At 72.7% G+C, this 56,096-nt stretch carries 51 protein-coding genes and 1 riboswitch (2 of these 52 cut by a window edge); of the genes, 26 read left to right on the forward strand and 25 right to left on the reverse strand.

The features are described from left to right. The 4 genes in view from AB0C25_RS22630 to AB0C25_RS22645 are tightly spaced (at most 56 nt apart) and all read left to right on the forward strand, a layout consistent with a single transcriptional unit that may run on beyond the window. Positions 1–367 carry the final stretch of a hypothetical protein gene (locus tag AB0C25_RS22630; RefSeq protein ID WP_357376109.1) on the forward strand. 746 nt of this gene lie to the left of the window's left edge, so only the last 367 of its 1,113 coding nucleotides appear in the window; the start codon falls outside the window, past its left edge; it ends in the stop codon at positions 365–367. Positions 368–398: 31 nt separating this feature from the next. Further along, complete coding sequence (locus tag AB0C25_RS22635) at positions 399–1,448, forward strand: nitronate monooxygenase (protein WP_357376111.1); 1,050 nt, start codon at positions 399–401, stop codon at positions 1,446–1,448. Between the two features lie 56 nt (positions 1,449–1,504). After that, positions 1,505–2,605 carry a cellulose binding domain-containing protein gene (locus tag AB0C25_RS22640; RefSeq protein WP_357376114.1) on the forward strand — a complete coding sequence of 367 codons (1,101 nt, stop codon included), beginning with the start codon at positions 1,505–1,507 and terminating at the stop codon, positions 2,603–2,605. 13 nt (positions 2,606–2,618) lie between these two features. After that, positions 2,619–3,248 (forward strand): hypothetical protein, encoded by a 630-nt coding sequence (locus tag AB0C25_RS22645; protein ID WP_357376116.1) that lies wholly within the window; start codon positions 2,619–2,621, stop codon positions 3,246–3,248. Between the two features lie 43 nt (positions 3,249–3,291). Here AB0C25_RS22645 and AB0C25_RS22650 read toward each other — a convergent pair whose 3' ends face one another. Beyond that, on the reverse strand, positions 3,292–5,328 hold the full coding sequence (locus AB0C25_RS22650) for a glycosyl hydrolase family 28-related protein (RefSeq protein WP_357376118.1): 2,037 nt from the start codon (positions 5,326–5,328) through the stop codon (positions 3,292–3,294). Between the two features lie 224 nt (positions 5,329–5,552). On the opposite strand from AB0C25_RS22650, the gene AB0C25_RS22655 reads away from it, so the two are divergent. Both AB0C25_RS22655 and AB0C25_RS22660 read left to right on the forward strand, forming a co-directional pair. Then, positions 5,553–6,650, forward strand: a complete 1,098-nt coding sequence (locus AB0C25_RS22655; RefSeq protein WP_357376120.1) for an NYN domain-containing protein — start codon at positions 5,553–5,555, stop codon at positions 6,648–6,650. Positions 6,651–6,759: 109 nt separating this feature from the next. Further along, a complete protein-coding gene (locus tag AB0C25_RS22660; protein ID WP_357376122.1) occupies positions 6,760–9,420 on the forward strand; it encodes an AAA family ATPase in 2,661 nt (886 codons plus the stop codon). Between the two features lie 68 nt (positions 9,421–9,488). Here the strand turns inward: AB0C25_RS22660 and AB0C25_RS22665 are convergent, their stop codons facing one another. Beyond that, positions 9,489–10,460, reverse strand: a complete 972-nt coding sequence (locus AB0C25_RS22665; RefSeq protein ID WP_357376124.1) for a hypothetical protein — start codon at positions 10,458–10,460, stop codon at positions 9,489–9,491. Between AB0C25_RS22665 and AB0C25_RS22670 the strand changes: the two genes are divergently transcribed. Together AB0C25_RS22670 and AB0C25_RS22675 are read left to right on the forward strand one after the other, a co-directional pair. Beyond that, positions 10,450–11,517, forward strand: coding sequence for a hypothetical protein (locus tag AB0C25_RS22670; protein ID WP_357376126.1), 1,068 nt, complete (start codon positions 10,450–10,452; stop codon positions 11,515–11,517). The genes AB0C25_RS22665 and AB0C25_RS22670 overlap by 11 nt on opposite strands. A 157-nt stretch (positions 11,518–11,674) precedes the next feature. Next, the gene (locus AB0C25_RS22675; protein ID WP_030335934.1) at positions 11,675–11,896 is read left to right on the forward strand and encodes a hypothetical protein; all 222 of its coding nucleotides are present in this window, start codon (positions 11,675–11,677) and stop codon (positions 11,894–11,896) included. Between the two features lie 101 nt (positions 11,897–11,997). On the opposite strand, the gene AB0C25_RS22680 is transcribed toward AB0C25_RS22675, so the two are convergent. After that, positions 11,998–12,201: a hypothetical protein gene (locus AB0C25_RS22680; protein WP_357376128.1), complete on the reverse strand. Its 204-nt coding sequence runs from the start codon at positions 12,199–12,201 to the stop codon at positions 11,998–12,000. Between the two features lie 209 nt (positions 12,202–12,410). Here AB0C25_RS22680 and AB0C25_RS22685 point away from each other — a divergent pair, with 209 nt between their 5' ends. Both AB0C25_RS22685 and AB0C25_RS22690 read left to right on the forward strand, forming a co-directional pair. Next, positions 12,411–12,659, forward strand: a complete 249-nt coding sequence (locus tag AB0C25_RS22685) for a winged helix-turn-helix domain-containing protein (RefSeq protein WP_357376130.1) — start codon at positions 12,411–12,413, stop codon at positions 12,657–12,659. 90 nt (positions 12,660–12,749) lie between these two features. Further along, positions 12,750–12,911 carry a hypothetical protein gene (locus AB0C25_RS22690; RefSeq protein WP_357376132.1) on the forward strand — a complete coding sequence of 54 codons (162 nt, stop codon included), beginning with the start codon at positions 12,750–12,752 and terminating at the stop codon, positions 12,909–12,911. Positions 12,912–13,023: 112 nt separating this feature from the next. Here AB0C25_RS22690 and AB0C25_RS22695 read toward each other — a convergent pair whose 3' ends face one another. From AB0C25_RS22695 to AB0C25_RS22705, 3 genes are all read right to left on the reverse strand, one after another. Then, entirely contained in the window at positions 13,024–14,085 is a 1,062-nt protein-coding gene (locus AB0C25_RS22695; RefSeq protein WP_357376134.1) for a Gfo/Idh/MocA family oxidoreductase, read from the reverse strand. Positions 14,086–14,172: 87 nt separating this feature from the next. Next, positions 14,173–14,838: a response regulator transcription factor gene (locus AB0C25_RS22700; RefSeq protein ID WP_357376136.1), complete on the reverse strand. Its 666-nt coding sequence runs from the start codon at positions 14,836–14,838 to the stop codon at positions 14,173–14,175. Continuing rightward, a complete protein-coding gene (locus AB0C25_RS22705) occupies positions 14,826–16,115 on the reverse strand; it encodes a histidine kinase (protein WP_357376138.1) in 1,290 nt (429 codons plus the stop codon). The genes AB0C25_RS22700 and AB0C25_RS22705 overlap by 13 nt, the downstream gene beginning before the upstream one ends. A gap of 153 nt (positions 16,116–16,268) precedes the next feature. On the opposite strand from AB0C25_RS22705, the gene AB0C25_RS22710 reads away from it, so the two are divergent. From AB0C25_RS22710 to AB0C25_RS22720, 3 genes are read left to right on the forward strand one after another with little or no spacing between them, the layout of a single operon-like run. Continuing rightward, entirely contained in the window at positions 16,269–16,964 is a 696-nt protein-coding gene (locus AB0C25_RS22710) for an SDR family oxidoreductase (RefSeq protein ID WP_357376140.1), read from the forward strand. Continuing rightward, the gene (locus tag AB0C25_RS22715; RefSeq protein WP_357376143.1) at positions 16,958–18,592 is read left to right on the forward strand and encodes an MFS transporter; all 1,635 of its coding nucleotides are present in this window, start codon (positions 16,958–16,960) and stop codon (positions 18,590–18,592) included. Before AB0C25_RS22710 ends, AB0C25_RS22715 begins: the two co-directional genes overlap by 7 nt. A 58-nt stretch (positions 18,593–18,650) precedes the next feature. Beyond that, positions 18,651–19,418, forward strand: a complete 768-nt coding sequence (locus AB0C25_RS22720; RefSeq protein ID WP_357376145.1) for a TetR/AcrR family transcriptional regulator — start codon at positions 18,651–18,653, stop codon at positions 19,416–19,418. On the opposite strand, the gene AB0C25_RS22725 is transcribed toward AB0C25_RS22720, so the two are convergent. Beyond that, the gene (locus AB0C25_RS22725; RefSeq protein WP_357376147.1) at positions 19,415–20,266 is read right to left on the reverse strand and encodes a helix-turn-helix domain-containing protein; all 852 of its coding nucleotides are present in this window, start codon (positions 20,264–20,266) and stop codon (positions 19,415–19,417) included. The genes AB0C25_RS22720 and AB0C25_RS22725 overlap by 4 nt on opposite strands. 132 nt (positions 20,267–20,398) lie before the next feature. Here AB0C25_RS22725 and AB0C25_RS22730 point away from each other — a divergent pair, with 132 nt between their 5' ends. Then, positions 20,399–21,322 (forward strand): SDR family NAD(P)-dependent oxidoreductase, encoded by a 924-nt coding sequence (locus AB0C25_RS22730; protein ID WP_357376149.1) that lies wholly within the window; start codon positions 20,399–20,401, stop codon positions 21,320–21,322. Between the two features lie 8 nt (positions 21,323–21,330). Continuing rightward, positions 21,331–23,502 (forward strand): hypothetical protein, encoded by a 2,172-nt coding sequence (locus tag AB0C25_RS22735; RefSeq protein WP_357376151.1) that lies wholly within the window; start codon positions 21,331–21,333, stop codon positions 23,500–23,502. Positions 23,503–23,506: 4 nt separating this feature from the next. Here the strand turns inward: AB0C25_RS22735 and AB0C25_RS22740 are convergent, their stop codons facing one another. From AB0C25_RS22740 to AB0C25_RS22750, 3 genes are all read right to left on the reverse strand, one after another. Beyond that, positions 23,507–23,902, reverse strand: a complete 396-nt coding sequence (locus tag AB0C25_RS22740) for a hypothetical protein (RefSeq protein WP_357376153.1) — start codon at positions 23,900–23,902, stop codon at positions 23,507–23,509. Then, a complete protein-coding gene (locus tag AB0C25_RS22745; RefSeq protein ID WP_357376155.1) occupies positions 23,899–24,348 on the reverse strand; it encodes a hypothetical protein in 450 nt (149 codons plus the stop codon). The genes AB0C25_RS22740 and AB0C25_RS22745 overlap by 4 nt, the downstream gene beginning before the upstream one ends. A 232-nt stretch (positions 24,349–24,580) precedes the next feature. Beyond that, positions 24,581–24,844: a hypothetical protein gene (locus AB0C25_RS22750; RefSeq protein WP_357376157.1), complete on the reverse strand. Its 264-nt coding sequence runs from the start codon at positions 24,842–24,844 to the stop codon at positions 24,581–24,583. Positions 24,845–24,994: 150 nt separating this feature from the next. Between AB0C25_RS22750 and AB0C25_RS22755 the strand changes: the two genes are divergently transcribed. Both AB0C25_RS22755 and AB0C25_RS22760 read left to right on the forward strand, forming a co-directional pair. Beyond that, positions 24,995–28,321 carry a BTAD domain-containing putative transcriptional regulator gene (locus AB0C25_RS22755; RefSeq protein WP_357376159.1) on the forward strand — a complete coding sequence of 1,109 codons (3,327 nt, stop codon included), beginning with the start codon at positions 24,995–24,997 and terminating at the stop codon, positions 28,319–28,321. A gap of 279 nt (positions 28,322–28,600) precedes the next feature. Then, positions 28,601–30,175, forward strand: coding sequence for a Na+/H+ antiporter (locus tag AB0C25_RS22760; protein ID WP_357376161.1), 1,575 nt, complete (start codon positions 28,601–28,603; stop codon positions 30,173–30,175). A 12-nt stretch (positions 30,176–30,187) separates the two neighbouring features. Here AB0C25_RS22760 and AB0C25_RS22765 read toward each other — a convergent pair whose 3' ends face one another. The 4 genes from AB0C25_RS22765 to AB0C25_RS22780 all read right to left on the reverse strand — a co-directional run bounded on the left by AB0C25_RS22765 (position 30,188) and on the right by AB0C25_RS22780 (position 35,038). Beyond that, complete coding sequence (locus AB0C25_RS22765; RefSeq protein ID WP_357376163.1) at positions 30,188–30,931, reverse strand: amino acid ABC transporter ATP-binding protein; 744 nt, start codon at positions 30,929–30,931, stop codon at positions 30,188–30,190. Beyond that, complete coding sequence (locus AB0C25_RS22770; RefSeq protein WP_357376165.1) at positions 30,931–31,704, reverse strand: amino acid ABC transporter permease; 774 nt, start codon at positions 31,702–31,704, stop codon at positions 30,931–30,933. Before AB0C25_RS22770 ends, AB0C25_RS22765 begins: the two co-directional genes overlap by 1 nt. A 39-nt stretch (positions 31,705–31,743) precedes the next feature. After that, a complete protein-coding gene (locus AB0C25_RS22775) occupies positions 31,744–32,604 on the reverse strand; it encodes an ABC transporter substrate-binding protein (protein WP_357376167.1) in 861 nt (286 codons plus the stop codon). 277 nt (positions 32,605–32,881) lie between these two features. Further along, positions 32,882–32,993, reverse strand: a riboswitch (SAM riboswitch). A gap of 86 nt (positions 32,994–33,079) precedes the next feature. Next, the gene (locus AB0C25_RS22780; protein ID WP_357376169.1) at positions 33,080–35,038 is read right to left on the reverse strand and encodes an amino acid transporter; all 1,959 of its coding nucleotides are present in this window, start codon (positions 35,036–35,038) and stop codon (positions 33,080–33,082) included. Between the two features lie 166 nt (positions 35,039–35,204). On the opposite strand from AB0C25_RS22780, the gene corA reads away from it, so the two are divergent. Next, on the forward strand, positions 35,205–36,335 hold the full coding sequence (gene corA / locus AB0C25_RS22785) for a magnesium/cobalt transporter CorA (RefSeq protein ID WP_357376171.1): 1,131 nt from the start codon (positions 35,205–35,207) through the stop codon (positions 36,333–36,335). A gap of 16 nt (positions 36,336–36,351) precedes the next feature. Here the strand turns inward: corA and AB0C25_RS22790 are convergent, their stop codons facing one another. After that, a complete protein-coding gene (locus AB0C25_RS22790) occupies positions 36,352–36,537 on the reverse strand; it encodes a hypothetical protein (RefSeq protein WP_357376173.1) in 186 nt (61 codons plus the stop codon). Between the two features lie 328 nt (positions 36,538–36,865). Further along, a complete protein-coding gene (locus AB0C25_RS22795) occupies positions 36,866–37,381 on the reverse strand; it encodes a 2'-5' RNA ligase family protein (protein ID WP_357376175.1) in 516 nt (171 codons plus the stop codon). Positions 37,382–37,460: 79 nt separating this feature from the next. Between AB0C25_RS22795 and AB0C25_RS22800 the strand changes: the two genes are divergently transcribed. From AB0C25_RS22800 to AB0C25_RS22810, 3 genes are all read left to right on the forward strand, one after another. Beyond that, positions 37,461–37,970 (forward strand): DUF664 domain-containing protein, encoded by a 510-nt coding sequence (locus AB0C25_RS22800; protein WP_357376177.1) that lies wholly within the window; start codon positions 37,461–37,463, stop codon positions 37,968–37,970. A 382-nt stretch (positions 37,971–38,352) separates the two neighbouring features. Further along, on the forward strand, positions 38,353–38,760 hold the full coding sequence (locus tag AB0C25_RS22805) for an SCP2 sterol-binding domain-containing protein (protein ID WP_357376179.1): 408 nt from the start codon (positions 38,353–38,355) through the stop codon (positions 38,758–38,760). Continuing rightward, positions 38,757–40,814, forward strand: a complete 2,058-nt coding sequence (locus AB0C25_RS22810) for a glycogen debranching N-terminal domain-containing protein (RefSeq protein WP_357376181.1) — start codon at positions 38,757–38,759, stop codon at positions 40,812–40,814. The genes AB0C25_RS22805 and AB0C25_RS22810 overlap by 4 nt, the downstream gene beginning before the upstream one ends. Before the next feature lie 43 nt (positions 40,815–40,857). Here AB0C25_RS22810 and AB0C25_RS22815 read toward each other — a convergent pair whose 3' ends face one another. Further along, positions 40,858–41,361, reverse strand: coding sequence for a DinB family protein (locus AB0C25_RS22815; protein WP_357376183.1), 504 nt, complete (start codon positions 41,359–41,361; stop codon positions 40,858–40,860). Positions 41,362–41,496: 135 nt separating this feature from the next. Here AB0C25_RS22815 and AB0C25_RS22820 point away from each other — a divergent pair, with 135 nt between their 5' ends. Next, the gene (locus tag AB0C25_RS22820; RefSeq protein ID WP_357376185.1) at positions 41,497–42,408 is read left to right on the forward strand and encodes a DUF72 domain-containing protein; all 912 of its coding nucleotides are present in this window, start codon (positions 41,497–41,499) and stop codon (positions 42,406–42,408) included. 15 nt (positions 42,409–42,423) lie between these two features. Here AB0C25_RS22820 and AB0C25_RS22825 read toward each other — a convergent pair whose 3' ends face one another. Both AB0C25_RS22825 and AB0C25_RS22830 read right to left on the reverse strand, forming a co-directional pair. Continuing rightward, entirely contained in the window at positions 42,424–42,795 is a 372-nt protein-coding gene (locus AB0C25_RS22825) for a hypothetical protein (protein WP_357376187.1), read from the reverse strand. A 157-nt stretch (positions 42,796–42,952) separates the two neighbouring features. Beyond that, positions 42,953–43,582 carry a hypothetical protein gene (locus tag AB0C25_RS22830; RefSeq protein ID WP_357376189.1) on the reverse strand — a complete coding sequence of 210 codons (630 nt, stop codon included), beginning with the start codon at positions 43,580–43,582 and terminating at the stop codon, positions 42,953–42,955. 196 nt (positions 43,583–43,778) lie between these two features. Between AB0C25_RS22830 and AB0C25_RS22835 the strand changes: the two genes are divergently transcribed. After that, on the forward strand, positions 43,779–43,949 hold the full coding sequence (locus AB0C25_RS22835; RefSeq protein WP_157563104.1) for a hypothetical protein: 171 nt from the start codon (positions 43,779–43,781) through the stop codon (positions 43,947–43,949). Between the two features lie 24 nt (positions 43,950–43,973). On the opposite strand, the gene AB0C25_RS22840 is transcribed toward AB0C25_RS22835, so the two are convergent. Next, on the reverse strand, positions 43,974–44,837 hold the full coding sequence (locus AB0C25_RS22840) for an alpha/beta fold hydrolase (RefSeq protein WP_357376191.1): 864 nt from the start codon (positions 44,835–44,837) through the stop codon (positions 43,974–43,976). A 100-nt stretch (positions 44,838–44,937) separates the two neighbouring features. Then, positions 44,938–46,194, reverse strand: a complete 1,257-nt coding sequence (locus tag AB0C25_RS22845) for a hypothetical protein (RefSeq protein WP_357376193.1) — start codon at positions 46,192–46,194, stop codon at positions 44,938–44,940. Positions 46,195–46,541: 347 nt separating this feature from the next. Between AB0C25_RS22845 and AB0C25_RS22850 the strand changes: the two genes are divergently transcribed. From AB0C25_RS22850 to AB0C25_RS22860, 3 genes are all read left to right on the forward strand, one after another. Next, a complete protein-coding gene (locus AB0C25_RS22850; protein ID WP_357376195.1) occupies positions 46,542–48,650 on the forward strand; it encodes a DNA topoisomerase IV subunit B in 2,109 nt (702 codons plus the stop codon). Positions 48,651–48,688: 38 nt separating this feature from the next. Beyond that, positions 48,689–51,172 carry a DNA topoisomerase IV subunit A gene (locus AB0C25_RS22855; RefSeq protein ID WP_357376197.1) on the forward strand — a complete coding sequence of 828 codons (2,484 nt, stop codon included), beginning with the start codon at positions 48,689–48,691 and terminating at the stop codon, positions 51,170–51,172. Between the two features lie 259 nt (positions 51,173–51,431). Next, positions 51,432–51,950: a TrmH family RNA methyltransferase gene (locus AB0C25_RS22860; protein ID WP_357376199.1), complete on the forward strand. Its 519-nt coding sequence runs from the start codon at positions 51,432–51,434 to the stop codon at positions 51,948–51,950. A 28-nt stretch (positions 51,951–51,978) separates the two neighbouring features. Here AB0C25_RS22860 and AB0C25_RS22865 read toward each other — a convergent pair whose 3' ends face one another. The 4 genes from AB0C25_RS22865 to AB0C25_RS22880 form a co-directional block, all read right to left on the reverse strand. Continuing rightward, positions 51,979–52,614 (reverse strand): alpha-ketoglutarate-dependent dioxygenase AlkB, encoded by a 636-nt coding sequence (locus tag AB0C25_RS22865; RefSeq protein WP_357376202.1) that lies wholly within the window; start codon positions 52,612–52,614, stop codon positions 51,979–51,981. A gap of 64 nt (positions 52,615–52,678) precedes the next feature. Continuing rightward, positions 52,679–53,818 (reverse strand): spore coat protein, encoded by a 1,140-nt coding sequence (locus AB0C25_RS22870; RefSeq protein ID WP_357376372.1) that lies wholly within the window; start codon positions 53,816–53,818, stop codon positions 52,679–52,681. After that, positions 53,815–54,588: a glycosyltransferase family protein gene (locus AB0C25_RS22875; protein WP_357376204.1), complete on the reverse strand. Its 774-nt coding sequence runs from the start codon at positions 54,586–54,588 to the stop codon at positions 53,815–53,817. Before AB0C25_RS22875 ends, AB0C25_RS22870 begins: the two co-directional genes overlap by 4 nt. Continuing rightward, positions 54,585–56,096, reverse strand: partial view of a class I SAM-dependent methyltransferase gene (locus AB0C25_RS22880; RefSeq protein ID WP_357376206.1) — the 3' portion only. It continues 267 nt past the right edge of the window; 1,512 of the gene's 1,779 nt are visible here — the last part of the coding sequence; its start codon lies beyond the right edge, outside the window — the gene reads right to left on this strand; it ends in the stop codon at positions 54,585–54,587. Before AB0C25_RS22880 ends, AB0C25_RS22875 begins: the two co-directional genes overlap by 4 nt.

The following is a 56,096-nucleotide window of genomic DNA, read 5'->3' on the forward strand; positions in this document are numbered from 1 at the left end:
TGGCGAGGTGGTCCGCGCGCTGACCGCTGGCACCGCGCGGGTCACCCCGTTGCCGGACGAGCCCCAGGGTGAGTCGGTCACCTACAGCCGCGACGGCAGGTCGTTGCTCACCGTCTCCGAATCCGCCGACCAGCCAGCGGGCACCCGCCCGACGATCCTGCGCTACCCGACCACGGACGGACCGGCCACCGCCGCGCGTCCGACGGGGTCCGCCGCGTCGGTGTTGCCCACCCTCGTTCGTCCCATCGCCGAGGACACCACCGGCCTGAGCCGCCGGACCTGGGTGCTGGCGGCCGGCGCCGGCACACTCGTGGCGCTGCTCGGCCTGGCCGGCGTACTGCGCTGGCGGCACACGGCGCGCCGGTGAGCGAACGCCGGCGGTGCGGCAGGATGGTGGGATGTCCGTGCTGTCCACGTTGCGTCACCCGATCATCGCGGCCCCGATGGCCGGTGGCCCGTCCACGCCGGCGCTCGTGGCAGCCGTCTCCGCCGCCGGTGGACTGGGCTTCCTGGCCGCCGGGATGATCGACACCGAGCGGTTGGCCGCCGACGTCGCGCAGGTCCGCGCGCGCACCGACCGGCCCTTCGGCGTCAACGTCTTCCTGCCCGACCCCGGCGGCGTGGACGACGTCGCCGTCCGGGCGTACGCGGAACGGCTCGCCCCGCAGGCCGCCGAGCGCGGGGTGCGCCTGGGCGAGCCGGTCGGCGGCGACGACGCGTACCCGGAGAAGGTGGCCGCGCTGCTCGCGGACCCGGTCCCGGTCGTGTCCTTCGTGTTCGGGCTGCCGGACCGGGCGACGGTGCGCGCCCTGCGCGAGCGGGGCACCGAGGTGTGGGCCACCGTCACCCGCCCGGACGCGGCGACGGTCGCCGTCGACCTGGGTGTGGACGCGGTGGTGGTGCAGGGCACCGAGGCCGGTGGGCATCGGGGTGGCCTGCCGGACGACGACGACTACGCGCTGTTGCCCCTGCTCCGGCTGGCCGCCGCCCGCTGCGACCTGCCCCTGGTGGCTGCGGGCGGCATCGTCGACGGTCCCGCGCTGGCCGCCGCGCTGGCTGCCGGTGCCGCCGCAGCGCAGCTGGGCACGGCCTTCCTGCGCTGCCCGGAGGCGGGCAGTTCGGCGATGCACCGGGCGGCGGTGGCCGGGAACGCGCCGACCGCGCTCAGCCGGTCGTACACCGGTAAGCGGGCCCGGGGAGTGGCCAACGACTTCCTGCGCCAGCACGACGCGTCGGCGCCGACCGGTTACCCCCAGGTGCTACACCTGACGCGTCCGCTGCTGGCCGCCGCCCGGCGCGACGGCGACGCGACGGTCGCGAACCTGTGGGCGGGGCAGGCGCACCCCCTCGCCCGGGAACTGCCGGCAGCCGAGGTGGTCACCGAGGTGAGCGCCGGTGCCCGAGCCGCGCTGGCGGCGGTGGTCGAGCGGTCGGCACGCTGGGGCTGACCGGCGGCCTCGGGTGGGACGGGACGGGCCGATCGGGAAACCCGTAGAGTTCCGCCGTGATCGAGATCGGTGCGCAGGTCGACCTGTCCCACCCGCCCGACCGGGTCTGGCTCGCACTGACCGACCGGAAGCTGCTCGGACGGTGGTTCGCCGAGGCCGCCACCGTCGAGGGCGTGGCGGACCGACTGTTGCTGCGCACGGCCGAGCTGCCCGGCTTCGAGGCCGACGTCGAGGTCGAGGTGACCGAGCGGCGGGAGGCGGCACTCCTCGTGCTGACCTGCGACGAAGCCGGCCGGCTCAGTGAGCTGACCTGCGCGGTCACGGCCACCAGCCAGGGCTGCCGGCTGGAGGTGCGGGAGGTCACGACGCACGGCGCGTGGTCCGCCGACCAGCACGACCCACGTGAGCAGCAGGTGCGGCAGGCGCTCACCGTGCGACTCCCGGCCATCCTCGACTGGCTCGCGTTCCAGCAGGTCGACCTGCGCCGCGGCGACGGTGCGATGACGACCGAGCTGCCGCTGATCGCGCTCCGCACGTCCGGGCGCACCCGCCGTCGGCGTCGCACCCTCGTCGCCCTGATCGGCGGGGCCGCGCTGCTGGCGGGGACGGCGGCCTGGATAACGTTGCCGCCCGAGTCGACGCCCACCGCCGCGCCGGCATCGGCGGGCGCGCCGTCGCCGTCCGGTACGACCGCCGCCGCCCGTAAGGCGACCCCCTCGGTACGCCCCTCGCGCAGCACCGCGTCCACGACCACCCGCCCGAGCCCGACCGCGACGGCGACGGCGACGGCGACGCCCCCGAGTCCGGCCGCGTCCGCTGTGCCGCCCCCGCCGCCAGCGTCGCCGGTGCCCGTGGTGGCCCGGTACGAGACCGAATCCAGCCGCCTGTTCGGCTACACCGGTGCGGTCGTGGTCGAGAACCCGAGCGGCGTACCGGTGGCGGACTGGGCCGTGGTGGTCACTCTCGGCGAGGGCACCACGGTCGACGACGTCGACGGCGCGAACTGGCGACAGGACGGGCGGTCGATCACCTTCACCGGCGCCGAGGTGGCGGCCGGAGGCACGCGGACGATCAGCTTCGACGTCCGCGACAGCCGGCCGAAGGCCCGGCAACCGGCGAGCTGCACAATCGGCGGGCAACCCTGCGCGGGCCTCTGACTAGGCTGCCGGGATGGCACTGCTGCACAGAGCGACCCTGAACCCCACGAAGCTCGACCTGCTGGCGACCTGGCTTCCCGACCGACCCTGGTACGCCGGGTCCGCCGGCGTCGAGCTGGTGAGCCGAGGCGCCTACCGCTTCGACGATCCGGCCGGCGAGGTCGGCATCGAGACCATGCTGGTCGGGACCCCCGACGGGCCGGTCCACCACGTCCCGCTCACCTACCGGGCCGGTCCCCTGGACGGTGCGGACGCCTGGCTGGTCGGCACCACCGACCACTCGGTGCTCGGCCGGCGCTGGGTGTACGACGGCTGCGTGGACCACGTGTACGCCGCCGCGCTCGCCCACGCGATCCGCACCGGCGCCGGCCAGGCGGAGCAGTACTTCGAGGTGGACGGTCGGCGTGAGGTGCGCGAGCCAAGTGTGACGATCGCCGTCAGCGGCGCCGTGGACGACGACGCGGCACCGGTCGGGCCCGTGCGCCGCGTGGTCGACGAGGACAGCACGCTCGTCGTCACCGACACCGTCGAGTTGGTCGTCGTCCGCCGCCCCGGTGCTGCCGAGGCCGCCGGGGCCGCCCTGCTCGGCAGTTGGAACGGGCAACCGACGAGCGTGCCGCTGGCGTACGTCCGGACGCGCTGAGCGTTGCGGTGGGCGGCCCGACGAGTCGGGCCGCCCACCGCGTTCACCACTGCGCCGGAGGCGGGGGCGGCGACACGGGCGGTCGGTCGTCGCAGGTGATCGTGTTGGGCAGCAGCCACGGCGCGAGCCACCCGCCGTCGTTACCGCCGAGGTCGGTCAGTGTGAACTCCGAACCGGCCGGGGTGAAGTGGAACGAACCGCAGTTGTTGACGGCCACCGCGCCCACGTGGCGGGCGTCCACGTTGGCGAACGAGGCGGACCCCGCCGCGCGGGCGCTGATCACCGAGGTGCCGGTGCCGTCGACCCGGATGTCCCGGAACCGCACGTTGGAGATCGAGTAGAGGTCCTTCACCGGCCAGTCGCTCACCAGCATGATCGCGTTGTAGGTGCTGTCGAGGTACGCGTCGCCGGTCACCTCGATGGCCGCGTCGATGCTGCGGTCCAGGGCGAAGAACCAGATGGCGCCCAGCCCGATGTTCCAGTTCAGGTCGTACGTGCCGGCGCGGGCGGTGGTGTTGTCGGTGATCCGCAGGTGCCCGGTGAACGGCTCCGCGCCGAAGCGGGCGCCGACGTGGATGCCACTGCCCTCGCGGACCGGGTCGGCGACGAGGTTGTGCGAGACGGTGGTGTCCGTACCGCCGTAGATGGCGATGCCGTTGGCCAGCGTCGGTGACTGCACGGTGTTGTGGTCGAACGTGTTGCGTGCGTTCGCCGTCTTCTCCGACCACATCGCCAGACCGTCGTCGCCGGTGTTGCGGACGAAGTTGTGCGCCACGAGGGAGTCGGTCACGCCGGTGTGGAAGTTGAGCGCGTCGGCGATCTGGTCGACGACGATGTTGTTGGTGACGCGGACGTTGCGCATCGGCCCGTCGAACCACAGGCCGGCCTTGGTGTGGCGCAGGTAGAGCCCGTCGATCGTGGAGTCGCTCATCGCCCCACCGATCGCGTTGACCTGGTCGGTGTCGATGCGCTCCCGGACGTCTCCCTCGATGGTGAAGCCGGAGAGGTGGACGTTGCGGCTGCCGCCGTCGGCGGCGTCGCGGCCGTAGAACCCGACGCCGGTGTGCACCGAGCCGTCCGGCGCGGGGGTCGGCAGGGCGACCTCGCGGCCCCTGATGACGGTGTGCCAGTTGCCGGCGCCCTCGATTGTCACGTCGTCGACGATGATGTGCCTGTTGACCTGGTAGGTGCCCGGCGGGAGGTACACCTTGAGGTGGGCGCGCCGGGCGAAGGCGATGGCCCGGTCGATCGCGTCGGCGGAGTCCCGCCGGCCGGTGGGGTCGGCGCCGAAGGCGAGCACGTTCGCCGCGAGCAGCCGGACGCGCGGCGGTGCGACCAACTCGGAGTCGAGCAGGTCGATGACGGTCCAGGCGGCCGCGCTGCCGGTCGGCGCGGTCAGGCGGATCGTGTCGCCGGCCCGGTAGGTGCGCCCGAGCAGCAGGCGCTGCTCGTCGTAGAAGTGGGTGGGCCGGAACGGCTTGTCGATGACCGGGGCCGGCGTGGTGGCCGCCGGCACGCACTGGCACTCGGTGATCCACCAGTCCGGGTGCAACAGCCCGGCCTGCGGGTCGTTGGTGAACGGGTACTGGTTGTAGAGCCACGAGTACTGCGAGGTCAGCGTCATGGTGCGCGCGTGCTTGCCGTTGACCGCGACGCGCAGCGGAGCGGTGATCCCACCGCCTTGCGGCGCGTCCGGGATGCTGTACCGCACGCTTATCGCGTTCGCCGCGCTGGGTAGGACGAACTCCACGTACTCACCGGGGGTGAGCCGGACCGCCCGGCGGCCGGAGGCCTCGGCGGGCAGCGTGTAGGCCGACCGGTCGGGGCCGATGATCTCGCCGTTGGTGCGCGCGTTCTCCGCCTCCTGTTCGAGGAAGTCGACGTCGGCGCCGCGCCCGGCGACGAGTGCCGGGTCGAGGGCGGCGCGGGTGACCACCGGCCGCGCGCCGGCGGGCGCGGATGGACCGGCGACGGCCACGGTGGGCACGGCGACGAGCACGGCGAGGCCGGCCGCGAGCGCCACGGCGGTGCCGGCAGGTCGGCCGGGTCGTCCCCGGGCCGACATGAGGCTGCGAATCATCGGTGACCCTCCTGGGTGGGTGGTGGTGGTGGAGGTCCGCCCGGCGCTTCCCCTGACGCCCGACATTGATCGTCATGATGCAGCACCGACCATCGCACTGCAAGACGACAATCGAAGAACGAAAATTGACGACCATTAGACCGCAAGAAATGGACGATCGGTGAGTTGAGGTGTCGCGCCTCGCCTGCGCCCCGACCGCCCACGGCCGGCGTACGCTGGGCCGCGTGGATCAAGAAGACCGGATCGCCCTGTTCCTCGACTACGAGAACCTCGCGTTGGGGGCGCGTGATCACCGTGGCGGCGCGGAGTTCGACTTCCGGCCGATCGCCGACGCGCTCGCCGAACGGGGTCGGGTGGTGGTCCGCCGCGCGTACGCCGACTGGTCCTACTTCGACGAGGATCGCCGGATGCTCACCCGGTCCCACGTCGAGCTGATCGAGATTCCGCAGCGGATGGGCGCCTCCCGGAAGAATGCCGCGGACATCAAGATGGCTGTCGACGCGATCGAGTTGGCGTTCGAGCGCGACTACATCTCCACGTTCGTGATCTGCAGTGGCGACAGCGACTTCACCCCGCTCGTGCACAAGCTTCGCGAGTTGAACAAGCGGGTCATCGGCGTGGGGGTCGAGGGGTCGACGTCGGCGCTGCTCCCGCCGGCGTGCGACGAGTTCCTCTACTACGACCGGCTGGAGGGTGTGGACATCCCGCCGACCCGCAGCCGGCGCGGTCGCCCGACCCGGCCGGCCGGCACGGACCAGCGCCCGCCCGAGCCGGAGTTGGAGCGCGAGCCGGAGCCGGAGGTGGGTGGCCGGCCCGCCGGTGAGGAGCCCGGACGCGACGTCGACGCGCTCGCCGTGCTCGTCGCCCAGACCGTGGCCGGGTTGCAGGGCAGCGCCAACGGTGAGGTCACCGCGTCCCGGCTCAAGCGCACCCTGCTGCGCAAGGACCCGACGTTCAGCGAGTCCGACTACGGTTTCCGCACCTTCGGGGAACTGCTGCGGCACCTCGCCGAGCACACGGTGATCGAGCTGGCGGAGGGTCCCGCGAAGGGCGACCCCGAGGTGTCGCTGCCCGAGCACGGCGACCGCGAGGTGGCGTTCGGCCTGCTCCGTGGCGTGGTGGCGGAGCTCGGCAGCAGCGGCAACCCGGTGGCGCTGTCCGGGTTGAAGAACCAGCTGCGGCGGGCCCGGCCCGACTTCAGTGAGAAGAAGCTCGGCTACCGCAGCTTCCTGCAGTTCTGCAAGGCCGCGGCCACCAGCGGCGCGGTCGACCTGCGGTGGAGCCCCGAAGCCGACGACTACCTGCTGACCACCCAGGGCTGAACGCCGCGCCCGCCACGCCCGGCCTCGCATCGACCGCTGTCGAGCGGGAGTGCCGGAACTCCCCCTAGGGTGAGTGGCAGGGCTGCCCGAGGGCGAGGTGAGGGTCGTCATGCCGGGACGTGGCGAATGGACGCTCGTCGGCCGCGACGACGAGCTGAAAATCATCGAGGACGTCGTGTCGTCGCGGATGCCGGGGCTGGTGCTGGTCGGCGACGCCGGGGTGGGGAAGACGCGGCTGCTGCGGGAGGCACTCGCCCGCGCGGCCCAGGACGGCGTGGAGTGTCACTGGGTCTCCGCCACCGGAGCCGCCCGGTCGATTCCGTTCGGTGCGGTCTCGCACCTGATCCCCGCGCAGACCCGACCGCGTGCCGATCCGGTGGGGCTGGTCGTCACCGTCGAACGCGACTTCGCCAGGCGCGGCGGTGGCCGCCCGATCGTGATCGGCATCGACGACGCCCACCTGCTGGACGAACCCTCGGCCGGGCTGCTGCACCAGCTCGCCGTGCACGGCCTGGCCGTGGCGGTGGCGACCGTCCGGGCGGGCCTCCCGCTCTCCGACGCGCTCACCTCGCTGTGGGCCGGATCCGGCCGGCGACTGGACGTACGCCCGCTGCCGGCCACCGCGGTGGAACACCTGCTCGACGAGGCCGCGCCCGGTCCGCTCGACGCGATCAGCCGCCGCCGGCTGACCCGGCTCGCCGACGGCAACCCGCTGCTGCTGCGGGAGTTGCTGGCCGACGCCATCGACACCGGCGGGCTCCGCGAGTCGCGGGGGATCTGGCGGTGGCGCGGCACCGCGTCCGGCAGTCCTCGGCTGGCCGAGCTGGTCAGTGCCCGACTGCGCGCCCTGGAACCGGCCGCCCGGCAGGTGCTGGAGGTGGTCGCCTGCGGCGAACCGCTCTCCCTGGCCCTGCTGGAACGGTTCACCGACCCGGTCGCGATCGAGGCCGCCGAACGCAGCGGCATGGTGGTCGCGGAACGCTCCGGCGCTCGCACCGCGCTGCGCATGGCCCATCCCCTCTACGGGGAGGCGCTGCGCGCCAGCATGCCGGCCAGCCGGTCCCGCACCGTGTTCGGGCAACTCGCCGACGTGCTGGCCAGCATGCCGCTGCGCCGGCGGGACGACGCGCTCGTCGCCGGGGTGTGGCAGCTTCGCTCGGGCAGCGTCCGGCATCCGGGCATCGCGCTGGCCGCCGCCCGGCAGGCGATCGACAGGTTCGACATCGACCTGGCCGAGCGGTTGGCCCGCACCGCGTACGACGCCGCGCCGGGCTGGGAGGCGCAGTGGCTGCTGGCCCGGGTGCTGCAGTACCAGGCGCGCAGCCAGGAGGCGCTCGACATGCTCCCGCCGGCCCCACCGCCGGGCAGCAAGCGCCTCGCCATCTGGGCGACCACCCGAGCCGGCCTGCTCTACTGGGGCCTGGACCGGATCGACGAGGCGCACGAGACACTGCGGATGGTGCCGGCGGGCTCGCCCGGCCACGACCTGACCGAGGCCACCCGGTCGTGGGTGCTGTTCTACGACGGCCGGTGCGAGGCCGCGCTGTCCGTCGGCCAGGCCGTGCTGGCCCGGCCCGACACCGGCGTACGGGCGGCCAGTTGGGCGACCATGGGCGCGGCGTCGGCGGCCGGGATGCTCGGTCGGCTCGGGCTCGCCGCCGAGTTGGCGGAGCGGGGCCGGGCGGTGCTCGCCGCCGAACCCGAGCGGATGCCGTGGAACGAGGCGCAGGTCGGGCTGGGGCTCTGCTACGCCCGGTACGCGGCCGGCGAGCTGGCCGGCGCCGCCGACCTGGCCGACCACGGCTATGCCGCGGCGGTGGCCAGCGACGCGCGGGGCATGGTCGCCGTGTGGGCCGGATTCCGGGGGATCGTCGCCAAGACCCAGGGCCGGCTCGACGCCGCCGAGGCGGACCTACGGGAGGCCATCGCGCTCGTCGAGGAGAACGACCAGTACCACCTGGTACGCACGTACTGGGCGGCGTTGGCGGGAGTCCGCGCGCTGGCCGGTGACCCGTCCGGCGCCCGCCGCTGGCTGGCCGCCGCGGACGCACGGGAGCGCGCCGCGAACCGGATCTTCCACCCGTGGGTGGAGCTGGACCGCGCCTGGGTGCAGGTGGCCGAGGGTGATCTCACCGCCGCGATCCGTACCGCCCGGACCGCCGCCGACCTGGCGCGGGCCAGCGAGCAGCCGACGATCGAGGCGGTGGCGCTCTACGAGTGCGCGCGGCTGGGCGCGCCCGAGTCGGTACGGGAGCGGTTGGGCGCTCTCGCCGACCGGCTCGGCGGACTGGCGTCGACGCTCGCCGGCGCGGCCGACGGTCTGGTACGCGATGACGGGCCGGCACTGGAGACCGCCGCGGGTGACCTCGTGGGCCGTGGCCACAGCCTGCTCGCCGCCGAGGTGCTCGGTGCCGCCGCCCGGGCGTACGCGCGGCGCGGCCGACCCCGGGTGGCGGTGGCGCAGCGGGCCGCGACGCTGGCCCGGGACTGTCGAGGGGTTCGGACGCCTCTGCTCACCGCGACCGCCGCAGGCACCGAGGAGGCGACGCTTACCCGTCGGGAGCGGGACGTGGCCCTGCTCGCGGTGACCCTGCCGAGTCGCGGCATCGCCGACCGGCTGGGGTTGTCGGTCAACACCGTCAACAACAACCTGGCCCGCGTCTTCACCAAGCTGGGTGTGCGCAACCGTCGGGAGTTGGCCGTGGTGCTCGGCCACGACCGGCCGGGGGCGCCGGACAGGTCACCGGGTGCGATCCGGCCTCCACAGTAGGTAAGGGCGACTGATCTACCGGGTTACCGCACACGTGCCTACCGTGCGGTAACAACTACCGGCGCACCTCAGTCCCTGGAGGACGGCATGAGCCAACTGCACCTGGGTGGACCGCCAGGACCGCGATCCACAAGGTCGCCCCGCGTCCACAATGCTCTCTTCGCCGCCGGGGTGGCGGTGTCGGTGGCCATGGTCACCGCACTTGTCGCCCCGGCCGCCGGCGGCGCACCGGCCGCCCCCGTCGCCAGCGCGGAGCGGGCGTCGTACGACGCGCCGCCGTGCACCCGCGAGTTGGAGGGTACGACCTGGTTGCTCGACCCGTGCGTCAAGCCGGGCGGGAAACTTCCGGTGGAGGTCGAGGCGCGGCTGGCGCAGATCCGTACCCAGAAGGCGGCCGCCGCGGCCGACTGCCCGGACCCGACCGGAACGCCGTCGGCCTCGACCGCGCCGACCCGGGCGACCCGGCCGCCCGTCACGGCGGAGCCGGTCGCCAAGCGTGCCCCCGCCGCCACCGCGACCGCACCCACCACGACGGCCTCACCCAGCTCAACGGGCTCACCCAGTTCGACGGCGTCACCCAGCTCGACGGCGTCGCCCACCGGAACGCCCTGCCCGTCCGGCAGCGCGTCGCCGTCCGGTAGCGCGTCCCCCTCGGGCAGTGCGTCGCCGTCGGGGAGTGCATCCCCCTCGGGCAGCGCGTCGCCCTCGGGCAGCTCTTCGCCGTCGGGCAGTGCGTCGCCGTCCGGCAGTTCCTCTCCGTCGGGCAGTGCGTCGCCGTCGGGGAGTTCCTCGCCATCCGGTAGCGCGTCGCCGTCGGGCAGCTCTTCGCCGTCCGGCAGCGCGTCGCCGTCGGGGAGTTCCTCGCCGTCCGGTAGCGCGTCACCGTCCGGGTCCGCGTCGCCCAGCGGCAGCGGCTCGCCGGAGCCGACCGACCCGCCCAACCCGACCGACCCGCCCACCGGTGGGCCGGGATCACCGCCGCCCCCGCCGCCGACCGGCTGCCCCACCGTGGCCGGCAACCCCACACTGGTGGACGCCAACAAGGACCGGATCCGCTGCCGCGAGGTGCAGACGGTCACCGACGACACGGTGCTGACCCTGACCGGGGACTCGATCAGTTCCGCGCACCACCAGTTCGGGTTCGGGGTCGGCCCCGGCTGCCCGATGACCTCGTTCGACGGCCGTGGCATGCCCGGCAACAACGGCGTCTACAGCTACGGCCGGCGGTACTTCGATCTGGACACCAGCGTCGTCGACTACGACAACTACGCGCGCACCGGGTACGGCACCGGGGACATCATCGCCGGCCGCGCCGGCCCCGACGCCTGCGGAAACGCCTGGGGTCGGGTGGCCAGCCCGCTCGGACTCGCCACCGCGCGGATCGCCAAGGCCAAGGCGGACGGGCACCACGCGTACCACGCCACCACCGGCGGTGTGAACAACACCAACTGGAACACCGTACTGATCCGGCTGGCCATGTGTCGCGCGTTGGAGTTCGCCGGGGAGAGCCTGAACCCCACCGGACTGTTCCGCTTCGAGTGGGCGGCGGTCGGCGGCAAGCAGGGCATCGTCACCAACGGTGGTGGCTGCAACTTCTGGATCGACCTGCCGGCCGGCGAGGACTACTACATCAACATCGGGGTGCCGCGGTACAACGGCCCGGCCCAGTACGCCGGCATCACCGCCGACGCCACCTTCATCGTCAACTCGTTGCTGGCCGCCGGAGCGGACAAGGTCGTCTGGATGCTGTATTACGACATCACGCCGGCCAACGTCGACATCGGCCAGTACTCCTGGGCGAAGCTCACGTCGTTGCTGCCGACCGGGTTGCAGTCCTACCTGCCGGCGGCCCCGGTTTCGACGCTGCAACCGCTCATCGACCCGCTCTGGGTGGGCACCGTGCGGACAGTGATCAACGATCTCAACTGGGCGGTCCAGCTCGGCGTCCCGTTCGATCCGGCCGTGCGGGTGGCGTCCCCGCCGCCGTTCACGCCCGGTGACATCCAGATCACCGCCGAGGGCGGCTCGCCGCACCCCAGCCCGGCAGGACAGGACGCGTTGGCCAGCACCCTGGCCGGCGTGCTCAGCGACATGTGAACGCACCCTGAGTGGTCGATCAGGACGGGGAGGACCTGCCGTTGCGGGTCCTCCTCGTCAACGCATAGGCCGAAATGCGCCGGAATTACGGCTATCGCCCTGGTATAAGCCCACCTGCGACGTACCCTCGGCGCAAAATTTGCTATACGGTCGGCGAATGAAGGTCGAGGAGCATTGGTGGAACGGAGACACGACCCCGCGCGGACGGCGGGACGTGTATATCCGTACTGACGGGCAGGGTTGGGAGGTCCGCGCCCAGATCGGTGGGGCGTCGGGTCGTGAGCGGGTGCAGCAGTGCCCAAGCCGGGCCTCGGCGGCCATCCTCGCCGATGCGTGGCGCGGCACCCACCCATCCTGGCGCGAGCTGAAGCAGCGCTGATCCGGCACCGGGCCGGGCCGGCAACGCTCCTGGGTTCCCCGCCCGGTGCGCGCCCCGGCCGGCCCGGCGCTCGGCTCTTCGGCCAGCAAGCGACGTGCAGGTCACCGCTTCTGGAGCATCACCGAAGCGACGTCTGCGATCCGTGTCAGCGCCCAATCAAGCTGTGGGCAGTCGTTGCGACCTCTGCACTCGAAGCAGCCACCTGCTCGCCACGGCTTGTCGAGAGCGCGCGTCCAGTGCGAATCCAGTACCCGTTCGGCGGTGAACAACTCGGTCGCCGTGGACACGGGCTCATCGATCGACATGGTCGATCCCCTTCGTAGACACGGTCAGGCCCCGCCCAGGCGACGTCTCCGTCGTCCTGGGCGAGGGTGGCACGATCCGCCGCTTGCCGAACGAAGGAACCGGCCACATCCACCAATGTTAGAGACCTTTAGTACCTAAGGCAATGATGGTCTTGAAGAGCGATGGTCGGCGTGGTCCGATGGAAGGTGCCGAACGAAGGAACCTTCACATGCCCATACCTACCGGCGGATACCGCGAGGTCGCCGAGGATCTCGCCGCCCGGATCAAGAGCGGGGAGTACGCAGCAGGCGAGCGTCTGCCCACCTACAACGAACTCGCGGGCCTCTACGACGTCAGCGTGACCACGGTCCAGAGGGCGATCATCGTTCTTCAGACCCGTGGCCTGGTGGTGGGTCTACAGGGCCGAGGCCTGTGGGTCGCCGAGGACGTCGGATCACCTGATCAAGGGGCGCCGTAGCTGATCAAGGGACGCCCCAGGTGGTCCGTGTTCCCGCCCTCAGGTCGGGTACACGGAGATCGGCCGGTCGTGCCCCGATGGAGGTCGCCCATGTCGCAGAGTCCCGACGAGGAGAACCCCAGCCTCGACGAGGAGGTCCGGGAAGCCGAGCGTCGGCTCGGCAACCTCACCACCTCGTCGGACGACGCGCTGACCGACGACGACGCCCGGGTGCCGGACGAGGCACCTTCCGAGCTGGACGCCGACCAGTAGATCCACTCGGCTTCGGCGAAGTCGGTGTGTCCGGAGCGGTCTGACACCGCGACTTCACGGAAACCGAGTCGATCATCGACGTGGCGGGACGGGTCGCAGGTGGTCGCCCCGGTCAGGCGGTCGGGACCGGCAGCACCGCGCCCTCGGCCGCCGACCGGTGCGCCAGCTCGATCAACTCGACGGTGGCGACCGAGTCCCGAGGGTCCACCGGCATCGGCGGGCCGTCGCGCAGGGCCGTCGCCACCTGCGCGTAGAAGCTCTGGTACGCGCCGGGCTCGGTCGGCACCGGCCGCAGGTCACCGTCGACGCCGAGCAGGCCGTACCGCTCCGGTGGAACCTCGCCCCAACCCGGCTGGTCCGGTCGGCCGCCCTCGTGCAGCGCCGCCTCCTGCACGTCCAGACCGTACGACGTGTAGCCGGCCCGGTCGCCCAGCACCCGCAGCCGCGGCCCGAGCTGCGCGGTCACCGCGCCCATCCACAGGTGCGAGCGCACCCCGTTGGCATGGGTCAACGCCACGAAGGCGTCGTCGTCCACGGCCGCACCCGCGCGGCGGCGGTCCACCTCCGCGTAGACGCGGTCGACCCGGCCGAACAGCTGCACCGCCTGGTCGACGAGGTGGGCGCCGAGGTCGAAGAGGGCGCCGCCGGCCTCCTCGGGACCGGCAAGCTCCCGCCAGCCCGGCTTGATCGTCGGACGGAACCGCTCGAACCGGGACTCGAAGCGCAGCACCCGCCCCAACTCGCCCTGTTCCACCAGCCGGCGGGCGGTCCGGAAGTCGCCATCCCAGCGCCGGTTCTGGAAGACCGTCAGCGGCACCCCGCGCTCGGTCGCCTCACCGATCAGCGCGCGGCCCTCCGCGGCGGTCGGGGAGAGGGGCTTGTCCACGACGACCGGCAGCCCGGCGGCCAGCGCCGCGCGGGCCATCGGCACGTGCTGCCGGTTCGGCGTCGCCACCACGACCAGGTCCAGGGCGTCCGGCGTACGCCACAACTCGTCGGCGTCGTCGACCAGGCGGGCGTCCGGGAAGTGCTGCCGGGCCTGCTCGCGCCGCTGCGGATCGCGGGTCACGATCGCGTCCAGCCGCAGTCCGGGGGTCGCGGCGATCAGCGGTGCGTGGAACACCCGACCCGCCAGCCCGTACCCCAGCAGACCGACCCGCAACGCCTCCGTCATGCCGTACCCCCGTCTCGCCGGCCCGCGCCCTTCGCCGGCGGCGGTACCGCTGATCGAATCTACGCCCCGCCCTCGGCCCGGCGCTGGTCAGCCCACCCGGTCGCTGCGCAGGTAGGTGAGCACCGCGAGCACCCGCCGGTTGGTGTCGTCGCTCGGCGGCAGGTCGAGCTTCAGCAGGATGTTGCCGACGTGCTTGCCGACCGCCGCCTCGCTGACGTGCAGTCGGCCGGCGATCGAGGCGTTCGACCGGCCCTCGGCCAGCAGCGCCAGCACCTCGCGTTCCCGGGCGGAGAGCGCGGCGAGCGGATCGCGCGGCCGGTGCAGCAGCTGGCGCACCACGTCCGGGTCGATGGCGGTGCCGCCCGCCGCGACCCGGCGCAGCGTGTCGACGAACTCGGTGACCTCGGCCACCCGGTCCTTGAGCAGGTAGCCCACCCGCTGACCGTCGCCGCTGTCCAGTAGCGCCGCCGCGTACCCCGTCTGCACGTACTGGCTGAGCACCACCACCGGCAGGTGGGGTCGCTCGGCGCGTAACGCGACGGCTGCCCGGAGCCCGTCGTCGTGGCGGCCCGGCGGCATCCGGATGTCGGTGAGCACCAGGTCCGGTGTGTGCTCCCGGGCCGCGTCCAGCAGGTCGGGCGCGGAGCCGACGGCGGCGCACACCGTGAACTCGAAGCGGGTCAGGAGCGCGACCAGGCCCTCGCGCAGCAGCACCTCGTCCTCCGCGAGGACCACTCGGGTCAGCGACGACACGGCAGCTCCACCCGGACCAGGGTAGGCCCGCCGGGCGGGCTGGACAGCAGCAGTCGGCCGTCCACGGCGGCGACCCGGTCGGCGAGACCGGTCAGGCCGGTGCCCCGGGTGGGGTCGGCGCCGCCACGGCCGTCGTCGCTCACCTCGACGACGAGGTCCCCGCCGGCCCGGCTGAGACGCACCTCGGCGTGGGTCGCCTGGGCGTGCCGGGCGACGTTGCCCAGTGCCTCGGACACCACGAAGTAGGCGGTGGTCTCGACGATCTCCGGCAACTCGCCCTGGACGTCGGCGTGCACGGTGACCGGGATGGTGGCGACGTCGGCCAGTTCGCTCGCGGCGCCGGCCAGACCGAGGTCGGTGAGGCTCTGCGGACGGATGCCGTGCACCAACTGTCGCAACATCACCATCAGGCCCTGAGCCTGGTCGTGTGCCACGGCGAGGGGCCGGGCGGCGGGGGAGTCCTCGGGTACGTCCAACCGGGCCAGGCCCAGCTGAAGGCTGAGGCTGGTCAGTCGTGGTTGCGCGCCGTCGTGCAGGTCCCGTTCGATCCGGCGGCGTTCGGCCTCGTACGCGCCGACCAGTCGGGTGCGGGACCGGGTGACCTCGCGCAGCGCCGTCGCGTCGACCGGCCAGGCCAGTGCCCACCGGGTCACCTCTGCCTGGGCGACGGCGAGCAGGCCGGCCGCGTAGCAGAGGACCGGCAGCAGCAGCACCGCCACGATCGCGTACGGGATGGCTTCCCCGGTGGTCTCGATCGGCTGCCAGATGACGACCGGCTCGGCGTCGCCGGCCAGCCAGGGACTGGTGACCATCCCGAGGTCGAGCAGCACCAGCAGCAGGAACACCCAGTACACGACAGGCACGAACCCGCCCAGACAGAACAGGTACGCCACCTCGCGCCAGGCCCCGGTGCTGCGGTAGCGGGCGACCACACCCGGCCACCGCGGTGCGGGCAGCGGGCGGTTGTCCACGAGCCGGAGCCGCCACCGCTCGATGACGGCCACCGGGAAGCTCACGATCGGCGCCAGCGCCAGCAGGCTGAGACTGCCGACGGTCAGGAACAGCAGGAGCGCGACGCCGGGCGGCCGATCGTGCAGCAGCAAACCGTTGGCGGCGGCGAGCAGCGGTGCGCCGATGATGAGCAGCCCGGTGGCGAGCAGGCCCGCGATCGGCACGCTGCTGATCAGGTAGGCAAGTGCCCGCCAGGGCCAGACGGAGATCAGCCAGTCGCGGCGACGCAGCGCCTCGGCCAGCCGGGTAGGGGGTTCCGTGGTCATGCCGCTGACGCTAATCGCGGACGACCGGGCGCCCCAGCCGTCCAGATCCACTTTCCGAGGTAGGTCCAGCACTACCGACCCGTCGCGTGTGGGGCCTCCGGAAACGGGAAGAACGCGGCGTACGTGACCTGTTCGGTCGGCGGCTGGAGAGACATGGGTGTCAGAACCTTCGTGGTCGTCGGCGGCACCAGTGGCCTCGGCCTCGCGGTGGCTCGGCTGCTCGTCGACGAACACCGGGTGGTGGTGTTCGGCAACGTGCCGGCCGAGGTCGCCGCCGCGACCGACGAGCTGGGGTGCGACGGCGCGGTCTGTGACATTTCCTCCTACGAGCAGGTCCGCGACGGGTTCGCCGAGGTGGTGGAGCGCTACGGCACGATCGACGGGGTGGCGGCCTGCGCCTCGATGTGGGCGGGCGGCGAGCTGGGGGACCTGTCGGTGGAGCACATCCGCCAGGCCGTGGAGATCAACGTCCTGGGCCTCACGTACCTGCTGCGGGAGGTGGTGGGGCACCTGCACCGGCAGGGCCACGGGAATGTCGTGTACATCGGCGCACTCGCGCTGGCGGCACCCCGGCCCGGCATCCCCGTCTACCGGGCCACCAAGAGCTACGGGAACAGCCTCGTCGACTCGTTGGCCGAGGCGCAGCACAGCAACCGGGTGAAGGTGATGCAGTTGCACCCCGGGCCGATGCCGACGCGGTTGCAGGAACGGGTGGGAGCCGAGTTCCTGGACGAGGTGTACGCCTTGCCGGAACAGGTCGCCACCGAGGTCGTCCGGTTGCTACTGCTCGCACCCGACGATCTCTACGTGTCCGGTGAGCGCGTGCTGCGCGCGGACGGGCGGTGGTGACGGTCGGAGCCGGACCCGACGAACGTCCGGCGTCGGCCTGGGCACCGCTGCGGACCGCGGTCTACCGCAACCTGTGGTTGGCCCTGCTCGCCGCCAACATCGGCACCTGGATGCAGACGGTCGGCGCCCAGTGGCTGCTGATCCACCACTCCAACGCGTCCACTCTCGTCGCGCTGGTCCAGACCGCCAGCCTGCTGCCGGTGCTGCTGCTGGCGTTGCCCGCCGGGGTGCTGGCCGACAACTTCGACCGCCGGCACCTGCTGATCGCCGTGCAGCTGTTCCTGGTGGCGGTGGCGGTGACGTTGACGCTGCTCACCCTGACCGACCGGATGCCGCCGGCACTGCTGCTCACCCTCACCTTCGCGTTCGGGGTCGGGCAGGCGTTGACCCTGCCGGCCTGGGCGGCGGTGATCCCGGAGCTGGTGCCGTCCGACCAGCTCCGGTCGGCGTCCGCGCTCGGTTCGATAAGCGTGAACGTGGCGAGGGCCGTCGGGCCCGCGGTGGCCGGCGTGCTGATCGCCCGTACCGGCGTCGCCCCGGTCTTCGGCATCAACGCGGTCGCCTTCGGGATCTTCGCGTACGCGCTGTGGCGCTGGCGGCCCCGCAACGCCCGCGCGGTCGAGGTGCCCGAGCGGTTCACCGCCGCCCTGCGCGCCGGCAGTCGGTACGTACGCCACTCGCCGACCGTGCGCCGGCTCCTGCGTCGTGCGCTGGTCTTCGTGGTCCCGGCCAGCGCGCTGTGGGCGTTGCTGCCGCTGGTGGCCGCCCGGCGGCTGGGGTTGGGTTCCGGCGGGTACGGGCTGTTGCTGGCGGCTCTCGGCGTGGGCGCCATCACCGGCGGTGTGCTGCTGGCGATGATCCGCACCCGGCTGTCGGCCAACCAGCTCCTGCTGATCGCCGGCGTGCTGTTCACCGTGGCGTTGACAGTGGTCGGCACCGTACGGGTGGTACCCCTGGTGCTCCTCGCCCTGCTGCCCGCCGGGATGGCCTGGGTGACGGTGCTGGCCAACGTCAACGCCGAGATGCAGCTCTTCCTGCCCAGCTGGGTACGGGCCCGCGGCCTGGCCGTCTACCAGGTGTGTTTCGCCGGTGGGCAGGCGGTCGGCGCGCTGATCTGGGGACTGGTGGCCGACATGGCCGGGCTGGTCCTCGCCTATCTCGCGGCGGCGGCGCTGATGCTCGTCGGCACCGCGACCAGCCGGCTCTGGCCGTTGCCGGACCTGCGGTCGGTCAACCGTGAGCCGGCGGCCTACTGGCCGCAACTGCACCTGGCGCAGGAACCGGACCCGGGGGTGGGGCCGGTGCTGGTGACGGTGCAGTACACCGTCCGGCCGGAGCGGGCCGGGTCGTTCCTCGCGGCGATGGACCAGGTGCGCGGCGCGCGGCAGCGGACCGGCGCGATGCGGTGGGGGCTGTTCCGGCCGGCCGAGACGACGGACCGGTTCGTCGAGGTGTACCTGGTGCCGTCCTGGGACGAACACCTGCGTCAGCACGGCGGTCGGTTGACCAGCGAGGATCGCGCGGCCGAGGAACGGGCCCGGGAGTTGACCGACGACGAACCGGAGGTGCGGCACCTCGTGCCCGCCGCCGCCGGCCCGACGCTCTCCGACGACCGCGAAGAGGTCTGACCGCGCGGGCCGGCGGCCGACGTACGGCGTACGTCGGCGTTGTTAGGATGGCCGGACCATGGCGAGTGAACGCAAGGCGACCGCGGACCCAGCCCGCAGCCTGGCCATCCTCTGGCGCACCCGGGAGCCGACGAGCCGCAGCGCCGGCCCGGGGCTCAGCGTCGACCGGATCGTCCGGGCCGCGATCGACATCGCCGACACCGAGGGCCTCGACGCGTTGACCATGCGCCGGGTCGGCGAGGCGTTGGGCGTCGGCACCATGTCGGTCTACACCTACGTGCCGGGCAAGGCCGAACTCGTCGCCGTCATGATCGACACCGCGTACGGCGAGATGCCGCGCCCCGCCGCCGAGGGGGACTGGCGGGCCCGGCTGGAGCGGGTCGCCCGTGACAATCTCGCGCTCTACCAGCGGCATCCGTGGATGCTCCGGGCCGAGACGACCCGGCCCGTGCTCGGCCCCCACCTGATAGCCAAGTACGACCGCGAGCTGGGCACGGTGGCCGACATCGGGCTCGCCGACGTCGAGATGGACGCGGTGCTCACGCTCGTCCTCGGGCACGTGAAGAGTTCCGCCCGTGCCGCCTCCGAGGTGGTCGACCTGGAGCGGGAGACCGGCCTGACCGACGGCCAGTGGTGGCAGTCGCACGCGCCCTGGCTGGAGACGTTCCTGACGGCCGGGGCGTACCCGACCGCCTCGCGGGTCGGCACCGCAGCCGGCCAGCAGCACGGTGCCGCCTACGGCCCGGAGTACGCCTTCGAGTTCGGCCTGCAACGCGTCCTCGACGGGATCTCGGTGGTGGTCGCCGAACGGGCCACCGCCGGCTAGGGCAGCCGGGACCCGGCCGGACCGGGCGCCCCGCCCACCGGGTGCCGGGCCAGCCGGGCGAGCGCGCGCGCCGACGGGCTGCCCGGCTCGGCGTGGTAGACGACGAGCGACTGGGTCGTGCCGGCGATGGTGAGCTTCTCGTAGCGCAGCTCCAGCTCACCCACCCGGGGGTGACGGAACATCCGGACGCCGCCACCGGCGCGGGCCACCACGTCGTGCCGGGCCCACAGCCGCCGGAACCGCTCACTGCCGGCGGACAGCTCCTCGACCAGGTCGGTGAGCCGGGGGTCGTCGACCTCGGCGCCCACCTGCGCGCGCAGGCCGGCCACCGCGTTGGCCGCGACCGCCTCCGAGGCGGGATAGAGCGACGGCACGACCGGGTCCAGGAACACCGCGCGCAGCAGGTTCACGCCGACCGCGTAGATCGGCGCCAGCGCGGTCGCCACCGGATTGGCGAAGAGGACGTCCAGGTGGCGTCCGTGCACCAGGGCGGGGGTCTGCGTCCACGAACCGACCAACTGTCGGATGCCCACCGGCACGCGTTCCGGCCGTCGCGCCGGGCGGCGGGTCGACGCCTGCTCACCCAGCCGGCGCAGGTGCGTCGTGGCCGCCGCGTCCAGCCGTAACGCCCGGGCCAGCGCGTCGAGCACCTGCGCCGACGGGTGCCGGTCCCGCCCCTGCTCCAGCCGCAGGTAGTAGTCGGCGCTGATCCCGGCCAACAGCGCCAACTCCTCGCGCCGCAGGCCGGGCACCCGCCGACGGCCGTGCGCGGGCAGCCCGACGTCGCCCGGTCTGATCAGCTCGCGCCGGGCACGCAGGTACTCGCCGAGCGGACCGGCCGTGCGCACCAACCCATCGTAGGAGCGGCCGGCGGCCGCCCATCCTGGTCCTGCCACTACCAGGAAAACCAGGAACCCGGCTAGCGCCGGCCGCCGGGGTGACAGTTTGTGGCGTAGGCGTCAACGAGAGATGGGACAGAGATGAGCGAGCGAATCACGACACCGTTCGGCTTCGCCTCGACGGCCGACGAGGTCCTCGCCGGAGTCGACCTGAGCGGCAAACGGGCCGTCGTCACCGGAGGCGCCGCCGGCATCGGCGTCGAGACCGCCCGCTCGCTGGCCGCCGCCGGTGCCGAGGTGGTGCTCGCGGTACGTCGGGTCAGCGCCGGTGAGCAGGCCGCGGCCGACATCGCGGCCGGCCTCGGCGCGGAGCGGGTCACCGTCCGCGAGCTGGACCTGGCCAACCAGGATTCGGTACGCCGGTTCGTCGCCGGTTGGGACCAGCCGCTGCACATCCTGGTCAACAACGCCGGGATCATGGCGCTGCCCGAGTTGGAGCGCACCGCCGAGGGCTGGGAAATGCAGTTCGCCACCAACTTCATGGGGCACTACGCGTTGACCGTCGGCCTGCACGACGCGCTTGCCGCCGCCGGTGGCGCCCGGGTCGTGTCGGTCAGCTCCAGCGGCAACCTCTTCTCCCCGGTGATCTTCGACGACCTGCACTTCGCGTTCCGGCCGTACGACCCGTTGCTGGCCTACGGGCAGTCCAAGAGCGCCGAGGCCCTGCTCGCCGTCGAGGCGACCCGCCGCTGGTCCGGCGAGGGCATCTACGCCAACGCGCTCAACCCGGGTGCGATCGCCACCGGACTGCAGAAGCACACCGGCGGGCTCAAGTCGCCGAAGGAGATGCACAAGACCCCGCAGCAGGGCGCCGCGACCTCGGCGCTGCTCGCCGCGTCCCCGCTGCTCGACGGCGTCGGCGGTCGCTACTTCGAGGACTGCGCCGAGGCCCCGGTCGTCACCGCACGGCCCGCCGACTACACCGGGGTGGCGGCGTACGCGGTCGATCCGGGCAACGCGCAGCGGCTCTGGGACGTGGCGGCCGAACTGGTCGCGGCCGGGTAGCCGCCCCGATGCCGCAGAGGCCAGCCCGGCACGGCGACCAGCCACGACGCGACGACCTGGTGGAGTTGCGGGTGCACGGCGTGTCGGGGGCCCGCCCCTCGGTCGTGCTGCACGAGACGAGGGTGCGGCAGGTCGCGGGCGACGACAGCGGCGGTTTCCACCGCCGCGCCGGACCCGACGGCGCCGACCCGGACGGGCTGACGCTGGAGGCGTACCGCTGGGGTGACCTGCCCTCCGGCACGGTGGCTCGGACGCTCTCCATGGTCTTCCTGTTGCCGTTCATGCTCAGCAACCTGGCGGTGTGGATGCGGCCCGCCGGCCGCGCCGCCGCCGGGGTCACCGTCCTGTGCCGGCTCCTCGCGCTGAACCTCACAGTGGTGTACGTGGTGTCCATCGCCGGGGTCGCCCTCGACCTGCTGGCCTGGCGGTGTCTCGGCGCGGCCCACTGCCGGGCGCCCTTCGACTCGCCGGCCGGCTTCGACGACCGACACGTCGGGCAGCGGCTGGCCGTGCTGGCGCTGCTGCCGATCGCCGCGGTCGCGCTCCTGCGGCTGCTCGGGACCCGCCGCTCCCGCCCGTCCGGCAACCCCCTGTGGGCGGTGGAGCCGCTGGTGGGGCGGCTGCGGGCGATCCACGTCGCCGCCGCGCTCGCCGTCCTCGATCTGCTGTTGCTCACGGCCCGTCGCGCCAGCGGCGCGACGCCCACGACGACGCTGCTGCTGACGCTCAGCGCGGCGGTCCTGCTGGCCGGCGTCGGCCTGCTCGCCGTGCCGGGGCTGATCGACCGTGCGGCGACCGCGTGGATGTCCACCTGGGCCGCCCGCTCGGTGGGCGTGGTGGCGGCCGGGCTGACCGTGGCGACCCTCGTCACTGTCGCGAGCGACGAGCGGGGCTGGTCGTCGTCGACCACGCTCCCCGGCTACGGCGCGATCACGGGCGCCGCGCTGCTCGGCCAGATGGTGCTGCTGGTGCTGCTCTGCGGGCTGGTGCTGTGGCCTCTCGGTCGCGCCCGGGACCGGTCCGCCCTGCCGCGGGGACTGGGCGCGACGGTCATCGCGGCCATCGCGGTCGGCCTGACCGGTGCGCTCTCCGCCGGCCTCGTCTACCAGACGGGGGATCTGCTCGGCGGCTATCGCGGTGACGGGGGGCCGGCACTGCCGTACCGGTGGACGATCCTGGCGGTGTTCCTGCACGTGGCCGCGGCGGTGCTGGCGTGCGGCGCGTTGACCCTGGTGTCCCGGCGTCGCCGCTGCCGTGCGGCGGCGGACATCGCCGCCCGCGACTTTCCCGCCGCGCCGCCGGAGGCGACCGGGCGGCTGCGGGAGGTCAGCAGGGCCGTGGCCCGGGCGCGATTCACGGAGTGGCTGGGCCGGCTGGCCACCGTGTACGCGGCGCTCGCGGTGGTCGGGCTGGCCACGAGTCTGCTCGGGCAGTTCGGGCGGGAACCGGGCGAGGTGGCGTGGCAGGTTCTCGGGCTGCCGACCCGGTTCGTCGGGATGGCACTCACGGGGGGCACCTACCTCGTCACCGCGGTGGTCCTCGCCCTGCTGTCGGGCGGTGTGTTCGCCTACCGCACGGCATGGTTCCGTCGGCACGTCGGGATCCTGTGGGACCTGGGCACCTTCTGGCCCCGGGCCGCCCACCCGTTCGCGCCTCCGAGCTACGCCGACCGCGCGGTGCCGGAGCTGGCCGACCGGATCACCTACCTGGCCGACCGGCACGCCGGGGTGCTGCTGTGCGGGCACAGCCACGGGTCGGCGTTGCTGGCCCTCGCGGTGCTGCGGCTGCCTCCGCGAACACGCCGACGGGTCGCGCTGCTCACCTACGGCTCCCCGCTGGACCGCCTCTACGCCCGGCTCTTTCCGGCGTACCTGAACGAGACCGTGTTGCGCGAGGTGGGGGAGCGGATCGGCTGGCGGTGGCTCAACCTCTGGCGCGACACGGACCCGGTCGGCGGTTGGATCTTCGCCGCGCACCGGCCCGGCGATCCGCCGCCGGACGCCGCCGACCCGGCCGGGCGGGTCGACCGGAGGCTGCGCGATCCGCGGGACCTGCTGCCTCCGCCGGGAGAGCGTCGACCGCCACCCCTGCGCGGGCACCACCCGGACGAGTCCGCGCCCGAGTTCCGGGCGGCCCTGCGGGAACTCGCCGGCCGGTTGCGCGTCCCGAACGGCGAGTGAGCCCTCACCGGTCCTCGGACAGCCGCTCGGACTCCGCGACCACCGTGCGGATCTTGCGCAGGGTGGCGTCGGGGGCGTGCACGGCGGTACGCCACCGGTTGAGCGTGCGGGTCAGCACCCGGACGACGAACTGCAACTGGTTGACCTGCTCGCGCAGCAGCCCCAGCTCCGACCGGGCGCTCACCGCCTCGCTCTCCAACTCGGTGATCCGCGTCTGCAGGGGCTGCACGAGCGTCAGGGCGGCCTCGGTGAGCGTGTCCGCGGCGTCGGCCTTGAACTTGCCCCGCTGTGACACGACCGTGGCGAGGGCGGCCAGGCCGGTCGTGCCGCCGAGGACGCCGAGCAGACTCAGCAACACCTGCACCCAGTGCGGCGCCTCGGGTGTCGATACCGCGATCACGTGACACCTCCCACGACCCGTCGGTGGGTCGCGCACTGGTGTCCGTAGGCCAGGCAGCGCAGCTCGACGGCGATCTGGGCTACCCGCCAGAAGGACCCCAGCGGCACCGCGCTGATCAACGACGCGGCGACGACGCCCTGCTGACCCGCCACCGCCACCAGGGCCACCGCGTACATGCCGGTGATGGTGCCGAGCATCAGCACGGACGCGAACTCGATGCCGAGACCGGTGGAGAGCCGGCCGGGCCACAGGATGCCCAGCAGCCCGCCCACACCGACGGCGATGAGGGCGACCTCCCAGCCGAGCTGGATGGGTTCCGGCATGGACAGCTGTACCGACGGTGGTCGGACGTCGAGCGCGAGCAGTAGGACCCCACAGACGGGCGTCGTGATCAGCGCGGCCACCTCGAACGGTTGGTGCTTGGCGCGGTTACGCAGTTGCCCCACGGCGACTCCTTGGTCGATGACCGTGCTCACCGGCCCGCCACCGGGGCTTGTGCCGGTGGGGTGGGTCGCGACCGCGCGGCGGTCCGTGCGGCGAAGCCGAGGGCGGCGGTGCAGGAGGACGGTCGATGGACGACGCGCCGCCGTTGGCTGCCGATATCTGCCTGTTTAGCACCGCCGGGCGGTTGGCGTCCACCCGCGCTGAGTCGTATTTCCGCAGGTCAGAGGCGGCCGGTCACCGCCGCAGCAGGGCGCGCAGCGCCCCGACCACCACCGCGGGGGCCTCTTCCGCCATGAAGTGCCCGCAGGTGACCGTCTGGTGGTCGAGGTCGGGCGCCCAGGCCCGCCACACCCCGGCCGCGTCGTAGCCGAGCGCCGCGCCCCAGTCCTGCTGGAGCACGGTCACCGGCATCCGCAGGTGGTTGCCCGCCGCCCGGTCGGCGGCGGTGAGCGTCACGCCGTCGGCGACGGTGACGCGCTGGTAGTCGAATCCGTTCATCCTCGGCTCCACGGGGAACCTTCCTGATGAGCAGGGTCGGCTCGGGCGGTGGCCCGTCGCCGTCGTACGGTGTCGAGCCCGCCCGGCGGTGATCAGCAGCCGGTCAGCGCCGCATCAGTGCCCGCCGGCACAGCCGCCTAGATTGGTGTCATGACCAGGCAACCGACGTCACCGGCGGAGGTGACGTTCGGCGTACTCGGGCCGGTGACCGCCGCCACCGGGGGCGGCCCGGTCCCGCTGCGGGGGCACCGGCAGCGCCTCGTACTGGCCCGGTTGTTGATCGCCCACGGCCGGGTGGTGCCGGTGGACCGCCTCGTCGACGACCTGTGGGAGGTCCCGTCCGACGGCGCGGTGGGTGCCATCCGGACCTTCGTCGCCGACCTGCGGCGGGCGCTGGAGCCCGACCGGCCGCCCCGGCAGCCACCCCGCCTCCTGGTCACCGAACCCCCGGGGTACGCGCTGCGGGCCGCGCCGGACGCGGTGGACGCCGCACGCTTCGAGGCGGCCGTCGGCGAGGCGGGACGACTGCTCACGGGTGGACTGCCCGCACCGGCCCTGGTCGCGCTGGACACGGCTCTCGGGCTCTGGCGCGGACCCGCGTACGCGGACTGTGCCGGCGCACTCTGGGCCGTCGCGGAGATCAACCGGCTGGACGAGCTGCGGATGCTCGCCGTCGAACGGCGGGCCGAGGCGTTGCTCGCGCTGGGTCGGCCGGACGAGGCCGCCGCCGAACTGCCCGGCCACCTCGCCGGACATCCGCTGCGGGAGGACGCCTGGAGGCTGCTCGCGTTGGCGCGCTACCGGGCCGGCCGGCAGGGCGAGGCGCTGGCCGCGCTGCGCGAAGCCCGTGACGCTTTGGTGTCCGCGCTGGGCGTGGACCCGGGACCCGAGCTGCGCAGGCTGGAGGCCGACATCCTGGCTCAGGCGGCACACCTCACCCCCACCCCCGTGGTGGCCGGCCCGGCCGGACCCGTTCCAGGTGGCGGGCCGGTATCGCGACCGTTCGTCGGGCGGGACGCGGAGTTGGCGCGGCTGCGGCACGCCGCCGAGGCCGCCACCCGGGCGGGCCGGCCGACGCTCGCCCTGCTCAGTGGGGACCCGGGCGCCGGCAAGTCCGCCCTCGCCGAGGAGCTGACCCGGCAGCTCGCCGCCGAGGGCTGGAGCACGGCCTGGGGTCGCAGCCCCGAGTACGACGGCGCACCGGCCGCCTGGCCGTGGAGCCAGATCACCGACGCGCTCACCGAGCCGCCCGGATCGGTGGGCGGCGGGCTGGCCGAGCCGGCGGTGACCGATGGTCCGGGTGATCCCGCGGTGGCCCGGTTCCGTCGGCACCGCGCGGTGGCGGCGCTGGTGTCCGCCGTCGCCGACCGGGGACCCCTGCTGGTGGTCCTGGACGATCTGCACCGCGCCGACGGGGACACGTTGGACCTGCTCACCGGTCTGCTCGCCGGCCCGCAACCGGCCACCGGTCCGGTGCTGGTCCTCGGCACCTACCGGGCCACCGAGATCAGCCCGGAGCTGACCGCCGCGCTGGCCCGCGCGGCCGGACTCGAACCGGTGCGGGAATACCTCGGCGGACTGTCCGTGGAGGCGACCGGTGAGTTGGCCCGTGCCGTCGCGGGGTCGGAGCTGGACCCGCCCACCGTCCGGCTGATCCACCATCGCAGCGGCGGCAACCCGTTCTTCGTCCGGGAGCTGGCCCAGTTGTCCGCGAGCGCGGGTCAGTCGGCGCTGGCGGCGGTGCCACCGGGGGTACGCGACGTGATCCGGCACCGCCTCGCACAGCTGCCCGCGCCGACCCGTACCGTGCTGCGGCAGGCGGCGGTCCTCGGCCGGGACCTCGATCCGGTCGTGCTCGGCGAGCTGGCGGGCGACCCGGCGGCGCTGCTGGACGCCGTGGACCGCGGGTTGCAGGCCGGTTTCCTGAGCGAGCAGGAGCCCGACGGGCGACTACGGTTCACCCACATCCTGGTCCGCGACACGCTCTACGCCGACCTGTCCGGGTCGCGTCGCGCGGCCTGGCACGCCGCCGTGGCCGAGGCGATGCGGCGGCAGCAGCCCGTCGACCCCGCCGCGCTCGCCCACCACCTGCTGCACGCCGGTGGGCGGGAAGCCGCCCACCGCGCAGCCGGCTACGCCCGAACCGCTGCCGAACAGGCCGAACGCGACGGCAACCCGCACGAGGCGGCCCGGCTGTGGGCGCAGGTCCTCGACGCGTACGACCGGGCCGGGCGGGACGAGCGACGCGAGCGACTCAGCGCCGTGCTCGGCCTCGGGCGCGGGCTGGCGGTGACGGGTCGGTTGGCCGAGGCGCGGCGGTACCGCGCCGCGGCGCTCACCGACGCCGAGGCGGTCGGTGACCCGCGGCTGACCGCCGAGGTGCTCGCCGGGTTCGACGTACCCGCCATCTGGACCCGCAACGACGACGAGGCGCTCTCCGAGCGGATCGCTCGCGCCGCCGAGCACGCCCTGACCGGCCTCGGTCCGACCGGCTCGGCGCAACGCAGCCGGCTGCTGGCCACGCTCGCGCTGGAACTGCGGGGCAGCACCGGCGACCGTGGTCGCCGGGCCGCGGCCGAGGCCGAGCGGATCGCCCGGACCGTCGGGGATCCCGGGCTGCTGGCGTTCGCGCTCAACGCGCGTTTCATGCACTCCTTCCACCGTGTCGGGCTGGCCGACGAGCGCGCCCGGATCGGCGCGGAGCTGGTCGACCTGGCCGCTCCCCGTCAGTTGGTGACCGTCGAGGTGCTGGGTCACCTCGTCCTGCTCCAGGCCTGCTGCGCGCGGGCCGACCGGGCCGGCGCGGACGCGCACGCCCGCGCCGCCGACCGACTCGCGCAGCGGTACGAGTTGCCGCTGGTCGGGGTCTTCACCGGCTGGTACGCCGCGCTGCGCCGGGCGGTCGGCGGTGACCAGGACGCTGCGGTGACCGCGTACCGGGCTGCCGCCGAACGCCTGCCCGCCGACGCCATGCCGGGACTGGCCCGGGGGTTGCTGCCGCTCGCCCTGCTCGGCCTGCGACTGGCCGACGCGGTCGGCGAGGCCCGGCTCGTTCCCGGACGTCAGCGCCCGATTCCCGGGCCGGACGACGAGGACTGGGCGCGGCTGGACTGGGGGCCGCACGAGCCCTGGGTCCGACCACTGCTGCTCGCCGCCGCCGACGACCAGGTCGCCACCCGGGCGGCGCTGCGGGCACTCCCGGACGGGCCGCACGACCTGCTGTGGGAGGTGCGGCTGTGCCTCACCGCTCGGGCGGCGCTCGCCGTCGGCGACCGGCCCACCATGGAGCGCGTCGCCACCGCGCTCCGCCCGGCCGCCGCCGAGCTGGCCGCCGGCAGCGGGATGGTCACCGCCGGCCCGGTGGCGGGGCACCTCGCCGAGCTGGCCACCGCTCTGGGCCGCGACGAGGAGGCCGCCGGGCACCGCCGTACCGCCCGAGCGCTCACCGCGCGCGCCCGCGCCGACGACCCGACCTGAGCGCTGTCAGGGCCGGCAGCGTCAGGTACGCCAGCTCTTCCCGACCAGGCCCGTACGCGCCGCCGGCGGTTACCGTCGGTCACCTCCGTGGGGGTGGATGCGGTAGTGAGCGATATACCTCAGGGTCATATTTATGACGCTGAGGTATACCGCTCAACAGCACACCGACCTGGCGGGCAGCTCGGCGACTTGCCGGAACGTGCCGAACCGGCAACCGGGGTGCGGTCAGATGTAACCACCGGCGCGTGCACCGTCGCGCCAACGATCGAGGGGGTACGCGTGGAGGTGCTCGTCCTGATCGTGGTGCTGGGCGGCACCGTCCTGATCGGCACCACCCTCGGTGGTCGGTACCGGGTCGCGCCGCCGGTCCTGCTCATCGCGTTCGGCGTGGTGCTCGGGCTCACGCCGCCGCTGTCCGAGGTGACTCTGGAACCGGACCTGGTGCTGCTGATCTTCCTGCCGGCGATCCTGTACCGGGAGAGCCTCACCATCAGCCTGCGCGAGATCCGGGCCAACCTGCCGGTGATCGGCCTGCTCGCGGTGGTGCTCGTGGTGCTCACCATGGTGACGGTGTCGTTCACCGCGCAGGCGTTCGGCGTGAATCCGGCCGCCGCCTGGGTGCTCGGCGCGGTCCTCGCGCCGACCGACGCCGCCGCCGTCACCGGTCTGGCCAAACGGTTGCCCCGCAAGCTCCTCACCACGCTGCACGCGGAGAGCCTGATCAACGACGGAACCGCGCTGGTGGTCTTCGCGGTGACCGTGGGTCTGCTCAGCCAGAGCGCCAAGCCGGGCGTGCTGGGCATCAGCGAGGAGTTCGTCGGCGCCAGCGTCGGCGGCGTCCTCGCCGGTCTGCTGGTGGGGGCCGCCGTGGTGCTGATCCGCAAGCGGCTCGACGATCCGTTGCGCGAGGGTGCGCTGAGCGTGCTGACACCGTTCGGCGCCTTCCTGCTCGCCGACTCGGTGCACGCCAGCGGAGTGCTGGCGGTGGTGGTCGCCGGGCTGGTGCTGGCCTACGCCGGCCCGCGGGTGATCCGCGCCCGGTCCCGGGTGCTGGCGTACGCGTTCTGGGACCTGACCACGTTCCTGATCAACGGCGGGTTGTTCGTCCTGCTCGGCACGCAGATCCCCCGGGCGGTGCGGGGCATCACCAGCACCTCGCCCGAGCGGGCGCTGGTGATCGTGCTGGTGGTCACCCTGGTCGTCGTGTCCACCCGGCTGCTCTTCATCTACCTCACCGCGCAGTCGGCCCGGCTGCGGCGTCGCCGGATGGTGGACGACGGCGAGGGTCCGTCCGGCTGGCGGGTGGCGACCGTGGGGGGCTGGTCCGGTTTCCGGGGCGCGGTGTCACTCGCCGCCGCGTTGGCCGTCCCGACGATGACGGTCGCCGGTCGGCCGGTGGTCGAACGCGACCTGATCATCTTCGTCACCGCGTTGGTGATCGTGCTGATCATGCTGATTCAGGGCACCACCCTGCCGCTCGTGGTGCGCTGGGCCGGGCTGGTCGGCGACCCGGAACGCGTCGACGAGACCCGGCACGCCCGACGACGGGCCACCGAGGTGGGCCTGGCCGCCCTGCCGCAGGTCGCCGCCGAGGTCGGCGCCCGGGAGGATTCGGTACGTCGGTTGCAGGCCGAGTACCAGCGGCACCTGGAGGATTTCAACGAGAGCGGGGGGAACACCGCCGAGGAACGTCGCCTGGAACATCGACTGCGCCTCGGGGTCCTCGCGCACAAGCGGCGGGAGGTCACCCGGCTGCGTGACAACCGGGAGATCGACGACCTGGTCCTGCAGGAACTCCAGGCCGCGCTGGACAACGAGGAGATCCGGTTGCTGGGGCGCGAGCCCAACGACTGATCGGCCGTCTCGTCACAGCACCTGCGCGAGGAACCGGCGCAGCCGAGGATGCTCGGCCCGCTCGAAGATCGCCTCGGGCTGGCCGGCCTCCAACACCACGCCCCGGTCCATGAAGGCGACGGTGTCGGCGACCTGCCGGGCGAAGCCCATCTCATGGGTGACCACCACCATGGTCATGCCCGCGGCGGACAGGTCGGCCATCACCCCGAGGACACCCTTGACCAACTCCGGGTCGAGCGCCGAGGTGGCCTCGTCGAAGAGCATCACCTCCGGCCGCAGGGCCAGCGCCCGGGCGATCGCCACGCGTTGCTGCTGACCGCCGGAGAGCTGCGCCGGTCGTGCGTCGGCCTTGCCGGCCAACCCCACCAACTCCAACTGGTTACGCGCGACGGTTTCCGCCTCGTCCTCGCCGAGCTTGCGGAGCCGGCGCAGCGCGAGGGTGACATTGCGCAGCACGCTCATGTGCGGGAAGAGGTTGAACTGCTGGAACACCATGCCCACCCGCTGCCGCAGCGCGTCCGGGTCGTCGCCCAGCACGCTGCGCCCGTCCAGCAGCACGTCGCCGCGGTCCGGCTCGATCAGTCGGTTGATGGTGCGCAGCAGCGTCGACTTGCCCGACCCGGACGGGCCGATCACGCAGGCCGTCGCGCCGCGCGGCACCGTGAGGTCGACGCCGCGCAGCACCCGGTTCGGTCCGAAGGCCAGGTGCACGTCGCGTACGTCGAGGCTGACCGAGGTGGTCGTGTCGGTGGTCATCACCGGTGTCCTTCCGTCGCGGCGTACGCCGAATTGGTGTCGTCGTCCTCGTCTGTCGGTGTGGTCGCCGGCCGGCCGTTGCGCAGCCGCCGGTCGATCCAGTTGACGACGTGCGTCAGTGGGACGGTCAACACCAGGTAACAGAGCCCGGCCAGCAGCAGCGCCGACTCGTTGCCGGTGGTGGCGGCGTAGTCCTGCCCGATCCGGAACAGCTCCCGTTGACTGGCCACCAGGCCGAGGAAGTAGACCAGGCTGGAGTCCTTGATCAGGGCGATGAGCTGATTCACCCAGGCCGGCAGCACCCGCCGGATGCCCTGCGGGATGATCACCAGCCGCATCGCGTCGGTCCAGGAGAAGCCGAGGGCGCGGGCGCCCTCCAGTTGGGCGGCCTCCACCGACTGGATGCCGGACCGGAAGATCTCCCCGATGTACGCGGCCGCGATCAGCGACAGCGCCAGGATGCCCAACGGGTAGGGGTCCGGTCCCCAGACCTGCATGCCCAGCGGCGCCAGCCCGACGCCGATCAGCAGGATCGTCGCCGCGGCCGGAAGTCCTCGGAACACGTCGGTGTAGACCCGCGCCGGCCAGCGCAGCCAACGGCTGCGCGAGATGCCGGCGACGGCCAACAGCAGGCCCAGCACCGAGCCGAGCAGGGCGGCGGAGACCGCCAGGATCAGCGTGTTGGGCAACCCGACGGTCAGCATCTCGGGCAGCGCCTCGCGCATCGCGTCGATGTCGAAAAAGGTCTCCCACAGCGTGCTCAACGGATCCATCGGTCGCCTCTCCTACCGCCCTGCTCGCTCGTCACCAGGTCAGGACGCGGCCGACGCGGACGCCGCAGGCGTGACCGTTCCACTGCCCGGCTTGAAGTCCGCCGGGATCGGCCGACCGGGGTAGTACTGCGCCTGCAACCGGCTCCAGGTGCCGTCCGCGATGACCTCGTCGAGGCCCTTGTTCAGCGCCTCGCGCAGCTTGTCGCTGCCCTTGGCCACGGCGTACGCCGTCGGCGCCGGGCTGAGCTGCTTGGCCGCCACGGTGATCTTGCCGGTGCTGTCGGCGGCCGACTTCTCGCCGATCTCGGCCGGAGCGATCCACGCGTCGGCGGTGCCGGCCTTGAGCTGGTTGATCGCGCCGTTGTAGTCCGGCACCCGGACCGGGTCGAGCTGCTTACCGGTGGCGTAGTCGTCCTGCACGGTGCCCTGCACCACCACGACCCGCTTGCCGGCGAGCTGGTCGAAGGCGGTGATCGGCGAGCCGGCCGGCACGTCCAGGCCGAAGTAGCCGAAGTCGTAGCCGTTGCCGAAGTCGACGGTCTTCTTGCGCGCCTCGGTGATGGTGATCGAGGAGCTGCCCACGTCGAACTTGTGGTTGTTGACCTGGGACAGCAGCGCGGAGAAGTCGGTGCCGACGAACTCGACAGTGAGGCCGAGCTTGCCGGCCACGGCGGTCAGCAGGTCGTTGTCGAAGCCGGTGAACGTGCCGTCCTTGAGGTACACGTTCGGCGGGGCGTCGGTCAGCGTGCCGGCCCGCAGCACGCCCGGCTGCGCCAGGCCGTACGGGTTGGCGGCGGCGTCGGACGAGGTGTCGTCGCCGCAAGCGGTGAGAGCGGTGGCGGCCAGGATCGTGGCCGCGCCCAGGGCTGCGGCACGGGTCAGGGCAGGAAGGATTCGCACGGGTGTCTCCGAAAGGGGTCGTGTCTCGGCGGGCACGGACGTGTGCCGCCGACGGTGCGCCCGATGGGCGTACCGCTGGAAAGGCTCGGAAAAAGAAAGGTGCGCTAGTGCCGGGGGCCGCGTCGACACGCGGCGCTGCACATTCGCATCATGTCCACGTGCCGCCGCCGGGTCAGTGCCGGCGTGGGCTGACCGGCGCGGAGTTCCGCGACATCGGTCGGTGGGGCGGTGCTGAGGATGCGCATGGTTCTCCCGGGTCTGTGCTGACCTGGGTGCCAGGCCACGCTTGCACCGGCGTCGTGCCGGTGCCTGGTCTTCACCCGGGGCACCCCACCGCGGAGGAGGGTTGCCGGCCAGCGAGCCGGGGCTTCGCGCTGGCACTCATGACCTGCAGCGAGGCTAGCAGCACGCACGGGTGGATCGTCCAGTCGTTATGACCACGCTCACCGTGCGCGGAGGATGCTCGGCCCGCAGGTCAGCCGGCGTGCACGTGCGGCCGGCGACCCGGGTCGGGTTCCTGGCGGCGCAGGATCTCCCGGGTGACCGAGGCGATCGCGCCCTGCCCGAACGCCAGGTAGCGCAGGAAGTTGCGGGCCGGGCCGCCCTCGCTCCACTCGAAGTAGATGTGCGGTCGCCGCCCGGTGCGGTCGCGGATCTCCAGCAGCAGGACGGCGAGCGCGTTGGGCACCGAGGAACTGGTCAGGCTGAGCACCGCGAAGCTGTCGTCGGCCAGGCCGCCGCGTACCAGCAACTCGGTCTCGAAGTCCGACGGGTCGGTGACGTGCACCTCGACGAAGATCACGTCGCTGTCGTCGGGGAAGTCGTTGTCCGCCATCGTCTGGCTCAACTTCGCGCGGTACTCGGCCTCGTCGTGCCGGTCGGGCTCGTGGGCGACGAGCCGGATCCGCCGTCCAGCGCGTTCGTCGATCATCCGGGTGGCGACCGGATCCAGCTCGATCCGGTCCACCCGCAGCTCGTAGGCCCGGGACACCCGGGACAGCGCGGAGACCACGATGATCCCGCCGATGAAGCAGGCGGCGATCTTGACGCCGTCGGGGCGCTCCACCACGTTCGCCAGGGTGGTGTAGACGAAGACCACCGCGATGACGCCGAACGCGGCGGTGCGACCGCGCTGACGGCGCCGGGCCGCCGCCAGCGTCACCGCCGTCGCCGCCGAAGTGATCAACACCAGCACACCTGTGGCGTACGCGCCGCCCTGCGCGTCCACGCTGGCATCGAAGACGACCGTGATCAGGAAGGCCACCGTGGTGAAGACCAGCACCAGCGGCCGGACGGCCCGCGCCCAGGCCGGTGCCATGCCGTAGCGGGGCAGGTAGCGGGGGACGAGGTTGAGCAGTCCGGCCATCGCCGACGCCCCCGCGAACCAGAGGATCCCGATGGTGGACAGGTCGTAGACGGTGCCGAACACCTCCCCAAGGTGCTGGTGCGCCAGGTAGGCCAGCGCCCGGCCGTTCGCCGGCCCGCCCGGCCGGAAGTCCTCCGCCGGGATCAGGATGGTGGTCGTCACGCTGCTGGTGATCAGGAAGACGCTCATGATCACCGCGGCGGTGGTGAGCAGCCGGCGTGCGCCGCGGATCCGGCCCAGCGGTCGAGCCTCGGAGTCCTGCCGGTCGCCCCGTACGCTCGGCATCACGGCCACGCCGGTCTCGAAGCCGGACAGGCCCAACGCCAGTTTCGGAAAGACCAACAGCGACAGCCCGACCACCAGCCAGGGATCGCCGTGCCCGGTGGTCAGCGCGGTGGTCCAGTCCCCGACCGCGCTCGGGTGCGTCACCACCCGCCACAGCGCGTCGACCACCACCACCGCGTTCAGCGCCAGGTAGGCCGCCACCAGCACGACGGCGATGCCGATGGCCTCGGTGAATCCCTTGAGGAACACCGCTCCCAACAGGGCCACCAGCAGCAGCGTGACAAGTACCTCGTGTCCCTTGAACCCGTCCGGCCAGAACGGGTTCTCGTCGATGTGCGCGGTCGCGTCGGCGGCCGACAGGGTGATGGTGATGATGAAGTCGGTGGCCGCGAAGCCGAGCAGCACCAGCACCAGCAGCTTGCCCGGCCAGTAGCTCAGCAGGCGTACCAGCATCGCGATGGAACCCTCACCGTGCGGGCTCTCCACCGCCACCCGCCGGTAGACCGGCAGCGCGCCCAGCAGCGTCACCAGCACCAGCACCAGGGTCGCCACCGGCGACAGCGCCCCGGCGGCCAGCGCCGCGATGCCCGGCTGGTAGCCCAGGGTGGAGAAGTAGTCGACGCCGGTCAGGCACATCACCTTCCACCACGGATGCTGCCGGTGCTCCGGCGGGCGTCCGTGCGGCCCCGGGTGCCGCGCGGCCTGGTCCGAGCCCGCGTCGAGCAACCACCCCCGCAGCCGACCGCCGCGTCTGTCCACCTCCATCGGCGCGTCCCCCGTCATCCGCCCATGGTCACCGTGAGTATCCGCCCGTCGGGCCGCGCCCGTCCCCGGGTGCCCGGAACCCACCCGCCGGCGGGCTGGTTTCGGGTCGCGGGCACGGGGGATGCAGCCCTCCCGGATCGGCGGGAGCGCACCGGGCCGGACGGAGCCGGGGGAGGGGACAGGCATGGCCGGTGGCCGTCGATTCCGCCCCGGTGGTGGCTTCGGTCGCCAACTGGACGAGCATGAGAGCACGGATGGCGTGCCGCCGTCGACGGTGTCGCCCGACCCGCCCACCGGCGGTCTGGTGGACAGCGCGGTCTACGTTCGAGGGCACCGCTTCGCCTCGCCGTCCGGGCTCGCCGAGACGTACCGCTGCCTGCAGGAGCAGGACGCCGCGATGGCCTGGATCGGGTTGTACCGGCCCGACATCGAGCAGATCACCTCGCTGGCCCGGGAGTTCCGGCTGCACGACCTGGCGGTCGAGGACGCGATCAACGCCCACCAGCGACCCAAGCTGGAGCGGTACGGGCACACCCTGTTCGTGGTGCTGCGCGCCGCCCGCTACGACGACCTGCGCGAGGAGGTCGAGTTCTCCGAGCTGCACCTGTTCATCGGGCCGGGCTTCGTGGTCACCGTCCGGCACGGTGAGGTCCCGGACCTGGCCGCGGTGCGGCGGCGGATGGAGACCGACGCGCCGATGCTGGCCCGGGGTCCGGAGGCGGTCCTGTACGCGATCCTCGACCAGGTCGTCGACGGGTACGCGCCGGTGGTGGCCGGGCTGGAGAACGACATCGACGAGATCGAGACCCAGGTGTTCGGCGGCGACCCGAACGCCAGCCGGCGCATCTACGGCCTGAGCCGCGAGGTCATCCAGTTCCAGCGGGCCGCCCGGCCCCTGCTCACCGTGCTCGACGCGCTTGCCGACGGCGCCAGCAGTGCCGGCACGGACGAGGAGTTGCGCCGCTACCTGCGGGACGTGACCGACCACCTGACCCAGGTGGTGGAGCGGGTGGACGGTTTCCGGCACCTGCTGCAGAACATCCTCACCGTCAACGCCACCCTCGTCTTGCAGCAGCAGAACGAGGAGATGCGCAGCCTGACCGCGGCGAGCTACGCGCAGAACGAGGAACTGAAGAAGGTCTCGTCCTGGGCGGCGATCCTGTTCGCACCCACACTCATCGGCACCGTGTACGGGATGAACTTCGTCCACATGCCCGAGTTGAACTGGCGTTTCGGCTACCTGTTCGCGTTGCTGCTGATGCTGCTGGTCTGCGGCACCCTCTACGTGATCTTCAAGCGGCGCGGCTGGTTGTGAACCACCCCGGCCGGGATCACTCGATGCCGCGCAGGATGTGCCGTTCGTCTTCGACGTCGTCGTCGCCACCGGCGATCCGGCCGAGAAGGACGGCCGCGGCCCAGATCGTCAGTGGCGTCGCCGCCCCGGTCATGCCGCCGCCGGTCCGGTCGTCCCGGGCCTGGCTCCGCTCCGCACGTGCTGGTCTGCGCTGAGCCTGCATGGGCCCCGCCTCTCCTCGTCGACGCCGTCGTCGGTGGCGCGGCGTCAGCGCGCCACCGGTCGGGCGAACCACGCGCTGGCGGGTCACCACCGGTACGACAGCCACCTCGAACCTTCCCACGCCCGGCCGCATTCGCACCGCTTGTTTTCGGGTTTCCGACTGCGGCCTGCCAAACCGGACATAACGGATCGACGTTGTCCGGACCGGCCGGCTGGGTAGCGAGACCGGGTGCGCCGAGCTGCCGAGATGGACTCGCCTGTCGTCCCCGACAGGTGAACGCACGGGTCCACGCGGGACGTCGGTCCGGTCGACGTGGGGCCGCCGGTGGTCAGGGCAACGGGTGGGCGATGCCCCGGGCGTGGTCGGTGAGCGCCGCGCCGACCACCGTCGCGGCCAGCGGCAACACCTCAAGGCAGCGGCGCACCGCTGCGGCCATCAGCACGTTCGGCACCCGCATGGAGAGCGTGCAGTGCGGCACCCAGCGGCCCGGCCGGTAGTGCTCGGCCAGCGGGATGCCGGCGGCGGTGAGCCGGTCGGACACCATCCGCTGGTGGGTCAGCAACTCCGCGGTGGGAGCCGGGCCGAGCCAGAGCACCCGGCCGACGAACTGCCCGGCATGCTGGAAGTCCAGTCGCAGCGGGGCCGCGACGACAGTCCCGCGCAGCGCCTCGGCGACCTGCTCGGGGTTGAAGCGGGGCGCCACCGCGAGCGAGACGTGTGGTCGGTGGCGTTGCTCCAACAGGGAACGCATGCTCTGCACGCCCTCAGCCTCCAGGGCGTCCCAGAGTGCCCGGATCCGCCGGGTGGCGTCCGGGTCCAGATACAACTCCAACGCGGCGACCACCCGATCACCGTAGTGGTCGAGGTTTGCGCGCCCGGATCCGGCGGTACCTGACCGGGAACCGACCAGGAGGGCGTGCCCCGTGAATGTGAGTGACCTGCTGACCGAGGCGTACGACCGGCTGCCCGACCTCGTGCGTGCGGCGGTCGACGGCCTCAGCCCTGAGCACCTGCGCTGGGCGCCCGGCCCGAATGCCAACTCGATCGGCTGGCTCGTCTGGCACCTGACCCGGGTCCAGGATCACCACGTCGCCGACCTGCTCGACGCCGAGCAGGTCTGGGTGAACGGCGACTGGGCGGGCCGGTTCGGGCTCACCGCCGACCCGGACAACACCGGCTACGGTCACTCGGCCGCACAGGTCGAGACGGTGCGGCCGGAGAGCGCGCAGGCGCTCATCGACTACTACGAGGCGGTGGCGGCGCGTACCGGATCGTTCCTGGCCGGCCTGCACCCGGCGGACCTGGACCGGGTGGTCGACGAGTCGTGGGACCCGCCGGTCACCCTCGGCGTCCGGCTGGTCAGCATCGTCGACGACGACCTGCAACACGCGGGCCAGGCCGCCTACGTCCGTGGCCTCATCCAGGCCGACTGACTGCCCGGCTCACGGCACGATCACGGCCCGGCCCTCCAGCGTGCCGTCGGCGCATCTCTCGCAGTACGAGTCGACTCCGACCCGTCCATCGGGTGCAGGTCGGAGTGGCAGGCGCCGGCGCCGTTGAGCCGGACCACCACCTGACCCGGCCCGGCCGTCGGGTCGGGGACCTCGACCAACTCCGGTTGCGACTTCCACTCCGGTAACCGCAGCGCGCGGATACCGGTGCTCCCGTCCGTCTCGGCTGAACCACCGGCCTGCCCACCTCGTCTCGCAGCAAACAGGCCGAGGCCAGGGCAGACCTGGCACCTCACCTGTTTCGGGTGAACCGCGCTCACCCCGGCGCGGGTGATGCTGCGGGAAACCGTGGGGAGGGGACCTGATGGGCGCGACGGCGGAGCAGTACCTGCGACAGCTGGACACCGGTCGGCGGCCCGACCTGCCAGAGACCACCGCGGGGACGCTGAGGCTGGATGCCCGCGACGACGGCAGCACTGATCACTGGTACCTGACCATCGCCGACCAACACGTCCGGGTGACCCGCTCGACCGACGACGCCGATCTGGTGGTGCGGGCCGATCGGGCGGTCTTCGACCGGATGGCCCGCGGTGAGCTGCATCCGGGCGCGGGCCTGCTGCGCAACGAGCTGACCGTGCAGGGCAACATGCAACTGCTGATGCTGCTGCGACGGATCTTCCCCGGGCCGGACGGCGCCCGCCATCCGCGCGACCTGGGCCGGGCCGCAGTGGTCGGCCGGGCTGCCACGACGGTTCGGGATGAGCGGCCGTGAAGCAGGAGATGGTGCACGTCATCGCGGGCAACCTCTTCGCGACCAGTGACGCCCAGGGCGACATCGAGGCCGACCCGCAGGCCCCGGTCGGACTCTTCGCGTACGACACCCGGTTTCTGTCCCACTGGGTACTGAGGATCGACGGTGAACGGATCAACGCGCTCGCCCGCGACGACCTCACCTACTTCGAGACCCGGTTCTTTCTGGTCCCCGGGGCGGCGAGCCACTACGTCGACGCCGACATGTCGATCATCAGGCACCGCTCGGTGCACGACTGCTTCCACGAGAACATCACGGTGCTCAACCACTCGTCGCAGCCCGCCGAGTACATCGTCCGGATGGAGATGGGCAGCGACTTCACCGACATCGTCGAGGTCGGGCAGCTCCGGCAGCGGCCCGTCGAGGTCACCGCCGACTCGGCGAACCAGCAGCTGGTGCTGCGCTACCAACGGGACCGGTTCGTCCGCGAGACCACCGTGCGCAGCACTGTTCCCGCTGAGGTCGACGAGCAGGGAATGACGTTCCGGATCCGGATCGCACCCGACGGAAAATGGGAGACCGACCTGCACGTCAGCGTGACCATGGGCGGCGAGGAGGGCCGGGATCTTCGCGCCGACCTGCAGGCGCACCAGCAGACCGTGCGGACGGGGATGCGCGAGGATCTGGCGCAGTGGCTGGACCGGGCGCCGCAACTGGTGGCCGAACGCAACGGCCTGGAGGAGCTCTACCTGAGCAGCCTCGCGGACCTGGGCGCTCTGCGGTACAAGCCGCTGTCGTACCCCGAGCGGGTGCCGATCGGTGGTCTGCCGTGGTCGATGGGGTTGTGTGGCCGGGACGCCATCGTCACCTGCCTCCAGACGATGGCGTTCACCCCCGAACTGGCCCCCGCGACGCTACGGATGCTGGCGCTCATGCAGGGCGGCCAACTCGACGACGCGTTGGACGAGGAGCCCGGCAAGATCCTGGCCCACCTTCGGTACGGCGAGACGGGGGCGTTCAACGACCGGGTGAGCGCCCTGTACTACGGCGCGGCGGACACCACCCCGCTCTTCGTCGTGCTGCTCGACGAGTACGAGCGCTGGTCCGGTGACGCGGACCTGGTCCGGGAGCTGCGCCACCCGACGCGGATGGCGCTGGACTGGATCGACGAGTACGGCGACCTGACCGGCGACGGCTACCTGCGCTACCAGCGCCGCAACGAGCGCGACGGCACGATCAACCAGTGCTGGAAGGACTCCCCCGACGCCATTGTCGACGCCCACGGTCGGCAGCCCGCCTTTCCCCGTGCCACCTGCGAGTTGCAGGGCTACGCGTACGACGCGAAGCGCCGGGGCGCCCGGCTGGCCCGGGAGTTCTGGGGTGATCCCGCGTACGCCGACCGGTTGGACCGGGAGGCGGCAGCGCTGAAGGAGCGTTTCAACCGGGACTTCTGGCTGCCGCACCGGGAGTACTACGCGTTGGCGCTCGACCCGTACGGAGAACCGGTCGATGCGCTGGCCTCCAACATCGGGCATCTGCTGTGGAGCGGGATCGTCGCGGACGACCGCGCGGAAGCGGTCGCCGAGCACCTGGTCGGGCCGCGACTCTTCAACGGTTGGGGGGTGCGCACGTTGGCCACGGGGCAGCGCACGTACAACCCGGTGGGCGCTCACCTGGGCGCGGTGTGGCCGTCGGACAACGCGCTGATCGCCGCCGGGTTACGCCGCTACCGCCTCGACGGGCAGGCGGCCCGGATCGCGGCCGGCGTTGTCGACATGGCGCAGACGCTCGGCGGCGCGGTGCCGGAGGTGATCGCCGGCTATGAACGCAGCCGGACGACCTACCCCGTTCAACTGGCGATGAGCTGCCGCCCGCAGGCGTGGTCGTCGGGAGCGCTGCTGATGCTGCTCGGCACCATGCTGGGCCTGCGACCCACCGGTGACAACCTGCTGGTCAACCCTGCGGTGCCGGAGGGGTTCGGTCGGCTGGAACTGCTGGATATCCCGGGCCGTTGGGGTCACTCCGACGCGTACGCGAGAGACCGGACCACCGAACGCCGGCACCGCCTGCGGTGAGGCGGTCGAGCAGCGCTCAGACCGGCGACGGTGGGCGCCGCGCTCAGCCCATCGTCTTCGCGCCGTCGATCGACTCCCGCAGGATGTCGGCGTGCCCGGCGTGCTGGGCCGTCTCCGCGATCAGGTGCAGCAGCACCCGGCGGACCGTCCATGTCGCCCCCGGCTCGAACCAGGGCGCCTGCGGCAGCGGATGCGCCGAGTCCAGGTCGAGGGTGGCGACCAGCGCGTCGGTCCGGTCGGCCACCTCCTGGAACCGCGCGACCAGACCGGCCAGGGTCTCGCCCGGCGTCATCCGGAACTGACCGACCCAGTCGATCTCCTCGCGCTGCATCGCCTCCGCTCCGCCCACGGCGAAGAGCATCCACCGGTGCTCGACGCCGGCGACGTGCTTGATCAGGCCGCCGAGGGTCAGCTCGCTGGCCGTGGGACGGGTGGCGGCCTGCTCGTCGGTGAGGCCGCCCACCGTGTGCAGGAGGAAACCCCGGTGCCGGCGGAGCGTCTGCAGAAGATCGGCCCGCTCACCGGTGAGCTGCTCCGTGCTGGTCATGCCGCCACCCTTCGTCGATGTTCACCAGCTGTCACCCTAGGGCGAGGTACCGACACTTCCGGTATCGCACACCAGGTGCGATATGCGAGTCGCCAGCGGTTGCCGATTCGCGTCGGTGGCGGTCCACTGAATGACATGGGTGTGATCAAGGTGGGCACGTCGTCCTGGGCCGACCAGTCGCTGCTGCGCTCCGGGTGGTATCCACGCTCGGCCAACACGCCGGCCCGTCGACTCGGTTTCTACGCCGGCCGGTTCCCGTTGGTCGAGGTGGACACGTCGTACTACGCGGTCCCGGTCCCGGAGACCACGTCGGGCTGGGTCGACGCCACACCCGACGACTTCACCTTCGACGTCAAGGCGTTCAGCCTCTTCACCGGCCATCCGACGCCGGTCGCCGCGCTTCCCCGGGACCTACGTCCGGCCGGCGGCCCGAGCCGGATCCGCCGTCGGGACCTGCCCGAGCGCGCGTACGACGAGCTGTGGACCCGGTTCCGAGCGGCCCTCGCGCCGATCGCGGCGGCCGGCAAGCTGGGCGCGGTGCTGTTGCAGTTCCCACCATGGCTGGCCCGCGGTGCCGCGGCCGAACGTCGGATCGTCGAGCTGGCGCAGCGCTGCCGGCCGTGGCGGGTCGGCGTGGAACTGCGACACGCCTCCTGGTTCGACGGTCCGGCCGCGGTCGAGACGCTGGACCTGCTGCGCGCGCACGACCTGTCCCTGGTCTGCGTCGACATGCCGCAGGGGCACCCCTCGTCGGTGCCGCCGATCCTGACCAGGACCGCCGAGCCGGCGATCGTCCGCTTTCACGGCCACAGCCAGGCCTGGGGCGACGGCGACAAGCAGGACAAGTTCCGGTACGCCTACGGCGACGACGAGCTTCGGCACTGGGCCGGGTTGCTGGCTGACCTCGCCGGCCCGGCCGACGACCTGCACGTGCTGTTCAACAACTGCTGCGCCGGACAGGCCCAGCGCGATGCCACCCGGCTGGCGCAACTGCTCACCGAGACGATGATCGCCGATCGGAGTGTCCCGGCCGGGTCGACCGGCTGACCGTCCACGCTGGTGTCAGGAGCGTCGGCCCCGGCTGCGCAGCGCGTCCTGCGTCGACTCGCCGATGTCGGCGTCGTCCGGGAAGGTCCGGCCACTGGGCGCCGGGTCCGGTGGGGCACCGGGTCCGGCCATCGTCGTGCGGGTCGGCTCCACCGAACCGAAGCCGTGCCGTCCCGCCGGATCGGTCCGGCTCGCCGGGGCGCCCGCCCGCCGTTCCCCGCGTCGTCCCTCGGGCACCGCGGTCTCCTCGCTGCCCTCGTCCATCGGCGAGTCCGCGTCGGTGCCCCAGGGCGCGTCGGCGTCGAGGCCGTCGCTGCCACCCCACGGCTGAGTCGCCTCCGGCTCCTGCCGGTCGTTGTCGCCGCTGCGTCCCTTGTGCGCCGTCATGGCCACCCCGCTCCTCGGTCCGCCGCGGTCGGCGGACGGTGTGCTGTTCTCCGGCCGCGCGGTGTCGTCACCCGACCTTCGTCCGCAGCGCTGCGCGCGCTGGGCCGGCCTGCGCCCCGCCGTCGGGAGGGCGGCGGGACGCCGGCCGGCCCGGCGTTCAGCGTCCGGCCATCGCCATCGGTCGCTTGCCGTTGCTCATGCCGGCCATCTTGATCATGCCTTTCGAGGCGCCCTTCATGCTGCTGCCCCGACCGAGGATCCCCTTGAACACCTGGCCGGGTTTCTGCTGCTCACCCATGTAAGCGGTGACCACCACCAGGGCCCCGGTCAGCGCCGGGATGGCCCACTGGAGCAACTTCATCTGCCGCTGGGAGGAGGCCACGCTCGCCGGAGTCTGGTGGTTCGGCTCGGTGGTCCCGCTGACCGGTGACGCACCGGCCTTCTCCAGGCGCATGCCGACCAACCGGCTGTAGCCCGTCACGGCGAGCGCGCCGATCGTCAACGCCGTCTTGATGGCGCTGGTCCGGCCCACCCCGGACTGGGCCGCCACGCGTGGGCTCTCGGTCACCAGTTCGCCGACCGCACCGGCCAGGTGCGCGCCGATGGCGGCCGCGTTGACCGGGGTCCATCTGGACCAACCGGCCGACGCGACCGAGAGTCGCTGGGTCGAGTCGCTGATCTTCCCGGCTGCGCCGTTGACGCCGAAGGCACCCATGAGGGAGCCGCCGAACCAGGCCGCGAGACCCAGATCGTGCATCGAGCGCAGTGCGGTATGCCGTTCGGACATGTGATCCCCTTCCGCCGTGTTGGGCGCTGCGGCTTACCCGCCGCCCGGGCGGCTAACCCCGCCGCCCGGGGGCTGATCCGCGCCGCACCGGTACGACCGGGACGTTCGGGTTTCGACGGGGTCCACGGCCGCCGGCAGGAGTCGTCCGCGCGGTGGCGGGTAGATCCCGAGCGACGCTGACGGAGAGGGGAACGGGATGTCGCAGCCGGACGAAAGTCGGGAGAAGACCCCGAAGACCGACGCGGTGCTCATGCACCCGGACAACGACCCACACCGGAACACCGCGGAGGTCGCGCCCCGCAAGGACCACGCGGAGATCCAGGTGGAGCGCGATGGTGAGCTGGTGCCACTGGACCAGGACGAGTGAGCCGTCCGGGCGGTCCGGTGCGGCTCAGCGGGGCGGCAGGTCGCCGGCGAAACCGGCGATCCGCCGCGCCAGCGGAGTGCTCGCACGGACCCAGGTGAAGTGGTCCAGAGTGGCGCCGGCCTGCGCCGAGGTGTAGCGCTCGCGGGTGAGTGGGGCGGCGGCGAGCTTCGCGCAGAGCGCGTCCATCGTCTCGTGCGGGGTGTACTGGTCGTCGTCCACACTGACCGCCAGCACCGGTGTGCGCACCGCGCGTACCGCCGCCTCGGTGTCCGTACCGTTGAGTCGGGGGAAACGGCCGGTCCGCGCGGTGTGGGCCCAGTCGCGGATCACGCCGCGCGCCTGCCGGCCGCCGAATCCCCAACCCGGCCAGACCCCGAGCAGGGCCGCGGTGGCGGCGATCCCCTGGGTGTACGGCAGCACGCCGAGGCCGCGCAGCCCCGGGTAGCTTCGCCAGTACGGGATGCCGACCGCGATCAGCGCAAGCCCGTCCACGTCGTCGCCACCGTGCAGGGCGAGGTGCAGCAGCGCGGCCTGCCCGCCGAGCGAGTGCCCGACCAGCAGCCGGGTGCGCCCGTCCAGCCGTGGCTTGAGCGCGGACAGCACGGCGCCGACGTCGTCGGCCAGGTCGGCGTAGCCGTAGCGGTCGGCCCGGCTCGGCGTCGGGGTGCTTGCCCCGTTTCCGCGCAGGTCGGCGACGACCACGGCCAGTCCGGCGGTGCGCAGCTCGGCGGCGAAGGGCCGGTAGTAACGGGCACGGACCCCCATCGCGGGCCAGATCACGGCCACCGGCGCATCCGTCACACCGGTCGGCTCCGGATGGATCTGCACACCCAACCGACCACCGTCGACGTCGACGAACTCCTGTGCGTACTCCGGCTCCCCGTTCATCGGCCCAGCTTACGGCCTGACGTTACTGGCGGGTAGCCGTAGGTGGTCGGACACGACGGAGGCCCCGCCGACCGGCGGGGCCTCCGAGATGACGCGGCGATCAGGAGACGGAGATCGTCCCGTTGCCGGCGCGGACGCAGGCCACCGCCCGGGCGCTGGTGGAGGCCGCGCCGCTCAGGCACTGGCCGAGCACCTGGTGCCCGGTGGCGTTCGGGTGCCACGACTCCTGGCAGGTCTGGAAGTAGCTGACGCAGGTGTTGGCGATCCGCTGAATGGCGATCTTGTCCTTGCCGGCGAGGCTGGTGACGAAGGTGCCGCTCGCGCCGTCCTGCAGCCGGATCGGCGTGGCCAGCGCGCCCGTCGGGCTGCTCGTCTGCTCGCAGAGCCGGGCGCCGTTGAACGCCTGCTGCACGTTGAGGTACACCAGGTCGTCGGCGGGGAACTCGGCGGCCAGGGTGTCCCGGGTGGACTTCACGATCGCGCCCAGGCCCTGCGAGAACCGGTGGCCCGGCGCCAGGCTGGCACGGTGGATCGGGCAGCCGCCCGCGTACCGCTCGGCACCGAGGTCACGGAACTTGTCCCGGGTGTCGTCCCGGCCGTCCTCCTCGTGGTACGCCGGGTTCAGGTCCAGCGGCAGCGGATTCGTGTAGTCCTGGAACACCACCCGGTGCTGCCCGTCCGCGTCGATCTGGTCCAGCGTGGTCAGCACCTGGCGGACGGCGGCGGTGGTCTCCGCGGTCGCGGCGCTGATCTGCGCGGCGGTGGCCAGGTCGGCGTCGCTGCACGGCTTCTGCTCGACCGGACCGTTCAGGTACGCCCAGAACTCCCACCAGCCGGTCCACGCGTCGGCGATGAACCGGTTGGCGCACTTCTCCGCGACGCTGCCGAAGGTGAACGAGCTGTTGTTGGAACCCAGACCGATCAGCACCAGGTCGATGTCCTGGGTCTGCGCGACGGCGCGGAGCTGGTCGAGCTGCGCGGCCACGGTACGGCCGTTGGTGCGCGCCTGCGAGGCGTTGGCGATGTCGTGCGGCTGACCACCGGAGCAGGCCAGGTTGAACCGGTTCTGGATGCCCGGCAGGTTGGCCTGGTTGAGCGAGGCGTTCGCGGAACGGTGGCAGAAGTACGCGTTGTTGTTCGCGGCCGTCCAGCCGGGGAAGCCCTGGGCGACGCCGTTGACGTCGACCACCGGGGTGTACGCCCCGGCGCCCTCACCGCTGATGAAGCTGTCCCCGAGTGCCACCGCGGCGGTGGGCAGCGCGGCAGACGCGGGTCCGGGCAGCGCGACGGCTGTCGACAGCGCGGCCATGGCGATCGTTAGTCCCGCGGCGAGCGCGGTACGGCGGAACCTGGGCATGGGGCCCCCATCCATCGAAAGATGAAAGATTCTCTGAGAGCGCGATCAGATCACCCCTGTGCAACGGGCGTCAATGGCCCGTAACAGAATCGTTCGATGAAAGACACGTGGCTCCGCCGCGGCGCGTCACCAGGTCTCCACCTGGCAGCGCCGCGCGCGGTCTACCTCGCCGCGGCCGACCCGTTCGCCCGCGTCGACGGAAGGACCGTGTCTGTGCGTGGTCCCGTGCGCACAGGTTGACTGTTCCGTGGCTCACGTCCGGCGGCTGCCGCGCGGCGGGTCGCGTAGGTCCTCCGGGACTTGTCCTAGCCTCGGGCTAGGCTCGCTGCGGCGCGCCACGCCGGCTGATGTCGCCGGTGACCGGCAGCACACAAGCCGAGACCGGGGAGTACGACCAGTTGACCGCAGAGCCTGACACCCTGTACGGGGCCGATGACCTCACCCACCTTGAGGGGCTGGACGCCGTCCGCAAGCGTCCCGGCATGTACATCGGCTCCACCGACAGCCGTGGCGTGGGTCACCTCGTCAACGAGATCCTCGACAACTCGACCGACGAGGGTGTCGCCGGTCACGCCAGCGCCGTCGAGGTGATCCTGCACGCCGACGGCTCGGTGCAGGTCGACGACGACGGGCGGGGCATCCCCACCGACGTGCACGCCAAATCCGGCATCTCCGGCGTCGAGCTGGTGCTGACCCGGCTGCACGCCGGCGGCAAGTTCGGCGGCTCCGGCTACAAGACCTCCGGTGGCCTGCACGGCGTCGGCGCCTCGGCGGTCAACGCGCTGTCCCGGCGGTTCGACGTGACCGTCCGCCGAGCCGGCAAGATCCACACGATGTCGTTCCGGCACGGCGTGCCGGGCATCTTCGACGGCGCCGGGCCGGACGCGCCGTTCACCGCCGGCCCCGGCCTCCAGGTCATCGGCGCGATGAAGCGCGGCCAACGCACCGGCACCTCGATCCGCTGGTGGCACGACGCCCGCTACTTCGAGACCGGCGCCGCACTCGACGTGGACGCGGTCCGCACCAAGCTGCGCAACACCGCGTTCCTGGTCCCCGGCGTGACCTACCTCCTGCGTGACCTGACCGGCGAGGCGCCCGCCGAGGAGCGGTTCCACTACCCCAACGGGCTCAGCGACATGGTGGAGTTCCTCGCCCCGGCCGGCGACCGGCCCGTCTCCGGCACCCTGCTGGTCAACGGCGAGGGCACCTACCGGGAGAACGCCGCCGACGCCAACGGTGTCATGCAGTCCAACGTGCAGAGGCGCGCCGAGGTCGAGGTGGCGTTCCGGTGGGGCACCGGCTACGACCGCACCGTCGAGTGCTTCACCAACACCATCCGCAACGCGCACGGCGGCACCCACCGCAAGGGCTTCGAGCGGGCACTCGTCCGCGCTCTCGCCGACGCCGTCCGCAACACCCGCGGGCTGCTCAAGGCCAAGGAGGAGCCGCCCCTGCTGGACGACGTCCTGGAGGGGATGACCGCGGTGGTGCACGTGCGCATCCCCGAGCCGCAGTTCACCTCGCAGACCAAGGACGAGCTCTCCACCCCGGGGATCACCAAGGTGCTCCAGAGCCTGGTCGACGCGCACGTGAAGGCCTGGCTGGAGGACCGGCGCACCAAGGCCGAGGCCCGCACCGTCCTGCAGAAGATCGTCGACGCCGCCCGGGTGCGGCTCACCCAGAAGCAGCAGAAGGACGCCGCCCGGCGCAAGACCGCCCTGGAGGGCGCGTCGATGCCGCCGAAGCTCGTCGACTGCCGGGCCACCGGGGTGGAACGGAGCGAGCTGTTCATCGTCGAGGGCGACAGCGCCTTGGGAACGAGTCGCATGGCTCGCTCCTCGGAATACCAGGCGCTGCTGCCGATCCGAGGCAAGATCCTCAACGTGCAGAAGGCCAACCTCCAGCAGGTTCTGGACAATGCCGAGTGTGCGTCCATCGTGCAGGTCCTCGGCGCCGGCTCGGGGCGCACCTTCGACCTCTCCGCGCTGCGCTACGGCCGCGTGCTGATCATGGCGGACGCCGACGTGGACGGCGCGCACATCCGGACGCTGCTGATCACTCTCTTCGCCCGGTACATGCGGCCACTGATCGAGGCCGGTCGGCTCTACGCCGCGATGCCGCCCCTGCACAAGATCACCACCAGGGGGCGCAGCCCGCAGACGGTCTACACCTACACCCAGGCCGAGATGGAGACGACGGTCCGCAAGCTGGAGAAGGCCGGCAAGCAGATCGTCACGCCCATCCCGCGCTTCAAGGGTCTCGGTGAGATGGACGCCGACGAGTTGTGGGACACCACGATGAACCCGGCCACTCGTGCCGTCCGACGGATCACCCTCGACGACGTCGACGCCGCCGAACGCATCCTCGAACTGCTGATGGGCGAGAAGGTCGAGCCGCGCCGCAACTGGCTCATCGACTCCGCCGACCGCGTCGACCGCGATGCGATCGACGCATGAGCGCCCGTTCCGTTCCAGTTCCAGTGGAGAGCTGAGTCATGGCACGCCGTAAGGAAAACAAGGTCGACCTCTCCTCGTTCGACCAGGCCGGCGCGCGGGTCTTCGACAACCCGTTGGTCACCGAGGTATCCGACTCCTATCTGGAGTACGCGTTCTCGGTCATCCACTCCCGTGCCCTGCCCGATGCGCGCGACGGCCTCAAGCCCGTGCACCGGCGCATCCTCTGGTCGATGTACGAGCAGGGCTACCGCCCGGACCGCGGGCACGTGAAGTCTGCCCGAATTGTCGGGGATACGATGGGGAAGTACCATCCACATGGTGATACGGCCATTTATGACGCCATGGTCCGACTCGCGCAGGACTTCTCGCTCAACGTGCCACTCATCGACGGGCATGGAAACTTCGGGTCCCCAGACGATGGCCCGGCCGCCTCGCGTTACACCGAAGCACGCATGTCCCGCGAGGCCATGCTGCTCGTCGGTGAGCTGGGCGAGGACACCGTCGACGTCGAGCCCAACTACGACGGGTCGCTGACCCAGCCGACCGTGCTGCCGGCCGCCTTCCCCAACCTGCTGGTCAACGGCGCGTCCGGGATCGCGGTCGGGATGGCCACCAACATGATCCCGCACAACCTCGCCGAGGTCGTTTCCGCGGCCCGCTGGCTGATCAACCACCCGGACGCCACCCTGGACAAGCTCATGGAGTTCGTCCCCGGCCCCGACCTTCCCAGCGGCGGGGTGCTGCTCGGCCTGGACGAGGTGCGCCGGGCGTACGAGACCGGGCGCGGTGTGGTGCGGATGCGCGGCAAGGTGGAGATCGGCCCGATCGAGGGCAGCCGTGGCCGCCAGGCGATCACCGTTGTCGAGCTGCCCTACGGCGTCGGCGCGGAGAAGGTCATCGCGGCGATCACCAACGAGGTCACCAAGACCAAGCGGCTGACCGGCATCGCCGACGTCAAGGACCTCACCGACCGGGAGAGCGGCACCCGACTCGTCGTCGAGTGCAAGGTCGGGGTCAACCCGCAGGCGCTGCTCGCCGACCTCTACCGGCTGACCCCGCTGGAGCAGTCGTTCGGCGTCAACAACCTGGTCCTGGTCGACGGGCAGCCGCGCACGCTGGGGCTCAAGGCGCTGCTGGAAGTCTTCCTGGCGCACCGGTACGAGGTGGTCACCCGACGCACCTCGTACCGGCGGCGCAAGCGTCAGGAGCGGCTGCACCTGGTCGACGGTCTGCTGATCGCCCTGCTGGACATCGACGAGGTGGTCCGGCTCATTCGGGGCAGCGACGACGCGCAGGCCGCGAAGGACGGGCTGATGAGCCGGTTCGGTCTGTCCGACATCCAGGCCACCTACATCCTGGACACCCCGTTGCGTCGGCTGACCAAGTTCGACCGGATCGAGCTGGAGACCGAGCAGGAGCGGTTGCGCGGCGAGATCGCCGAGTTGAGCAAGATCCTCGATGACGAGCGGGTGCTGCGGAAGCTGGTTTCCGACGAGTTGGCCTCGGTGGTCAAGCAGTTCGGCACCGAACGTCGTACGACGCTCGTCGACGGCGACCTGAAGGAGGTCCTGGCGGCGTCCGCGCCGGCCGGCCCGCTGGAGGTCGCCGACGACCCGTGCCAGGTGATCCTCTCTGCGACCGGGCTGGTTGCCCGCACCGCGGCCGAGTCGGAGGAGAGCGCCGAGGGGCGTCGGCGCAACGGCCGGGTCAAGCACGACACGGTACGCGCGATCGTGCACTCCACCGCCCGTGGTCGGGTGCTGTTGCTGACCAGCGCGGGTCGGGCCTTCAAGGTCGACGTGCTGCCGCTGCCGGTGCTGCCCGAGCAGGCCGGCACGGTGTCGCTGCGCGGTGGCATGTCCGCGGCCGAGCTGGTCCCGTTGGCGGCGGGGGAGACCGTCGTCGGCCTGGCCCCGCTGGGTGGGCAGGCGGAGGGCTCACCGGGGCTGGCGCTGGGCACCCGGCAGGGCGTGGTGAAGATCTGCTCGCCGGAGTGGCCGGTGCGTTCCGACGAGTTCGAGGTGATCGGCCTGCGGGACGGCGACGAGGTGGTCGGTGCGACGTGGTTGGCCGATGGCACCGAATCGCTCACCTTCGTCACGTCGGAGGCGTCGCTGCTGCGTTTCCCCGCTGCGCTGGTCCGTCCGCAGGGCCTCAAGGGCGGGGGGATGGCCGGTATCAACGTGCCGGCCGGGGCGCGGGTGGCGTTCTTCGGCGCGGTCCGCACCGACGACCCGGGGCATGGTGAGCCGATGGTGGTCACCTCCACCGGGGCGACGGTCAAGGTGACGCCGTTCAAGGCGTACCCGGCGAAGGGCCGGTCGACCGGCGGCGTGCGCGCGCACCGCTTCCTCAAGGGTGAGACGGACGTGGTCGTCGCCTGGGTGGGGCCGCGCCCGGTCGGCGCGACCGGCACCGGTGATCCGGTGGAGCTGCCGGCGGCGGATCCCCGCCGCGACGGTTCCGGCTTCGCCGTGATGCTCGGCCCAACGGTGGTCGGCCACGTGATCGAACGCGACTGACCGGGTTGCGGCACCGCGCGCCCGGCCCGCCGGCCCGCCCGGCCCGCCCGCCCGCCGCCGTCGAAGATCGTGCTCGATCCGGGTAGTAGTGGCATCACCGACGCGTCGACACCACTCGATCCTGGATGGAGCACGATCATGCGGAGACGACCCGCGCGCGGGGTATGGTGGGGGCTCCTGTTCTCGGTGATGGCCTGGGTGCGCCGCCAAGCACCTCTCACATGATCTTTTTCTTGTCCGGCGGAGTCGCCGTCGCGGCGTGAGCGCCGCCATCCGGGTCCGGCCCAGGCGCGAGCTGTGTGCCGCCCGCCGACCCCGCCAGCATCGCTGCTGGGGCCATCTGATCGCCGCCCCGCTCTGGCCGCTGCACGGCGCGAACCTGGGCACCCTGTTGCGTACCTGCGACGCGGTCGGTGCCTGCCTGGCCGTGCCGCCCTTCCGGTGGGTGGACGAGGCCCTGGCCCGTGGCAACACCCTGCGCCGGCCGGGCTGCGTCCACCGGGTCGGCAGTCCGCTGCGGTGGCTGGCCGCCGAACGGGCCGCCGGCACCCGGATCGTCGGGGTGGAGTTGGCCGACGAGGCCGTTCGGCTCGGTGACCTGCCCGCTGCTCGGGGCCGCACCGTGGTGCTGCTCGGGCACGAGTCGACGGGCATCCCGCCCGAGGCCCTCGACCACCTGGACGCGGCCGTGGAGATTCCCATGGTCGGGCACGGCCAGAGCCTGAACGTCGCCGTCGCCGGATCGCTGGTCCTCTACAAACTCGCCGGCCTGCTGTAGTGCAGGCCGGGGCGGACCCGGGCGGGAATCAGGCCACGCCGACCGGGCGGAACTGGACGCTCACCCGAGGGCCGACCGGGCGGGTGGTCTTCGGGATGGAGTGCTCCCAGGTGCGTTGGCAGGAGCCACCCATCACGATCAGGTCGCCGTGGCCCACCGGGAAGCGGAGTCTGTCGCCGCCGCCGCGAGGACGCAGGAGCAGGGGTCGGGGCGCGCCGAGGGAGACGATCGCGACGATGGTGTCGGTGTGTGCGGAACGGCCGATGGTGTCGCCGTGCCAGGCGACGCTGTCCCGGCCGGACCGGTAGAGGCACATGCCCGCGGTGACGAAGGGCTCGCCCAGCTCGGGGGCGTAGTGCCGGGTCAGCGCGGCCCGTGCCTCGGTGAGCACCGGGTGGGGCAGTTGCCGGTCGCCGTCGTACCAGCAGAGCAGGCGGGGAACGTCGACCTCGCTGTCGTACATGGTGCGCCGCTCGGCCCGCCAGGGCACCTCGGTGAGGAGGGTGTCGAGGACGGCGTCGGAGCCGTGCACCCACCCGGGAAGGTGGTCGACCCAGGCGCTGCGGCTGAGCTGGTGCCGGCGGATCAGGCCGGGCAGGGACCCCAGGGTCGGCCCGGCGTCGGTCAGGTCGAGCATCGACGGCTGGTAGGCGGCCTGCGTCATCCAGCCACCCTAGCAGCACTTTCGTACACCCGTGCTAGGTGCTGGGCGTGCTGGTCCGCTGGGGTCAGCCGGGAACGGCGGCGGCGCGTACGGCGTCGAGCACCGCGTCCACGACCCGTGCCCGGCCCTGCCCGTCGACGGTCGACCAGGCCTGCGCGGCGAGCGTCGCGCGGCGCTGCGGTGAGCTGAGCAGCCCGTGCAGGGTCCGCGCCGCCGCCGCGCGGGCGGCCCGTCCGGCGACGCCGGCGGCGGTCAGCTCCGGCAGTTCGCCGAGGCCGGCGGCCAGGCCGTGCCGCACCACCCGGGTGTACGACTCACGTTGGTTGTCGACCACGCACACGAGCGCGGCGGGCGCGCCCAGGCAGCAGAGTTCCCAGGTGGACGTGCCGGCGGCGCTGACCACCAGGTCGGCTTCGGTGATCAGTGCCGGCAACGCGCCGGTGGGTGGCACCGGCCGGATGACCTGTCCCCGGCCGGGGGCGACGTCCTCGACCTCGGCCTCGATCTCGGGTCGACCGACGATGACCGTGAGGTCCATCGGATGGCCGGTGGCGACGAGCACCCGGGTCAGTACCGGTGCCGCGCCGACCGCGTCGGTGCCGCCGAAGAAGGCCAGCACCCGGGGTCGGCTGACCGTCGTGACCGGCGGAGGCGCCGACGGCCGGGCGGTGATCACGGAGTCGCGCAGCAGGGCGTATCCGCTGCCGGCGAGCAGCCGGCCCGGCAGCTCCGGCAGCTCCGCTGCGCGCGGCAGCTCCGGCAGCTCCGCTGCGCGCGGCAGCTCCGGCAGCTCCGCTGCGCGCGGCAGCCCCGGCAGCTCCGCGCCGAAGTTCTGGTCGAGGTAGAGGTCGGCGACCTGGCCCCGGCTGTCCCCGTCGATCACGGCGAGGGTGAACACGCCGGCGGCACGCAGCGCGCCCGCCCCGGCCGGGTCCAGCTCGTAGGAGTCGAGGACCAGCACGTCCAGGTGGTGTCGGCGGGCCGCCTCGACCAACTCGGCGGGCGAGTCCGGACCCGGGTGCAGCGGGATGCCCCGGGCGGCCAGTTCCGCGGTGGCCCAGGGGAGCCGTTCGACGGTGCCGAACACGGCGACGTGGACGCCCCGGGCGAGGAACTCCTCGGCGAGGGCCAGGCAGCGGACGAGGTGGCCGACGCCCCGCCGTGGGCTGGCGTCGCAGCGCAACCCGACCCGCGGCGTGTTCAGCACTCCTCCAGTTGCTTCTGTCGGACGTCGGCGTTGAGCGCGCGCAGGTGGGGTTGCCCGTGCAGCCAGTCGGCGAGGGTGGCCAGCGGCACGCTGACGTCACCGAAGTGGTCGACGACCGCGCTGACCAGCGCCCAGTCCCGCTCGGTGTCCAGGGTCAGCCGCAGCGCGGAGCGGTCCGGGGTGAGCGTCACGCCGAGCACCCGGAACAGCTCCGGATGGGTGTACGCGTACGAGGTGACGTGCACCCGGTGGTGGTCGGTGGCGAGCCGGCCCAGGGTACGCAGCGTCTCCGCTCGGATGATCTCGACGTCGAGCCCGCGGGGCAGGGTGCGGGCGATCGACGTGCTCGCGTAGTCGAGCCCGGGGACCGCCCGGTACACCGACGCGACCAGGGTGATGATCTCCGGGTCGAGCAGCGGGCAGTCGGCGGTGAACCGCATGACCGCGTCGCCCGGGTGTGCCGCGAGCGCACCCACGAACCGGCCCAGCACGTCGTCGACCGGCCCGCGGTGGCACGCCACGCCCAGCCGCGCGCACTCGGCCACCACCGCGTCGTCGACCGCGTCCGTGCTGGTGGCGACCACCAGGTCGGCCAGGACGTCGCTGTCGAGGGCGGCGCGTACCACCCGGCCCAGCACGGAACGCCCGGCGAGCGGGCGGAGCACCTTGCCGGGCAGCCGGGACGAACCCATGCGCGCCTGCACGATGCCGACGATCCGTGGTCCGGCGTCGTCCGTGGCGACCCCGGGCACCGGTACGGCGGTCACTGCTGCTCCTCCTGCTTGGGGGCGAGCACCGCGGTGGCCCGGCGTTTGGCGGCGCGGGCGCCCCGCTTGGCCAGCCGGGCCGGGGTGATGGCGAGCCGGCCCACCCGGTAGCTGAGCGAGCCGCTGAGCAGGCCGATCGTCGTCTCGGCCCGCCGCAGCGCGCGTTCCCGGGAGGTGAGCAGCTCCTCGGTCCACGCGGTCAGTGCCGCGAGCCGGGCGAGTTCCTCGCGCTGGCGCAGCCACGCCTCGTGGAGCTGTTGGTAGCTGCGCGCCGCACCGACCGGCGGGTCGGTCGGCGTGACGGCGTGCAGCTCGGTGGCGAGGCGGACCTTGCCGTCGGTGTCCAATCCGTGCAGCGCCGCGGCGATGGCGGCCTCGGCCTCCACCGCCTCGCTGACGGTCGCGCGGTCCAGGTCGTGTCCGGCGAGGCCACCGAGCACCACGGTCAGGCCGGCGACATCCAGGGTGGACGACCACGGGTGGGCGTACCCGCCGGTGAGCAGGCCCGCCGCGAAGCGCCACAGCCCACGAGCCAGCACCACGTCGGCGGGCAGCGGATCGGTGGCCCGCCAGCTCGGGTCGAGTACCGCGTACCGCTCGCCGTCGACGACCACGTTGTCGGTGCCGGCCAGCGCCGCCGCACCGGCGATCCGGCCGTCGGTGTCGGCCTGGTCGTCGAGCCAGCCCGCGTACCCGTGCAGCAGCGTGCGCAGGGCGGCCAGGTCGCGGCGCAGGGCCGCGTCGAGCAGCAGGGTACGCAGCAGCCGGCCGGCCGGCACCGGCCCGGACAAAGCGTCCGCGTCCCGGTACGCGGCCTCGCGGCTGGCGAACGGCGCGGCGGCCGGCAGATCCGTGCCGGTGGTCGCGAGGCGTCCCCACCGCCATCCCGACGGACCGTGTCGCACCTCCAGCACGCCGATCCCGGGCCGCCCGGTCTGCACCAGCGCCACCGGCAGATCCCCGTCGACGGGCGGTGTGCCCGGATCCGCCGGGTCGGCGGGCCGGTGTGCGAGCACCAGCCAACCCGGCGCGAGGTCGGCGGCGCGGCCGGCGTGCAGCGCGTCCACCGCCAGCCGGGCCGGGTCCTGGAGCACGGTGTCGCCGGTGAAACCGCCGGCGCACGCGCCGTGCAGCGCCGCGTCGAAGAGGCCGGAGCCCGCGTCGGAGTCGAGCTGGTCGGCGTCGAGCAGCGCCGTCGGGGTGCCGGCGTCGGGGTACGCGGCCCAGCACGTGCCCGCCCGCAGCCCCGCCGCGGTGAGCCGCTCGCGCAGCTGCTCCCGGTTGGCCGGGTGGGTCCGGTCGAGGACCCCGCCGATGGTCCACGCGGAATCCTCCCGGCCGGCGTACCAGGGGGTGGCGGCGACCAGTCGGTGCAGGCCGAGCGGGTTGTCCACGCGCAGCAGCAGCGCGCCGCCCGGACGCAGGGCGGCGACCAGTCGCGTCAGCACGCCGTCCCAACCGAGGCGGGTGCCCTCCACCGACTCGACCGGGTCCAGCCCGGCGGCGGC

This window comes from Micromonospora sp. NPDC048839 (assembly GCF_040649915.1).
Lineage (GTDB): Bacteria > Actinomycetota > Actinomycetes > Mycobacteriales > Micromonosporaceae > Micromonospora.

Excerpts from the sequence above, each read along its gene's own strand:
- AB0C25_RS22635 (WP_357376111.1), top strand. The coding sequence starts at position 399 with ATGTCCGTGCTGTCCACGTTGCGTCACCCGATCATCGCGGCCCCGATG.
- AB0C25_RS22645 (WP_357376116.1), top strand. The coding sequence starts at position 2,619 with ATGGCACTGCTGCACAGAGCGACCCTGAACCCCACGAAGCTCGACCTG.
- AB0C25_RS22650 (WP_357376118.1), bottom strand. The coding sequence starts at position 5,328 with ATGATTCGCAGCCTCATGTCGGCCCGGGGACGACCCGGCCGACCTGCC.
- AB0C25_RS22660 (WP_357376122.1), top strand. The coding sequence starts at position 6,760 with ATGCCGGGACGTGGCGAATGGACGCTCGTCGGCCGCGACGACGAGCTG.
- AB0C25_RS22675 (WP_030335934.1), top strand. The coding sequence starts at position 11,675 with ATGAAGGTCGAGGAGCATTGGTGGAACGGAGACACGACCCCGCGCGGA.
- AB0C25_RS22680 (WP_357376128.1), bottom strand. The coding sequence starts at position 12,201 with ATGTCGATCGATGAGCCCGTGTCCACGGCGACCGAGTTGTTCACCGCC.
- AB0C25_RS22685 (WP_357376130.1), top strand. The coding sequence starts at position 12,411 with ATGCCCATACCTACCGGCGGATACCGCGAGGTCGCCGAGGATCTCGCC.
- AB0C25_RS22690 (WP_357376132.1), top strand. The coding sequence starts at position 12,750 with ATGTCGCAGAGTCCCGACGAGGAGAACCCCAGCCTCGACGAGGAGGTC.
- AB0C25_RS22695 (WP_357376134.1), bottom strand. The coding sequence starts at position 14,085 with ATGACGGAGGCGTTGCGGGTCGGTCTGCTGGGGTACGGGCTGGCGGGT.
- AB0C25_RS22705 (WP_357376138.1), bottom strand. The coding sequence starts at position 16,115 with ATGACCACGGAACCCCCTACCCGGCTGGCCGAGGCGCTGCGTCGCCGC.
- AB0C25_RS22710 (WP_357376140.1), top strand. The coding sequence starts at position 16,269 with ATGGGTGTCAGAACCTTCGTGGTCGTCGGCGGCACCAGTGGCCTCGGC.
- AB0C25_RS22720 (WP_357376145.1), top strand. The coding sequence starts at position 18,651 with ATGGCGAGTGAACGCAAGGCGACCGCGGACCCAGCCCGCAGCCTGGCC.
- AB0C25_RS22730 (WP_357376149.1), top strand. The coding sequence starts at position 20,399 with ATGAGCGAGCGAATCACGACACCGTTCGGCTTCGCCTCGACGGCCGAC.
- AB0C25_RS22735 (WP_357376151.1), top strand. The coding sequence starts at position 21,331 with ATGCCGCAGAGGCCAGCCCGGCACGGCGACCAGCCACGACGCGACGAC.
- AB0C25_RS22750 (WP_357376157.1), bottom strand. The coding sequence starts at position 24,844 with ATGAACGGATTCGACTACCAGCGCGTCACCGTCGCCGACGGCGTGACG.
- AB0C25_RS22755 (WP_357376159.1), top strand. The coding sequence starts at position 24,995 with ATGACCAGGCAACCGACGTCACCGGCGGAGGTGACGTTCGGCGTACTC.
- AB0C25_RS22765 (WP_357376163.1), bottom strand. The coding sequence starts at position 30,931 with ATGACCACCGACACGACCACCTCGGTCAGCCTCGACGTACGCGACGTG.
- AB0C25_RS22770 (WP_357376165.1), bottom strand. The coding sequence starts at position 31,704 with ATGGATCCGTTGAGCACGCTGTGGGAGACCTTTTTCGACATCGACGCG.
- AB0C25_RS22780 (WP_357376169.1), bottom strand. The coding sequence starts at position 35,038 with ATGACGGGGGACGCGCCGATGGAGGTGGACAGACGCGGCGGTCGGCTG.
- corA (WP_357376171.1), top strand. The coding sequence starts at position 35,205 with ATGGCCGGTGGCCGTCGATTCCGCCCCGGTGGTGGCTTCGGTCGCCAA.
- AB0C25_RS22790 (WP_357376173.1), bottom strand. The coding sequence starts at position 36,537 with ATGCAGGCTCAGCGCAGACCAGCACGTGCGGAGCGGAGCCAGGCCCGG.
- AB0C25_RS22805 (WP_357376179.1), top strand. The coding sequence starts at position 38,353 with ATGGGCGCGACGGCGGAGCAGTACCTGCGACAGCTGGACACCGGTCGG.
- AB0C25_RS22815 (WP_357376183.1), bottom strand. The coding sequence starts at position 41,361 with ATGACCAGCACGGAGCAGCTCACCGGTGAGCGGGCCGATCTTCTGCAG.
- AB0C25_RS22820 (WP_357376185.1), top strand. The coding sequence starts at position 41,497 with ATGGGTGTGATCAAGGTGGGCACGTCGTCCTGGGCCGACCAGTCGCTG.
- AB0C25_RS22825 (WP_357376187.1), bottom strand. The coding sequence starts at position 42,795 with ATGACGGCGCACAAGGGACGCAGCGGCGACAACGACCGGCAGGAGCCG.
- AB0C25_RS22830 (WP_357376189.1), bottom strand. The coding sequence starts at position 43,582 with ATGTCCGAACGGCATACCGCACTGCGCTCGATGCACGATCTGGGTCTC.
- AB0C25_RS22835 (WP_157563104.1), top strand. The coding sequence starts at position 43,779 with ATGTCGCAGCCGGACGAAAGTCGGGAGAAGACCCCGAAGACCGACGCG.
- AB0C25_RS22840 (WP_357376191.1), bottom strand. The coding sequence starts at position 44,837 with ATGAACGGGGAGCCGGAGTACGCACAGGAGTTCGTCGACGTCGACGGT.
- AB0C25_RS22845 (WP_357376193.1), bottom strand. The coding sequence starts at position 46,194 with ATGCCCAGGTTCCGCCGTACCGCGCTCGCCGCGGGACTAACGATCGCC.
- AB0C25_RS22850 (WP_357376195.1), top strand. The coding sequence starts at position 46,542 with ATGTCGCCGGTGACCGGCAGCACACAAGCCGAGACCGGGGAGTACGAC.
- AB0C25_RS22855 (WP_357376197.1), top strand. The coding sequence starts at position 48,689 with ATGGCACGCCGTAAGGAAAACAAGGTCGACCTCTCCTCGTTCGACCAG.
- AB0C25_RS22865 (WP_357376202.1), bottom strand. The coding sequence starts at position 52,614 with ATGACGCAGGCCGCCTACCAGCCGTCGATGCTCGACCTGACCGACGCC.